Origin of the sequence: Pseudomonas sp. TH34 (assembly GCF_016650865.1) — a bacterium.
Classification (GTDB): domain Bacteria; phylum Pseudomonadota; class Gammaproteobacteria; order Pseudomonadales; family Pseudomonadaceae; genus Aquipseudomonas; species Aquipseudomonas yamanorum.
On record NZ_JAEKFB010000017.1, the window covers coordinates 1 to 57,671 of the forward strand.

The window sequence follows — 57,671 nt, forward strand, 5'->3', positions numbered from 1 at the left end:
GGATCAACGCCCAGGCGCAGGCCTGAACCGCGGATCGCATCGAAGTCGATGACGTTGACCAAGTCGGCCACGTAGGTGTTGAGGTAGTCGTGACGATGGGTCGTATCGGCCTTCAGGGCCTGGGCATGGGTGATGCGCTTCACCCCGGCCAGTTTATTGGCCAGCAGCTCGTTGGCCTTGGCTTCGATCCACTTGGTGATGTGGGTGTCGGCCGGGCCGCCATTCGGCGGGTTGTACTTGTAGCCGCCGCTTTGCGGTGGGTTATGGGACGGCGTGATCACGATGCCGTCGGCCAGGCCGCTGGTGCGGCCACGGTTGTAGCAAATAATGGCGTGGGAAATCGCCGGTGTCGGGGTGTACTCGTCGCCCTCGGCCAGCATCACGTGCACGCTATTGGCCGCCAGCACTTCCAGGGCGCTGGCGCCGGCAGGCGTCGACAGCGCGTGAGTGTCCAGGCCGACAAACAGCGGGCCGTTGATGCCTTGGGCTTCACGGTAAAGGCAAATGGCCTGGCTGATGGCAAGCACGTGCCATTCATTGAAGCTCAGGTCGAACGAGCTGCCGCGGTGCCCGGAGGTACCAAAGGCGACACGCTGGGTGGAGATCGCTGCATCAGGCTGGCCGGTGTAATAGGCCGTTACCAGTCGCGGGATGTCTACCAGCAGTTGAGCTGGTGCCGGCTTGCCCGCAAAAGGACTGAGAGTCATGCATAAACCTCTGAAAGAGAAGGATTCGGAAAAAAGTGCAGTTTACTGAGAGTTGGACTGCTCCGCGACGTTATAAATCCTACAACAATCAGTGAAATTTCATTCGACGCCGGTCTGTGCCTGCCTCAACGCCTGGGCCAGCTCATCCAGGGCGTTTTCCAGGTGATGCGCCCCGTCAAAGGTAGGGCTCAGCCGAAGGTGCTGGCGGTGCAGGCCGCTGATGCTGAACAGCTCTCCCGGCGCAATCACCACCTGCCGGGTGAGCAGGCGCTGGAACACCTGGCGCATGTCCACCACCGCCGTTGAGCGCAACCAGAAGGTGGTGCCAGCGGCAGGCATTCGGTAGCTCACCTGCTCCCCCAGATGCTCCTCCAGATGCTGGTTCATCAGTCGGGACTGCTCGTTGAGTTTCGGTCGCAACTCCCGCAGATGCTGGTCGATCCGCCCGCTGAGATAGAGCCGCGCAATCGCCCGCTGGCGGATGGAGGACAGCCGGAATTCACGCAGCAGGAACTGGCGTTGCAGCTCGCCGCTCAAGTGGCGGGACAACAAATAGCCAAACGGCGCTTCGGGCCCGAGCATTTTTTCGAAGGTGGAAAACACCATCAGGCGCTCGGGGTTGGCCAGGTCACGCAAGGCGGTGGTCGGCTGCTCAAAGCCCAACTCGCCATGGCTGTCATTTTCTAACAACCAGCAGCCATGCTGGTTCAGCAGCCGGACCAACTGCAGGCGGTCATGGGTGGACAGGACGATGCCGGACGGCAGGCTGACGCCCGAAGAGAGCAGCGCCAGTTGAACTGACTCATTGCCGAGCAATTGCTCGAGCAGCTCCAGGTCCAGGCCGCCGTCCGCCGTGAACGGCAGTTCCAGGACCTTCACGCCCGCGCACTGCAACAAGCGCAGGATCAACCAGTCACAGGGCGATTCCACGATGACCGCCGCGCCCTTGAGCCCCAGCACCTCAATCAGGATCTCCAGCACCCCGCGCAGATCGGCACCGATGTACACCTCATCCGCCTGCCAGCAGCGGGTGGGCGACGAGGTATAACGCGCTGCCAGCGCCGCGCGCAGCTCCCAGACGCCGCACGGCTGCGACCATGGCTGCAGATGACGCGGGTAGTGACGTAACAGTTCGCGCTCCAGCAGCAACAGTGCACCGTCCAAAGACGCCCCAAGTGCCGGTTCATCGGCGCTGAGCACCCGCATTCCCGGGCGCCTTGCACCGGCGTAAAGGCGCTCCAGCAGATCACCACCGCTGCTGCCTGGCGGTTTATTCAATACCGGCCAGGCGTAGTAGCCCGACTTGGCCACCGAATAGACCCGGCCCTCCTTTTCCAGCAACGAGTACGCGTATTGAATGGTCGAGATCGACACGTTCAGGCGCTCCGATAATTGCCGCAATGATGGCAACTTTACCCGGGCATCGGTACCAACCTCGTTGATGAGGTTGATCATGTAGCGATACACCGCTTGGTAGGCGAAGTCGGTTTGCCTGTCGTCCTTGAGGTTCATCGCTGCTCACCCGCCGTCACCCCGTTAACGCCCGGTTGCCATGGCAGGCGCGCCTTGCTGCAGGGCTGCGGCCGCACACGGAACCGCGGTGGCCGGCCGTTTGCGATAGAGGTGCTGCAACAGGTGGATCGGCAGCCCGCTGATGTCGACAGCCCATTGCACCAGCATCTCGGCCACCGGTTTGCCTTGCAGCGCCTTGTGCAGCTCGGGAAGTGCCACCAGCATGCCGGGGTGGCAATGGCGCAAAAAGCTCTCGAGGCGCTCGCCGTGACGGATAAACGGCGAAAACATCAGGCAGCTCAGTTGGCTTTCATCCAGCCCGAACAGCGCCTGGGCATAGCCCGCGGACAAGGCGCGGCCTTCCGGGGTGGCAGCCTGGGCAATCATAGGTTCGGGAATCTGCTTGCGGCGCATGAACAGCAAGGCCTGCTGCACAAAGCCCAAGGCGCCCTCCTCGTAGTCCAGTTCCCGCAGGCACTCGGCCTGCAAGCCTCGCAGATGGGCCATCAACATTGGGTTCGCGTAGGTCGTGTGGCTGAAATGGAAGCCAAACTCGTCGGGTTTATAGTCCAGAAACTGCCGCAATAGCGGGCCGGACGGGTACTCGGCCGCCGCCATCAGGTCTGCCATGCAGATGTAGGCCATGTGGCGGTGATTGTCCTTTTCAGACATATCGACGACATCGTAGTGCTCACCGTAGACGTCGCAGTAATAAGCGTGACTCCACTCATCCATGCGCGCAAACAGCCCGCTGAGCATCAGGGGCTGGCGGGCCGGGACCTCTACCCCGGCCGCCAGCGCGGCTTTTTTCAGCCACGCAAGGTACTCGCGTTGCTTGCGCGCTGAATCACCGCTGACCAATGCATGCACGCCGCCATTCCACGTGGTCACGCGCTGGTAAAAGTCGCCAAGGGCCAGATAGGCGTCGTTGCACAAGGTCTGGCGAAGATCGCCCGAGGTCAGGTGCCCCACCATCAGCATGTTGCGCCGGCTGGTGTCGCGCGCAGTGCCGGAGGCCGGCCGCAGGTGATTGAACGGCAACACTTCCTGGTTTTCCACCATCAACAGTTCGACACGCGGATCGTCATGCATAAACAGCGCGCTGTAGCCGCGATGCAACGTGTCCAGCGCCGATTGCGTCATGCCGGCATGGCGCAAGGTGGCGACGCGCAATTGAAAGGTCCGCGGCGCCCGGCCCGCGAGTGTCAGTTGTGCCGCCCGCAGCAAGGTCAAGGCGTAACTGGTGCCAGCCCCCGTACCGTGAGCCAGCAGCACCTTGTATTCACCGATCCGCTCCATGCCACCTGCCGCCACCACGATGCGTTGAATCAATAATTGAAGCGAGGTGCGTTCTGTTCGTGAGAAATGCCCTACCAAGCGTTGCAATACTTGTTGATAGACATAGTTCATGGCTTGCTCGTGAATAGCGCTCATAGTTCTACTACCTGAGTTGAAATATCAGTTTCGGGCAACCGTTAACGGTGTTTGCCCAACCTGTTGTTTCTGTAGGGGCGTTGCAACATGTGACTTCAATGAAAGATTAGCACCGCGGTATACCCAAAAACGCGCACCCCAGGGCTCCCAGCCCAGGAAAAGCACCGCGCTTCGGGGCTCAATGCTAAAACGGGCAACCTTAGGAATATTCTGACAACTTCCTACTCTGTCCTAACTTACAAATTAAAGAATCATCCGACATGACCAACTTTAATATAAGTTTTTCGCCTGGCCGGGCATATAGAGCATTACTGGATTTAACGGACGCACGGAGTAATTTCAGATATTCAATCATTGCTCAATCCTTGAGATGAAAGTGACCGCGCAATAATCAGCACTTGCGACGTGATTAACAGATACAGAACCGCCGCTAAAACCAGTTCAGATGGGAGCACCCGCGGGGTGTCGAATGTCCAGACACGACAACGCCGCACTGGGATTCAGGGCGGCGTCAGGGGTTGGGCAAGTGATTTATCGGGTTGAAACGTTGAAGTCCCGATTCAAGCGGTGAGCAGGTTAAGCCCTGTCAAATGGCGCATTTGCCCCATGCGCCCGGGGGCAGAAATACTCTCTTGAGAATATTCCCACAGATCAAACAGCTTCTACCTGCAAGGCGACGCGTTCGCGGCACGGGCATTCGTCCATATAACGGTGTGCTTCAACGAACTGACTGAAGGGAAATACCGTTGTCTTCAGCGGTATCAGCACCTTGTCGGCGGTCAGTTGATTGATGTCACGCAGGGCTCGCTGCAAAGCCACCTGGTCCTGGATGATGCCCAGTTCCGGTTTGCCGGTGAAGTTGCCGATGCAATGCACAAAGAACTGAATATTCTTCTGGAACGCCGCGCAGGCCGGGAATGGGGTCTGGTTGCCGCCTTGCAGACCGTACAGCACCAGGCTGCCACGAGGTGCCAGCACATCACCCAGCAACGACATCTGCGGGCCACCCAAGCCATCGAACACCACATCTACGCCGCGGTTGTCGGTGAACTTGTTGACTTGCATCAGCAGGTCCTGTTCTTCGGTAACGATGACCTTTTCCGCCCCGAGGGACAGCAGGTATTCGCGCTCATCACTGGTCTTGGTGGCGGCAATCACCCGCACACCCAAGGCTTTGCCCAGCTGCACAAACGATGGGCCGGCACAGTGACTGGCGTCCGTCACCAGGGCGAATTGCCCGGGTTTGACCCGCGCCAGGTCCATGTAGGCAAAGTAAGCAATCAGCAGCGGCGTGTAGTGCACACTGGCTTCAATCGGGCTCAAGACGTCCGGGTAACGGGTCAGGGCCGAACGCGGCAGGACGATCTGTTCGCCGTATACCGGGTAATCGTTCGGGCTCTCGGCCGGGAAGCTGGCAACTTTGTCACCCACCGCCAGGTCGTCAACACCCTCGCCAACGGCCACCACCACACCGGCCATTTCATGGCCCAGGCCGGATGGCAGGCGGGCATGGGACGACGCCAGGTTCTGGCGCCAGAGAATATCGTACCAGCTGATGCCAATCGCCTCGACGCGCACCTGCACTTCGCCCGGTGCGGGCTTAGCGGCTGCATGCTCTTCGCATTTGAGCACCTCGGCCGGACCAAACTTGTGAAAACGGATCGTGCGGGACATCGCAAACCTCGTCAAAGTAACCTCTATTGCCATGAACTCTATCTGGGCTTTCGGAGCAAGACCACCGGTCGCCGTTAATAGTCGACATGCCTGTCATTGATTCCGCACATACGGAAAACGCACCAAGCCATGTAGGAAAACTGAATTAGCCGGTGCAGAGTACCAGCCTTTCCCCGTAAGATTCATGCCGGTCATTGTTCTTATATGACCGCTCCCGTCAAGTTTACTGACGCCGCCTGGGACACAAGATGAACCGTAACGACCTGCGTCGTGTCGACCTCAACCTGTTGATCGTATTCGAAACCTTGATGCATGAGCGCAGTGTGACCCGCGCTGCCGAGAAATTGTTCCTGGGCCAACCGGCCATCAGCGCGGCGTTATCACGCCTGCGCGGCCTGTTCGACGACCCGTTGTTCGTGCGTACCGGGCGCAGCATGGAGCCTTCGGCCCGTGCGGTAGAAATCTTCGCCCTGCTCTCCCCGGCCCTGGACTCGATTTCCACCGCCGTCAGCCGCGCATCGGAGTTCGACCCGGCCACCAGCACCGCCGTATTCCGCATCGGCCTGTCGGACGACGTCGAATTCGCCCTGCTGCCACTGCTGCTCAAGCGCCTGCGGGCCGAAGCGCCCGGCATCGTGCTGGTGGTGCGCCGCGTCAACTACATCCTGATGCCCGGCCTGCTGGCCTCCGGGGAAATCTCCATCGGCGTGAGCTACACCACCGACTTGCCGGCCAACGCCAAGCGTAAGGTCCTGCGCCGCAGCAAGCCGATGCTGCTGCGGGCCGACAGCATGCCGGGCTCCATGAGCCTGGATGACTTCTGCGCGCGGCCCCATGCCCTGGTGTCGTTTGCCGGGGATTTGAGCGGGTTTCTCGATGAAGAACTGGAGAAACTGGGCCGCAAGCGCCATGTGGTGCTGGCGGTGCCGCAGTTCAATGGACTGGGGACGTTGCTGGCGGGGACCGATATTGTCGCGACCGTGCCGGACTATGCCGCTGAAGCGCTGACTTCAGCGGGTGGGTTGCGGGCTGAGGAGCCGCCGTTGCCGGTGCGTACGTTTGAGTTGCACATGGCGTGGCGTGGGTCACAGGACAATGATCCGGGGGAACGGTGGTTGCGGTCGAGGATTCAGATGTTTTTTGGCGATCCGGACAGTCTCTGATTCACTGTTTAACCATCCGTAGAACGCGTCAGTGCCTCCCACTGATCAATATCCCTCAGGGATTGCAGCAGTTTTTCCCGCACATAACCCAGCGCATCACTGCCCAGCAGCAAATGCGCCGGTGGGTGGTCGCTGGCAATCAGCGTCAACATCGCCTGCGCGGCTTTTTGTGGGTCACCCAATTGGTGGCCGCTTTTCTCTTCCCGCGCCTGGCGCACCGGATCGAAGCTGGCATCGTAGTCGGCAATGCTGCGGGGCGTACGCTGCATCGAGCGGCCGGCCCAATCGGTGCGAAACGAACCCGGCGCCACGGCAGTGACAAAGATGTTGAACGGCTTGAGTTCTTTGCTCAGGGTGTCGGAGATGCCTTCCAGCGCGAATTTGCTCCCGCAGTAATAGGCGATGCCCGGCATGGTGATCGTGCCGCCCATGGAGGTGATGTTGATGATGTGCCCACGGCGGCGCTGGCGGAAGTACGGCACGAAGGCCTTGGTTACGGCAACGGCGCCGAACACATTGACGTCGAACTGGCGGCGCATGTCCTCCAGCGGCGACTCTTCAAAAATCCCCTCATGGCCGTAACCCGCATTGTTCACCAGGACGTCCACCGGGCCGAAACGGGTTTTCACCTCGGCAACGACGCTGTCGATCCGCTCAAAATCAGTGACGTCCAGAATTACCCCGTGAGCGCGTTCCGCCGACAACGCTTCGAACGCTTGCAGGGCCGTCTCATTGCGTACGGTCCCGATGACTCGGTGGCCGGCAGCCAATGCCTCTGCTGCCAGCGCTTTGCCAAAGCCGCTGCTGATGCCGGTGATGAACAGTGTTTTTTGAGTAGTCATGAAAAATGGCTCTTGGTGGATGTACTCCCATGGTAGTCAGGTAATCACTGTCGACCTATGCCGGTAAATCTATGAGGTTTGCCTATTCCTATCAGCCGAGGTCGCCGCCTCCTACCGGCAAGGTCACGCCCGTGATGTAAGAGGCCTCATCGGAGGCAAGAAACAGGATCGCGCCGGCCTGTTCGTCGATGCTGCCGTAGCGCTTCATCGGGCTGCTGTCGAGGGTCTGGTCAACGATCTTTTGGTACCAGACGCGCTCCTGGTCGCTCTGGGGCTGGCTGTTGCGCGGGATCCGACGTGGCGGCGCCTCGGTGCCGCCGGGTGCGGTGGCGTTGACCCGGATCCCGCTGCCGGCAGTCTCCAGGGCCAGGCATGCGGTCAGGGCATTGACGCCGCCCTTGGCCGCACCATACGGCACGCGGTTCACCCCACGGGTGGCGACGGACGAAACATTGACGATGGCGCCGCTGCCCTGCTCCAGCATGTAGGGCAACACGCAATGGCAGCACCACAACGTGGGGAACAGCGAACGACGCACTTCAGCCTCGATTTCGTTCTCGGCGTAATGTTCGAACGGCTTGGCCCAGATGGTCCCGCCGACGTTGTTGACCAGAACGTCGATACCCCCGAAGCGTGCCTTGGCGGCTGCCATCACGCGCGCGCATTCGGCGTGCTGCTCCAGGTCGGCAGTGAGGACCAGCGCCCGCTCATGCTGCAACTCATGCACGAGTTCCGAGCGGTCGACCGCCACCAGCCAGGCGCCCTCTTCCAGCAAACGCTCGGCAACACGTCGGCCAATGCCTTGGGCGGCGCCGGTGACCAGCGCGACCTTGTTGTTGAAACGTGGGTTCATGGTGCTTTCCTCAGGCGGCGTCGCCGGTGGCGATGGCGTTGGGCGTGAACTTCTCGTAATGGAAGCTGGCGGGGGTTACGCCCTGGTTCTTGAAGTGTTGGCGTACCGCGTCGACCATCGGCGGCGGCCCGCACAGGTACACATCCACGTCGCCGTCGTTCAGCATGTCTGCGGCCATGTGTTGGGTCACATAGCCTTGCTGAGGATGCGCGGTCTGTGGGTCGGCCACGCAGGTGACAAACCTGAAATTGGGCAGACGTTTGGCGAAGGCTTCCAGCACCTCGACCATCACCAGGTCCTGATCCCGCGTCACGCCGTAGATCAGCCGGACCGGCCGGGTTTCCACGCGTTCGGCCAACACTTCGAGCATCGACAGGAACGGCGCCAACCCGGTGCCGCCCGCCAGCAACAGCAATGGCCGCGCCACTTCACGCAGGTAGAAACTCCCCAGTGGTCCGGTCATCGGTACGGCATCGCCCGGCCGGGCGCGCTCCAGCCAGCCGCTCATCAGCCCGCCAGGCACATGCTTGATCAGGAAGCTGGCGCGTTTGGCGCCTGGCTTGCTGCTGAAGGAATACGAGCGGGTCTGCCCGCTGTCCGGCACGCCGATATTCACGTATTGGCCCGGAAGGAATACTGGTGCCTGGTCCAGCTCGAAACTCACCTCCAGGGCGGCATCGGCATGCCGGGTAATGCTCGCCACCGTCGCGGCAAACTGCGCGGTGCCGGTCTTGCACGCACCGGACGGCACCGGCACGGCAATCACGCAGTCAGACTGCGGCACCATCTGGCAGGTCAACACTTGGCGCTCGCCGGCTTCATCCTCGCTCAGGGCGTCTTCGATATAATCGTCGCCCAAATAATAGGCGCCGGTTTCACAGCGGCATTTGCAGGTGCCACACACACCGTCCGAGCAGTCCATGGGCAGGTTGATACGTTGGCGAAAGGCCGCGTCGAGGACCTTTTCACCCACCTTGCAGTCGATGAAACGGGTCACCCCGTCCTCGAAGTTCAGGGCAATGGAGTACGTCATGGGCATGTCCTCAGATGTGGTAGATATCGATGACCTGATGGATGTAGTCGTTTTTCAGCACCACCTTCTTGCGCGTGATCAGCGGCTGTTCGGCGCGGATGTCGAGGCGATAGAACGAGGTGCCGAAGTACGTATCCGTGGTCTTGTAGCGATGGCTGAGGGTTTGCCAGTTGAAACGCAGCTCCACGTGTTGACCGTCATCGGCCAGCACTTCGAGGTTGGTGATCAGGTGCGCGGTACGCGGCTCCGGGGTGCTGGCGCTGGAGCGCTCGGTCTTGATCCGGAACACGCGGTCTTCCAGGCCGTCGCGGCTGGGGTAATAGATCAGCGAGATTTCGCTCTGGGGGTCTTCGGTCAGGGTGTCGTGGTCGTCCCAGGCCGGCATCCAGTACTCGACCTTGGGTGAATAGCATTCGAGCCACTCATCCCATTGGCGATCATCCAGCAGGCGCGCTTCGCGGTACAAAAAGTCCAGCAGGCGGTCGCGGGAAGTGCTCATGACAGCACCTCCTTGTCCGTGGCGATCAGGTCTTGCTGCTCGCGTTCAATGGCACGTTGCAGGCTCTGGGCCCAATGGGCGTGCTGGCGCACGAACAGCCCTTCGTCCTCGGTTTTGACGCCACTGAGTTGCGGATTCATGCCCATGGCCCGGGCGTTGTCGTCGGCGCCTTCCACCCATTGTTTCGCGCCGCGGCTGAGGTCATTCCACAAGGTGGTCGCGCCCTGGTAGCCGGTCTGACAGGCGCGGAACTCTTCGAGGTCGTCCGGCGTACCCATGCCGCTGACGTTGAAGAAATCTTCGTACTGGCGAATACGCGTGGTGCGCTCCTCGGCACTTTCGCCCTTGGGCGCCATGCAGTAGATCGTGACCTCGGTCTTGTCGACGGCAATCGGCCGCACTACGCGGATCTGCGTGGAGAACTGGTCCATCAGGTATACATTTGGATAGAGGCACAGGTTGCGGGTTTGATCGACGATAAAGTCCGCACGCTCCTGGCCCAGGCGCTCGGCCAGCGCCTCGCGGTGTGCGTGCACCGGGCGTACTTCGGGATTGAGCAGGCGCGTCCACAGCAGGATATGGCCGTGCTCGAAGGCATAGACGCCGCCCAGGCTTTTTGACCAGCCATTGGCGTCGACGGTGCGCGTGCCTTCGGCTTCGTAATTGCGCCGGCCCATGGTCGCCGAGTAATTCCAGTGCACGGAACTGACGTGATAACCGTCGGCGCCGTTCTCGATCTGCAGCTTCCAGTTGCCGTCATACACATACGACGAACTGCCCCGCAGCACTTCCAGGCCCAGCGGTGCCTGGTCCACCATCTGGTCGATGATCACCCGGGTTTCCCCCAGGTAGTCGCTGAGTTCCGGCACCGTCTCGCTGAGGCTACCGAACAGGAAACCGCGATAGTTTTCGAAGCGGCCAAGGCGCTTGAGGTCGTGGGAGCCGTCACAGTCGAAGCTGTCGGGATAGGCGCCGGTCTTGGCGTCCTTCACTTTGAGCAGCTTGCCGGCGTTGCTGAAGGTCCAGCCGTGGAACGGGCAGGTAAACGAGCCTTTGTTGCCTTGTTTACGGCGGCAGAGCATGGCGCCACGGTGGGCGCAGGCGTTGACCAGGCCGTGCAGCGTGCCTTGCTTGTCGCGGGTGATGACCACGGGTTGGCGGCCGATCCAGGTGGTGAAGTAGTCGTTGATCTCTGGCACCTGGCTTTCGTGTGCCAGGTAGACCCAACCGCCTTCGAAAATGTGCTTCATTTCCAGGGCAAACAGGTCGGGGTCGGTGAAGATGTCGCGGCGGCAGCGGAACACCCCGGTGGCGGGATCTTCCTGGACGGAGTCGCGCAATTGTCGGGCGAGTCGGTCGAATGTGCTGATCATGGGGTAGGCCCTCGGTTGTTCTTGTATCAGGCGCCCCCACCTTATGTGCTTGCCCTACCCCTCAATATCCGCTGAATGCAATTCGCTATCCACCTGGCGCAAGCCGACGCTTCCATGTCTGCGAAGGCAGCTCGCCAAAGCGTTTGCGATAGGCCTGGGAGAAACGTCCCAAGTGCACGAACCCGTGATCCAGCGCCACCTCGGTGACGCTGCGCGCCGTGGCCAGTTGCAGCATGGCGTGCACCCGCTCCAGCTTGCGCTGGCGCATGTAGTCCCGAGGCGACAGGCCGACCTGGCGTTCAAACAGGGTATACAGCGACCGCTCGCTGACCCTGGCGATGGCCATCAGTTGTTCGACGCTGATGTCGTCCGTCAGGTGCTCTTCGATAAACTGGCGCACCGCTTCAAAGCCACCGCCTTGATCGGGCCGCGGGACCACCCGCAGGACATTACTGGCCAGCAGCGCCAATAACTTATTGGCCACGATGCGCTCGTAGAGGCCCTGTACTTCCGGTTCGGCGGCGTTTTCAGCCTCATGACAGATCAGCCCCAGCAGTTGCAGGAACCCGCCCATTTCAGTGAGTGCATGGCGCGGTGCGGCGAAACGGATGCCCGGCTGCGGCAACGTCCAGCGCTGTTCAAGGCAAGCGTTTTCCAGCAGGCGAACCGGCACTTTGACGATGAATTTTTCGCAGTCGGCGGAATAAGTCAGGTCCACCGGGTCATCCGGGTTGATCAGCAGCACTTCCCCCGGGCCCAGCACCTCTTCTTCGCCACGGGAATTCGAGCGGCAGTGGCCGTGCAGCAGGATTTGCAGGTGGTAGATGGTTTCCAGCGCCACCGATGTCACCTGCACCGGCGCACCGTAGCTGATGCGGCACAGGTCGAGGCTGGAGAAGGTTCGGTGACTGATGCTCGCCTGCGGGCGGCCCTTGGGTGGCAGGCGGATGCAGTGGCTGCCTACGTGCTGGTTGACATAGTCGGACACGGCATAGGCATCTGCACGATCGAAAATCTGGCTGCGCTCACTCAATAGCACGGTCATGGTTGCGCCTTTTATTGTTATGGGCCCTGCGTCTGTACGTCACCGCAGAGTGATGCGGGGGACTCGAACCGTCCAATATTCAATAGGTGTTGCTTCATACCCCGTAGGTATCGTGGGTTCACTTGCGTTGCAGCACTGACTCCCCGGCCTGGGGCGGCAACCGCAGGTTATCCAGCAACGCCACGCCGGCAATCACCGCCACCAGCAGAAACGTCAGCTGGAAATCGGCGGTGGCGGCCTGCCCGGTATTGCCGTGGAAGCTCATCGCAAACCGCAGCAACAACGCACCAATCGCCACGCCCATGGCCATGCTCAGCTGGAAAAACATGCTGAACAAGGTTGAAGCGTCGCTCATTTGCGCCTTGGGTATATCGGCAAACCCGAGGGTATTGAACAAGGTGAACTGCATGGAGCGTGACAGGCCACCCACGAACAGAATGAACAGGATCAGCGCCCAACTCATGCGCTCGTCCAGCAATCCACAGGCCGCAATCGCCAGTACGCCGAGGACGCCGTTGATCATCAGCACCGGGCGAAAGCCCCAGCGCTGCATCACCGACGTGGTGAACGGCTTCATCGCCAGGTTGCCGGCAAATACCGCGAGCACCAGCAGTCCCGCATCGAAGGCAGAAAGGCCGAACGCCAGTTGAAACATCAAGGGCAGCAGGAACGGCAAGGTACTGATGGCCACCCGAAAAATCGACCCGCCACACAGGCACACACTGAAGGTGCGCACGCTCACCACACCCAGGGCCATTAACGGCTGAGCATGCCGGCGCATATGGCGCCAGGCAAAGGCACCGAGCATCAAACCGGCACCGCTGAGCAAAAGCCCCTGCAACAAGCTGCCACGGCTTTGCCCGAGCAGTTCGACACCGTACAACAGCGCCGCGCTCGCGACGCCTACCAGCAGGAAACCGATGAAGTCGAAGGTGCGGGCAGTGACCTCATCGTGCTTGGGGATCAATACCAGCGTGGCGATTAACGCCAGCAGGCCAAGTGGCAGGTTGAGGTAGAAAATCCACGGCCAGGACGCGTGGGTAACGATAAACCCGCCCACCGGCGGCCCAAGTATCGGCGCCACCAGGCCGGGCCAGGTGATGAATGAAATCGCCCGCACCAGGTCTTTCTTCTCGGTCGAGCGCAGCACCGCCAGGCGTCCCACCGGCACCATCATCGCCCCACTGATGCCCTGCAACACGCGCGCGGCGACGAAGGTTTCGAGGCTGTCACTCCAGCCGCAGAGCAATGACGACACGCTGAACAGCACAATCGCCGAACCGAATACCCGCCGCGAACCGAAGCGGTCGGCCAGCCAGCCGCTGATGGGAATAAACACCGCGACGGCGAGCATGTAGGCGCTCATGCCGATATTCACGTCCACCGCCCCCACCCCGAAGGTTTTGGCGATGTCCGGCAACGCGGTGGCGATCACCGTGGCGTCCAGGTTTTCCATGAAGAAAGTGACGGCGACCAACAAGGCAATCAAGGTTGAGCGGCGTTGGGAGATCGACGTCATCGCTGTTCACTCATGGTTTCGAACCGGCACTTTATCAATAAGCGGGTTTTATAGGCGCGACTTCACTGTGCGAGCGCCAGTTTATTCAGTGCATTTTTGATTCCTGCTCACAAGACCTTTTCCGGAATCGACATTTTGCTCACGCAAGGCTGAAGGGATACTACCGGGCTTGCGTATGGCGCACACCGGTGTGCCCGTGGCTATGTTCAAACCACGCCAGTCACGCTATCAATCCCCTCCTTTCCTACAGGTAAATACATGAGTGAAGTCCGTATTTTGATCAACATTGCACGTCCTGCCGAACAGGTCTGGGCGCTCCTCGGCGGGTATGACTGGCTGCCGCGCTGGCTCAATATTATCGAGAGCAGCACTCTGGCTGACGGTGGGCGCACACGTCACCTGAAAACTATCGACGGTGCGACCATCGTCGAGCGTTTGCTCACTTTCGACGACGACCAGAAGCAGTACACCTATGCCCTGCTCGAAGGCCCCGCACCGATCACCGGCTATGTCGGCATGATGTCGGCGGAGGACGATGGCAATGGCGGGACGGTGGCGTGCTGGTCCAGCACCTTTTCCGTCCAGGGCGCGGATGCGGCAGAGGTTGTTCGCGAGTTCGAGGCCCTCTACCGCAAAGGGCTGGAACGCCTGAAAGCCGTTGTCGAATCCACGGACTGACACTGGAGCAAGCCGACGCCGCTCCTCAGTCGTGCATTCCCGGCAAGACTATTGTGCTTGGCGATGCATTTTTCTCCTGGCTCAGGGCGCAGATACTGCCATCAATCAACCGCAAATTGCCTCCGCATCACGCAGGGCGCAGGAGACCTGATGAACTCACATTTTCAACGTTTGCTTGGCCCCGGCAACTTCTCCATCGGCCTGGAATTGCCGCTGGACAACGATTGGTCCACCAGCGGCCAACGCTCGCGCATCGCACAAAAACGCCCCTTTGGCGTGCCCGACCTGAAGCAGCATGCCGAATTGGCTCGATTGGCGGACGAACGTGGCTTTCGAGCGCTGTGGGTGCGTGATGTGCCGGTCTATGACCCGAACTTCGGGGATGCGGCCCAGGTGTTCGAAACGTTTTCCTACCTGGGTTACCTGGCCGGTATCACCCGCAACATCATGCTCGGCACGGCGGCCGTGGTATTGCCGCTACGCCAGCCGTGGTTGACCCTCAAGGCGGCCAATAGCATCGACGAACTCAGCGGCGGCCGCCTGTTGTTGGGCGTGGCCAGTGGTGACAGGCCGATGGAATACCCGCTGTTCGGTGTCGACTACGACCAGCGCGGGGCGCAATTTCGCAGTGCCGTCGAACTGCTGAAAAGCCAGGGCGCCGGACGCCTGCCCGCGGGTGCCGAGTTGTTACCGCAGCGTGACGAGCCGTTCCCGCTGCTGGTCGCCGGGCTTGGCCAACAGTCACCCGCCTGGATTGGCGAGCACATGGATGGCTGGCTCGCCTACCCGGGAACGCCGCAGGAGCATCGTCGGCGCGTGGGGCTCTGGCGTGAGGTCGGTGCAGACAAACCCTACATCAGCTTTTTGCACCTGGACCTTGAAGCCAATCCCCATTCGCCGATGAAGCCGCTGCGTTTCGGCGGGCGTGGCGGGCGAAACGCACTGATTGATGAGTTGGAGGCGTTGCGTGAGTCGGGTGTGCAACATATCGGCCTGCATCTGCGCCACAGCGAACGCCCCGTCGCCGAGGTGATTGAAGAGCTTGCCGAGTATGTGTTGCCGGTGTTCCACCGCGCAGCCTGAAGCGCTACTCATTGGCGGCCTGAGTCCTGTATCGACAGCGCTCGGGCCATTTGCCTACACCCCTACCCCCCGTTAAGACCTCCCGTCCTCACCTCGCAATATTTCAATCCTCTACGCCCCACTACGTAGCGCTCGGTAACGAATCGCACTGATTTGGTGTGCGCGCTCGCAAAAAAACGTCTCACGCACGTAAAAACTGATCAAAAGACCTTAATTTCCAAGACTTGGCACGATAACCGCTTACTCACTATTACAGGATTGTTGAACAATCCAAATCTCCCTGCATCCAGCAACCGAGGCGACGAACATGCAAAAAGGTCTGAAGGGCAAGAACACCCTGCGCACATTGGGGCTAGCGATCACCCTGGCGTGCGTGGCGCCGCTACTGTCGGCTGCCGAGATCAAGGGCACCCTGAAACCGGGCGAACTGTCCATCGGCTCCGACCTCACCTACCCGCCTTACACCTACCTTGAGCAAAAGACCCCGGCCGGTTTCGACCCGGAGTTCATGCAGTTGATGGGCAAGCAACTGGGGCTGAAGCCGCGCTTTCTCGACACCCGCTTTGCCAACCTGATCCTCGGCGTCAACGCCCGGCGTTTCGACGTGGTGGCCTCGGCGCTGTATGTCACGCCAGAACGCGCCAAGCAGGTGGATTTCCTCAGCTACCTGAAGACCGGTTCTTCGCTGATGGTGCTCAGCGCCGGCGACTTCAAACCCCAGCGCCCGGAAGACCTGTGTGGCAAGCGTGTCGGGTCGATCAAGGGCGCGTCGTGGGTGCCAAAGCTGAACAAGGTTTCGGCGGACTACTGCCTCCCTGCGGGCAAGCCGGCGATCGAGTCGCGTGAGTTCCCGACGTCGCCGGAAGCCGCCCAGGCCCTGCTCGCCCAAGCGGTCGACGTGCAGATGGAAGACGCGGCGGTCGCCAAGATCACCGTGGAAAAACTGCAAGGCAAAACCGTGATCAGCTCCAGCGAGTTGATCTACCCGGTGGTGGTCGGCCTGGCCGTGCGCAAGGAAAACCCGGCACTGCTCCAGGCGTTGACCGACGCCCTGAACCAGATCAAGCAGGACGGCAGCTACGGCAAGCTGCTGGCGCGCTACAACCTGGCCGAGCCGAACGCCGCCGAGATCAGTGCGGCACTGGGTAACTGAAACGCGGAGCACCTTTATGCAATTCGATTGGCACTACACCCTGGGCTTGTTATGGAACGGCGACTTCTGGCGAGCCGTCGGCACCGTGGTCGAACTGAGCCTGGAAACCTGGCTGGTGGGCATTGTGCTGGGGTTTTTCCTGGCCCTGGCGCGGCAGTCGGAGCGCCGCTGGCTGCGGGATTCCGCCGGCGTCTACATCTGGTTCTTCCGCAGCCTGCCGTTGCTGGTCCTGTTGATTTTCGTCTACAACCTGCCGCAGGTGTTTCCGTCCACCAGCGTGGTGTTGTCCAACCCCTACTCTGCGGGCCTGATTGCCCTGGTGCTGAGTGAGGCGGCCTACATCGCCGAGATTCATCGGGGCGGCCTGCTGGCGGTGGTCAAGGGGCAGCGCGAAGCCGGCAAGGCGCTGGGCGTGGGTTATCGCGGCGTGCAGCGGTTGATTGTGGTGCCGCAGGCGCTGCGGGTTGCGTTGCCGACACTGGCCAACGAATACATCACCATCGTCAAGCTCACCTCGCTGGTGTCGGTGATTTCGCTTTCGGAAATCCTGCTGGTGGGCCAACAGCTCTACACCCAGAACTTCCTGGTGATGGAGACCATGCTGGCCGTGGCGTTCTATTACGTGTTCATCGTGACGGTGTTCAGTTGGCTGTTGCGGGTGCTGGAGAATCACCTGGACGTGACCCGGCGCAAACCCAAGGCCATCGCCCCCGCCGTGCTCGACCAGGTGGCGACGCGTCGTGCGTCCGGCCAGGCCGAGCCCGGCGAGTTTGCCTTGCAGGCCCGCGGGGTGCGCAAGGCCTATGGCGAGCTGGAAGTGCTCAAGGGCGTCGAACTGAATGTGCGCTGGGGCGAGGTGGTGTCGATCATCGGCCCGTCAGGCTCTGGCAAGACCACGCTGATTCGTACCATGAACGGCCTCGAAAGCCTCGACCGTGGCGAAATCACCCTGCAAGGCCAGCCGTTCCTGCGTGGCAGCCAGGAGCCGCAAGGCGCGCTGGGGCACAAGGTGCATATGCGCGGCATCGTGCATGTCGGCATGGTGTTCCAGGGGTTCAACCTGTTCCCGCATAAAACCGCCCTTGAGAACGTGATGCTCGCGCCCGTCTACCATGCCCATGGGGGCGGCGAAGAACTGCGTCTTTTGAGCCTGGCCCTGCTGCGCAAGGTCGGCATGCTGGAGCACGCCGGCAAGTACCCGCATCAATTGTCCGGCGGCCAACAGCAGCGTGTAGCAATTGCACGGGCCTTGGCGATGCGGCCGTCGGTGATGCTGTTTGACGAACCCACCTCGGCCCTCGACCCGGAACTGGTGGGCGACGTGCTGGCGGTGATCGAGGAATTGGCTCGCGAGGGCATGACCATGGTCATCGTCACCCATGAAATGAACTTCGCGTTCAAGCTCTCCGATCGTGTGGTGTTCATGGAAGGCGGCGAGATTATCCAGGACGCCCCGCCGCGTGACATGCTCGAGCAACGCAGCGAACGCATGACCAAGTTCCTCAAAGACGTCCAACTGGCGTGAGCCCAAGGAGCCCCAACGTGAGCCAAGCCAAGGAACCCAGCCTGTCGCTGGCCGACCAGGTTGCCATAGAACTGCGCGAAGACATCATCGGCGGCCGCCTGCTGCCCGGCATGCCGCTGGTGGAGAGCGAACTGGTGAACGCCTACAACGCCTCGCGCAACACGGTGCGTGAAGCCTTGCACCACCTGGGCCGCGAAGGCCTGACCAGCTACGTGCGCAACAAAGGCGTGATCGTGCGCCGCCTCGGGGTGGAGGAAGTGCGTGACATCTTCAAGGTGCGACGCACCCTGGAGCTGCAGGCCATCGCCGCCAGCAAGCCGCTGCGCGAATACCAGTCCGACCTGATGCTCGAGTCCATCGAGGCCGCGCAACTGGCCCAGGACCGCGAGAACTGGCAAGCCTTCGGCACCCACAGCCTGCGCTTTCATCAACACATTGTCGGGCTGATGCGCAGCCCGCTGCTGGACGAGTTTTTTACCCATATTGCAGCCCAGATGCGCCTGGTGTTTTCCAACGCGCCCAGCGAGGAAACCTTCCAGAAGCCCTGGCTGGAGCGCGACCGGCAGATTCACGACTTGCTGGTTGACGGCCACAAACAAGCCGCCGGGGAAGCCCTGGCGAGCTACCTCAATGACTCCGAATCGCTGCTGCTGGACATCCTGAGCAGCATTCCAAAACCCTGAAGCGAGGACCCACCATGTACAAGGACTACCCAGCGGCCTATCAAGTCAGCAAAGGCGCTGCCTTGCAGGTCGACAAAGCCTTCTATGACCGCGTGCGCGAGTCTCGGGATGGGCGCACCCTGATCGAACAATTTGAAGTGCCGATCCGCACCGGCCGCGCCTGGAAAGTTCCGGCCGGCCATGTATTCCGCGTGACCACACCGGTGGGCCCGCAGGTCGGCGATTTCAACGTGTGGAGTGCCAACGACCCCCGCGAACGCATGTGGGCGGCGCGTACCCGCCAACTGCAAGGCGCTCACGTCACTACCTATGACCGCCTGTGGTCGAACCTGCCGTTTTTGCGGCCGATGGTCACCATCACCGATGACAGCCTGGCCGACTACGGCATCGACGAACACGGCGGGCGCCTGCACGATTTGCTCGGCACGCGCTGCGACCCTTACGTGAACAAGATGCTCACCGGCGAAGATTTCCACCACCACTGCCACTCCAACCTGACCCGCGCCGTGCTGCCCCATGGCCTGACCGAGTTCGACGTGCACGACGTGCTGAACATTTTCCAGTGCACCGGCCTCAATCACGACGACATGTACTTCATGAAAGCCTGCCCGGCCAAGCAGGGCGACTACCTGGAGTTCTTTGCCGAAATCGACCTGCTATGTGCCCTCTCCACCTGCCCCGGTGGCGACCTGTCGCTGCCGATGTGGGGCCCGGATGCGGAAGATCCGCTGAAGGTCTGCCGCCCATTGGGCGTTGAGATCTACCGCCTCGACGACGCGCTGCTGGAAGGCTGGAAACAGCCCGAGCGCGCCGCCTATAACGGCAACCATGGCCTGTTGATTCCCAAGGCTGACTGGGAAAAGTAGCGGCCGGATTGAACCCTGGGGCGCCGTGCCTCAGGTGTTCTGGGCGATCCTGCGGCTGATAAAGCTGAAGGCCAGCACCACAAAAATCAGCACGCCGGTGGCCACCTGCTGCCAGTAGAAATTCCAGCCGATCAACAGCAAGCCATTGGCGATGACGTTGATAAACAGCACACCCAGCAGCGTACCCGGAATATTCGCCCGGCCCTGGCGATTCAACGTGGTGCCGATAAACACCGCGCCAATCGCATTCAGCAAGAATGCATTGCCCGACAGCGGCACATAAGCGCTCACCGTCGAACTCAGCAGAATCCCCGCTACCCCGCACGCCAGCGCCGCCGCCAGCACCGTGGTGGTGACGATGCGGCGCACCGATAACCCCGAGTAAAACGCCAGCAGCGGCTGGGTGCCCTGGGCCAGCAATTCGCGCCCCAGGCGCCCACGGGCCAGCAGCAGGCCGTAGACCACTGCCAATACCAGCACGACCAGCAACGGCAACGGCACACCCAACGGGCTGACACTTGCCAACTCCGGCTGGAAACCCTGGGCGATGTAGATCGGCTGGCCGCCGTCCGAGAGCAACTGCTGGGCACTGGTGCCGATAAACAAGGTGCCCAGGGTGGCCAGGAACGGGCTGATCCGCAGTCCCGCGATCAAGCCGGCATTGAACAGCCCTACCAGCAGCCCGGCAGCCAGCGCACCGGCAATCGCTACACCCAGCCCGTGCCCGGCGTTAAGTAACACCACAAAGCTGAAGCTGGCAAAGTCCAGCGCGGTGCCCACCGACAGGTCGATGCCACCGGCCGCCACCGCGTAGGTCATGCCGATGGCGACAATCGCCAGCAGCACGAAGTTGTTCAGCACCAGGCTTTTGAGATTACCGCCACTGAGGAACCCGGGGGCCTGCCAGGCGAACACCACGACGATAGCCACGAACACCAACGGCAACGTCAGGGGCAGCAGTGAACGCCACCTACCGCCATGAGCTTGTAGCGTTGAAATCCGACTCATGATTGCTCTCCCCGGTTCAATGCACTGGACGCCGCAACCACCAGCAGAATCAGCACGCCCTGCACACCGTTGACCCAGAAACTCGACAGGTTGAGCAACTGAAACCCGTTGATCAGAAAGCCAATCAACAGGGTCGCCAGCAAGGTGCCAGGAATGCTCGCCACCAGTCGCCGGGAGAACACCACCCCGAGAAAGGCAATCGCCACCACCGACAACAGCATGTCACCGGAACCGGTGGTGCTGCCGCTGAAAAACGCCGCTGAACACAAGGCTGCCACGGCCGCACACAACCCCGACAGCAGATAGCTGGAAAGCACATACGCCGGCACTCGAATACCGGCGGCCTCGGCGGCGTGCGGGTACTCTCCGACGGCATGCAGACGCAGTCCGTAGGCGGTGTGCTGGATCAGCAATGTCAGCACGAAGCCTGTCACCAGCAACACCCAGGCGAGCGCAGGCACGCCCAGCCAGGTCCCACCGCTGAGCAGGTCGAGCAGCGGTGAGTCAGTCGAGACCACGGTATTTTCGGTCAGGACCAGTTCCAGGCCGGCCAGTACATTCATGCTTGCCAGGGTCGCGAGCAACGGTGGCAAACGCAGTACCACCACGGCCAGGCCATTGAGCAGGCCCACCGCCAAGCCACATGCCAAGGTCAGCAGCAGGCTGGTCCAGAGGTCGAAGCCGGCGTTGTTGAGTCGGCTGAACACGGCGGCGCACAACCCCAGGTTGGCCGCCAGCGACAGGTCAAGCCCACCGGATACCACGTTGGAGCCGCCGCCGATGATCACGCAAGTCAGGCCGAAAGCAAGCACGCCGAGGATCGCCGACTGGCTGAACACATTGGCGATATTGCCCACCGACAGGAAGTTGGGTGCAGCAACGGCAAAACCTAACAGAATCGCGAGGAACACACCTGCCGAGCCACGTCGCAACAACAGCACCCATAAACGCTGGGAGAAACCAGGAGCAGCGGTTTCAAGCAGGGACATGAGCCACCTCTCGAGTCGCCGGCACGGATGCCGTGGCGTGAACCGCACCTGTGGCACACGCCAGCAGCTGATCACTGTCCGCTTCGCCGGCCTGGAATTCGCCGGCGATTTCACCACGGTGTAACACCAGGATGCGGTCGCAGATTCCCAGCAGCTCCGGCAAGTCCGAAGACAACACCAGCACCGCAGCGCCCTCTTCCACCAAACGCCCGATCAAGCGATAAATCTCGACTTTGGCGCCGACATCCACGCCCACGCACGGCTCGTCTAACAGGTACACCGCCGAACGGCGGCTCAGCCATTTGCCCAAGGCAACCTTTTGCTGGTTGCCTCCGCTGAGTTGGCTGACCGCGGCCTGCGGACCTGGTGCTTTGATTGCCAGTTCGTCAATCAAGCGCAGACTTTCGGCCTGTTCCTGGCGCCTGTTCAGCAGACCCCAACGGCTGAACCGCGCAAGCCCGGCCAGCGTGAGGTTTTCCAGCACCGAGAGCAGCGGTGAAATCCCTTGGCTGCGGCGCTCTTCCGGCACCAGGGCAATCCCTTGGGCGATGGCGTCGCCGGGTGAACGCAGGCGCAACAAGCGGCCTTCCAGGTGGATGCTGCCGCTGTCGGCACGCGCTACGCCAAACAGGGTCTTGAGCAAGTCTTTGGCGCCCGACCCGACCAGCCCGGTCAGGCCGACGATTTCACCTCGGCGCAGCTCCAGGTCGATTTCCCGGTAGCGCCGGGCCAGGCTCAGCGAGCGCACCTGCAGCAACGGCTCACCCAGTTCGACCTGAGCCTTGGGATACATGTCCTGCACCTCAAGGTTGACCATCAGCCGCGCAATCTGCGCGCTGGAGGTATGCCGAGGCTCTACCACCGCCACATCACGACCATTGCGCAACACCGTCACCTCATCGCACAGGCTGTCGATTTCCTGCAGGTAATGGGAGATATAGAGGATCGACAACCCCTGGTCCCGCAGGCGCTTGACGATCCGCAGCAGTTGGTCGACCTCACGCTTGACCAACGCCACGCTGGGCTCGTCGAACACCAGGATCTTCGGCTGGCGAATCAGCGCCCGGGTGATTTGCAGCACCTGGCGCTCGGCGCTGTTCAGCTCGCCCACCAACGCGCCGGCCGGCAGTTGCAGTTCAAAATATTCCGCCAGCAAACGCTCGGCCTCGCGCTGCTGCCGGCGCCGATCCACAAACGGACCACGGCGTAATTCATGCCCGAAGAACAGCGCTTCGCCCACGGTAAAACTCGCCGGCAACAACCGCTCCTGATGGATGAACTGCACGCCCAGCGCGTCCACCTGGCGCGGCGACAGTACGGAGTACGCCTGGCCGTCAATGCTCACCTGCCCCGAGTCCGCCGTGTGAATACCCGCCAGGATCTTGATCAAGGTCGATTTGCCGGCCCCGTTCTCGCCCACCAGACCGTGAATGGTGCCGCGTTCGACTTTCAGGCTCGCATCATCCAGCGCCACGGTGGCGCCAAAACGTTTGTGCAGGTGCTGCAAGTGCAACGCGGCCATCAATCACCCCGCAGTTGCTGGACCTGCGCCAGGTTGGCCGCCGTGGTCAGCAACGTCGCGACGTGAGTTTCCTTGGGCAGGTCGCGCTGCCCGGCGAGGTAGCGCGCCACGTTCTGCACCGCGGTCTTGCCGATCAGTGCTGGTTGCTGGGCGACCACCGCGCCCACCGGCGAATTGGCCTGGCCGAGCAGTTCCAGCACTTCAGGCGTGCCGTCCACACCGTAGGTCTTGATTTCGGTGCGCTTGGCATCGATCAACGCCTTACTCGCCCCCAACTGCGGGATGTCCCACGCCGCCCAGATCGCCGAGACGCTACCGGCCGGGTACTTGTTGAGCAACGCGGACACTTGGGAATACGCATCCTGCACGGTGTTGGGGATCACATCCCGCAGCTCCGGCTCGATGATTTCCAGTTGCGGATGATCCTTGAGTGCCAGCTTCAACTGGTCATAGCGAATCGCGCACACCGGCACGCCGTAGAAGCCATTGAACACCAGGATCTTGCCCTTGCCGCCGGCATCCTTGATCAGTTGGTCGGCCAGGGCCTTGCCGGTGGCGACGTTATCCGAGGTGGTGTTGTTGAGGCTGTACTGCGAAGGCGCATCGATGGTGAACAGCGGGATGCCGGCCTTGCTGATGCGCTTGAGCCAAGGGTCGATCACGCTGAGGGTGCCGAGGGTCTGGATCACCGCATCGGGTTTCTGGGTGACCACGGTTTGCAGTTGGGTCACCAGGTTCTTGTCATTGCGCCCGGCGTCGAGGGTGATGGGCGTGCCGCCGAGGCGCTTGATCTCGTCGACCTGGGCCTGGAACGCCTTGATGTCGAAGTAGTGACTGGTGCCGGTCATGCTCACGGCAATGCGCTTGCCGGCCAGGGACGGCACCGCGTCATCGCCCTCGGCGGCCTGGGACATGGCGGCGTGGCCCAGCAACAACGCTGCGCCAAGCCAGATGAAACGGGAACGCGAGAAGAAAGTGCAAGGCATACAGGGCTCCGCTGAGCGACGGGTGAAAGGGTTCACCTGTGCATTGCAGAGGCCATGCCATAAATTATTTTCAATAAAATCAAGACGATAAAAACAATGAGCGATATCGTGCTGTCTCGAGCAAACCACAACTGTCCGACTGCTGTTGCACAGCCAACAGTTGCACGCACCCAAGACTGTCGGACGCTACACGATCATTCAATATCCGGCGGGCCGTTGGGCCTACCTTAAGGCTCCAATGTCCTGAAACCCTGGAACCTACAATGCCTGCTACCCAAGCTTCGACGAATTACATTTCGATCAACTTCGCCCAGAAATACGCCTTGTTCAGCGAGCAATGGGCGCCCAAGGTCGTCGCGCAGATGAACGACTACCAGTTCAAGGTGGTAAAGATTGAAGGCGACTTTATCTGGCACGACCATGCCGACACCGATGAAACCTTCATCGTCCTGGAAGGCACCCTGCGCATCGACTTCCGCGACGGCGCGGTGACCATCGGCCAAGGGGAAATGTACGTGGTGCCAAAAGGCGTCGAGCACAAGCCGCACGCCTTGGGTGAGGTGAAGCTGCTGTTGATCGAGCCCTGCGGTGTGTTGAACACCGGCGCCGAAGGGGGTGAGCGTACGGCGATCAACGACGTGTGGATTTAGCCCCCTCCCGCGTTGCCTGTTTGGGCTAGTCTTCACATCACTGTTTCTCCAGGCCAGGAGCACGCGTGATGAACAGGCAGCTCAAGAAAACCTCAGCCCTCGTGATGACCCTGATGGCGTTGGCGGGCAACGCCTACGCCGGCACTGCCGCCTGCCCGCCCACCGATGCCCTTAAAGACGCGTTCAAAAAGACGCCGACCGGGGAAGTGGTCGCTTACACCGCGTCCGGCCCGGGCGGCCAGCAATGGACCGGGAAAAACCCGATGACAGAGCAGAAGGAGCTGCACCAGGTCCAGTTTGAAAAGGCGGTGATCCAAAGCAGCCAGGGTCAGTCGTCGGTGGCATGCCACTACCTGGATCAGAACCATGAGCCGGTGAGCATGACCCTGAAAAACCCGGTCAATGCCAAGCCGGTCGGCGGTGCTTGGACGGGCAATGAGTGCAAGGCGACCAACCCGGCGCTCTGCACCTTTGAATAGCAAGCGCGCCAGACAGTTTATGGGGCGTACTGTTCCTTGCATCTTGCGCAACAGTCCTTTGTCATCAATCGCATTGATAGCTCCCTAACGAAACCTGCATGCTAGAGGGCTCGCTTTACGCTTATATCATTCCGAATGATAGTTACCTTTGTTTCATTCGATTCGTGAGATAGCACCCTGCCGAGCATGATCCGCCCATCTTAAATACATTGGCGGATGCACCTCATGGAACAGTCACTCAAACATTTGCGCTATCCCTTGGCCATTTTGGCCGTGATGGTGATGAGCGCCTGCGGCAAAGCGCCCCAACAGGCAGCCGCCATGCCACCAAGCCACGTCAGCGTGGCCAAGGTGCTGGAACAACCGGTCAACGAGTGGGACGAATTCACCGGCCGCCTCGAAGCGCCGGAAACCGTGCAAATCCGTCCGCGCGTGTCGGGCCAGATTGATCAGGTCGCCTTCACCGAGGGCGCGCTGGTCAAGAAAGGCGACCTGCTGTTCCAGATCGACCCTCGCCCATTCCAGGCTGAGGTGCGCCGCCTCGAAGCACAACTCGCACAAACCAAGGCCGCGGCCACCCGCAGCGATAACGAAGCCCAACGCGGCGAACGCCTGCGCCAAAGCAATGCGATCTCCGCCGAACTGGCTGACTCGCGCACCACCGCTGCCCAGGAAGCCCGCGCCGCCGTCGCCGGGATCCAGGCGCAGTTGGACCTGGCCAAGCTGAACCTGAGCTTCACCCGCGTCAGCTCGCCCATCAGCGGCCGTGTCAGCCGTGCCGAGATCACCGCCGGCAACCTGGTCACCGCCGATGTCACCGCGCTGACCAGCGTAGTGTCCACCGACAAGGTCTACGCCTACTTCGACGCCGATGAGCGTGTGTACCTCAAGTACACCGAACTCGCGCGCCAGGGTCGCCGTGGCGCGACCACCCCGGTCTACCTGGGCCTGTCCAATGAAGACGGCAACCCGCATCTGGGCCAGATGAACTTCGTCGACAACCAGGTCAACCCGGCCACCGGCACCATTCGTGGTCGCGCTGTGTTTGATAACAGCAAGGGCGAATACACCCCTGGCCTGTATGCCCGCTTGAAGCTGGTGGGCAGCGGCACCTACTCCGCCGTGCTGATCAGCGACGAAGCCGTGGGCACCGACCTGGGCAAGAAGTTCGTACTGGTGATGGACGGCGACAAGCCGGCCTATCGCGCCGTGGAGCTGGGGCCGAAGATCGAAGGTTTGCGCATCGTGCGCAGCGGCCTGACCAAGGACGACACGATCATCGTCAAGGGCTTGCAGCGCGTTCGCCCGGGATCGCCGGTTACTCCGGAAACCATCCCGATGGCCAGCAAGGAAACCCTCGCCGCCTTGGCACAACAACGACAAGCGCTTGAAGCCAGCAACCTGGAGCAAGTGGCGCCGGATAAAGCCGCGCCCAAGCTCGCCAGTGTCGCGACTCCACGCGGTTAAGGGATACGACTCAAGATGAATTTTTCCAAGTTCTTCATTTCGCGGCCGATCTTCGCAGCGGTGCTGTCGCTGCTGATCCTGATCGCCGGCGCGATTTCACTGTTCCAGCTACCAATCAGTGAATACCCGGAAGTGGTGCCGCCGACCGTTGTGGTCCGTGCCAACTTCCCGGGCGCCAACCCCAAGGTCATCGGTGAAACCGTGGCCGCGCCTCTGGAGCAAGCCATCACCGGCGTCGAGAACATGCTGTACATGTCCTCGCAATCGACCGCCGACGGCAAGCTGACCCTGACCATCACCTTCGCCCTGGGCACCGACCTGGACAACGCGCAGGTGCAGGTGCAGAACCGGGTAACCCGGACTCAGCCAAAACTGCCCGAGGAAGTGACACGCATCGGTATTACCGTGGACAAGGCCTCTCCCGACCTGACCATGGTGGTGCACATCACCTCCCCCGACCAGCGCTACAATATGCTGTACCTGTCCAACTACGCGATCCTGAATATCAAGGATGAGCTGGCACGGCTGGGCGGCGTGGGTGATGTGCAGCTGTTCGGCATGGGCGACTACTCCCTGCGCGTCTGGCTTGACCCGAACAAAACCGCTTCGCGCAACCTGACCGCCACCGATGTGGTAACCGCCATTCGCGAGCAGAACCGCCAGGTGGCGGCCGGTGCCTTGGGCGCGCAACCTGCGCCGAATGACACCAGCTTCCAGCTGTCGGTCAACACCCAGGGCCGACTGGTCACTGAGGAAGAGTTCGAGAACATCGTCATCCGCGCCGGGGCTAACGGCGAAATCACGCGCCTGAAAGACATCGCGCGGGTTGAGCTGGGTTCCAGCCAGTACGCCCTGCGCTCGTTGATCGACAACCAACCGGCCGTGGCGATCCCGATCTTCCAGCGCCCGGGCTCCAACGCAATCGACATCTCCAATGAAGTACGCGCCAAGATGGCGGAGCTGAAACAGAGCTTCCCGGAGGGCATGGATTACCGCATCGCCTACGACCCTACCGTCTTTGTGCGGGGTTCCATCGAGGCCGTGGTTCACACCTTGTTTGAAGCACTGATCCTGGTCGTGCTGGTGGTGATCCTGTTCCTGCAGACCTGGCGCGCGTCGATCATTCCACTGGTGGCAGTGCCGGTTTCGTTGATCGGTACGTTTGCGGTGATGCACCTGTTTGGCTTCTCGCTCAATGCGCTGTCGCTGTTCGGGCTGGTGTTGGCGATTGGTATCGTGGTGGACGACGCCATCGTGGTGGTGGAGAACGTCGAGCGCAACATCGAGCTTGGACTGGAACCGTTCCCGGCCACCGAAAAGGCCATGAGCGAAGTGACTGGCCCGATCATCGCGACCGCGCTGGTACTGTGTGCGGTGTTCATTCCAGCGGCTTTTATCAGCGGCTTAACCGGCCAGTTCTATAAGCAGTTCGCCTTGACCATTGCGATCTCGACGGTGATTTCGGCGTTCAACTCGCTGACCCTGTCGCCCGCCCTGGCAGCGGTCTTGCTCAAAGGCCACAACGCGCCGAAAGACGGCTTCTCCAGGTTCCTCGACAAGATGCTGGGCGGCTGGTTGTTCAAACCGTTCAACCGCTTCTTCGACAAGGCCAGCCATGGTTACGTCGGCACCGTACGCCGGGTGATCCGCGGCAGTGGCATCGCGCTGTTCCTGTACGCCGGCCTGATGGTCCTGACCTGGATGGGCTTTGCCCACACGCCGACCGGTTTCGTACCGGCCCAGGACAAGCAATACCTGGTGGCCTTCGCGCAATTGCCGGACGCCGCGAGCCTGGACCGCACCGAAGACGTGATCAAGCGCATGTCGGACATTGCGATGAAACAGCCGGGCGTGGAAAGCGCGATCGCCTTCCCCGGCTTGTCGATCAACGGTTTTACCAACAGCCCGAACAACGGCATCGTGTTCGTGACCTTGAAGCCGTTCGATGAGCGTAAAGACCCGAGCCTGTCTGCCGGTGCGATTGCCGGTGCACTGAACGGCAAGTACAGCAGCATCCAGGAAGCCTATATGGCGATCTTCCCTCCGCCGCCGGTACAGGGCCTGGGTACGATTGGCGGGTTCCGCCTGCAGGTCGAAGACCGTGGCAACCTGGGTTACGACGAGCTGTACAAAGAAGTACAGAACATCATTACCAAGAGCCGTGGCGTGCCTGAGTTGTTCGGCCTGTTCACCAGCTACACGGTCAACGTGCCCCAGGTCGATGCTGCCATCGACCGCGAAAAGGCCAAGACCCATGGCGTGGCGATCAGCGACATCTTCGACACCCTGCAGATCTACCTGGGTTCGTTGTATGCCAACGACTTCAACCGCTTCGGGCGCACCTATCAGGTCAACGTGCAGGCTGAGCAACAGTTCCGCCAGGATGAAGACCAGATCGGCCAGCTGAAAGTGCGCAACAACAAAGGCGAGATGATTCCCCTGGCGACCTTCATCAAGGTCAGCGACACCTCGGGCCCTGACCGCGTGATGCACTACAACGGCTTCATCACGGCCGAGATCAACGGTAACGCCGCACCGGGCTACAGCTCCGGCCAGGCCCAGGCGGCGATCGAGAAACTGTTGAAAGACGAACTGCCCAACGGCATGACCTACGAGTGGACCGACCTGACCTATCAGCAAATCCTCTCGGGCAACACCGCGCTGTTCGTGTTCCCGCTCTGCGTATTGCTGGCGTTCCTGGTACTGGCCGCCCAATACGAAAGCTGGAGCCTGCCACTGGCGGTGATCCTGATCGTACCGATGACCCTGCTGTCGGCCATCACCGGGGTGATTATCTCTGGCGGCGACAACAACATCTTCACCCAGATCGGCCTGATCGTACTGGTGGGCCTGGCCTGTAAGAACGCGATTCTGATCGTCGAGTTCGCCAAGGATAAACAGCAGGAAGGCCTCGACCCGCTCGCTGCGGTACTGGAAGCCTGCCGTCTGCGTCTGCGGCCGATCCTGATGACCTCGTTCGCCTTCATCATGGGTGTGGTGCCTCTGGTGATGTCCAGCGGTGCCGGTGCCGAGATGCGTCACGCCATGGGTGTGGCGGTGTTCTCCGGGATGATCGGCGTGACCTTCTTCGGTCTGCTGCTGACGCCAGTGTTCTATGTACTGATCCGCCGGTTTGTTGAGCGCGGTGAAGCGCGCAAAGCGGCCAAGGCCTTGAAGCTGGAGACACAGCAATGAGCGTGAAAGTATTTTTACCGAGCTTGCTGGTACTGGCGCTGAGCGCCTGTGCCGTGGGCCCGGACTATAAAACCCAGCCTCTGGAGGCGGCCAACGTAACGGCCGCCGCCGACGCCAAACAGTACGACCACGCGAAGTTCGAAGGCATCTGGTGGCAGCAGTTCGAGGACCCGACCCTTAACCAGTTGGTGACTCAATCCCTGAACGGTAACCGTGACCTGCGGGTGGCATTTGCCCGCCTGCGGGCGGCCCGGGCGATTCGTGACGACGCCGCCAATGACGTGATGCCGGTGATCACCAGCCGCGCCAGCAGCGACGTGGGCAAAGGCCAGATTCCGGGCCAGACCACTAAACGCGTCAACAGCGAGCGTTATGACTTGGGCCTGGACATGGCCTGGGAAGTGGACTTGTTCGGGCGGATCCGCCGCAACCTCGAAGCCAGCGACGCTGACCAACAGGTTGCCGAGGCCGACCTGTATCAACTGCAAGTCACCATGATTGCCGAGCTGGTGGACGCTTACGGTCAACTGCGGGGCGCGCAACTGCGTGAGAAAATCGCGGTGGCTAACCTGAAGAACCAGGAAGATTCGTGCGGCATCACGGTCAGCCTGCGGGATGCCGGTGTGGGTGATCAGCTCGATGTGGTGCGGGCCGATGCGCGGCTGGCGGCTGTAGAAGCCAGTGTGCCGCAGCTGCAGGCTGAGGAAGTGCGCGAGCGTAATCGTATCGCTACCCTCCTCGGTCAGCGTCCGGACAAGTTGACCGTGGACTTGAGCCCGAAAGACTTGCCGGCGATTGCCAAGGCCTTGCCGATTGGTGATCCGGGGCAACTGTTGCAGCGTCGTCCGGACATTCTCAGTGCCGAGCGTAAGTTGGCAGCGGCCACGGCGCGGATTGGGGTGGCCAAGGCTGATCTGTTTCCGCGGGTGAGCCTCAGTGGGTTCCTCGGGTTTACCGCTGGGCGGGGTTCGCAGATTGGTTCGGCGGCGGCGAATGCGTGGTCGCTGGGTCCGAGTATTACTTGGGCGGCGTTTGACTTGGGCAGTGTGCGGGCGCGGTTGCGTGGTGCGGATGCCGAGGCGGATGGTGCTCTGGCGAGCTATGAGCAGCAGGTGTTGCTGGCGCTGGAAGAATCGGAGAACGCCTTCAGTGATTACGGTAAACGCCAGCAGCGGTTGGTTTCGCTGATTCGTCAGAGTGAGTCGAGCCGGGCTGCTGCGGATCTGGCGGAGATTCGTTACCGCGAAGGGACGGTGGACTTCCTGGTGTTGCTGGACGCGCAGCGTGAGCGTTTGGCCGCCGAGGATTCGCAGGCTCAGGCCGAGGTGGATCTGTATCGGGGGATTGTCGCGATTTACAAGGCATTGGGGGGTGGGTGGCAGCCGAGTACCACCATTGCCAGTGCCAAGTGATGTGATTTAAAGAGCTCCTTTGGTTGGTCGCATCCAGCCAATTTTTAGCCCCGTGCCGTCATTCGGTCGCGGGGCTTTTTTTTGCTCGTTTGTGGTGGGTACATATCCGTTATTTCGGTCAGGGCTGCTATTGGTTCCGCTCTTACAGCGGCTCACTTTTGAAAAGCGCAAAAGTAAGCAAAACGCTCTTGCCCCACCACTCGGCACCTCGCCCAGGCTCGGTGTGCCCTCACTCCGGCTTTGGACCGTGGGCCGCCGCGATGGGCCATCCTTGGCCCAGCGCGGCTAACCCGGCGTCCTGCCGGGTTACCCACGCTCCAAAGCCTGCGTTCGGCCAGCGTGGTTTAACGGGGCGCCTAAGATCAAAATCAAGATCAACAGCAAGAGCACAGCGGCCTACCGGCCGGCTTGAGTGTTGTGAAGCAAAAGCCAAATCAAAAGCTAAAGCGGGCACGGTCAAATGTGGGAGCTGGCTTGCCTGCGATGGCATCAACTGGGTGTACCTGATGTACCGAGGTGTCTGCATCGCAGGCAAGCCACACAGAAAAGCAGATCTGCATTCGCTCCGGCTTTTGATCTGGCTTTTAACACTCAAGCCGGCCGGTAGGCCGCTGTGCTCTGCTTTTGATCTGCTTTTGATTTTGATCTGCGGGCCCCGTCAACCACGATGGCCGCACGCAGGCACGGTGGAGCGGGTAAATCGGCAAGGATGCCGATTTAGCCGCGCCGGGCCATGGATGGCCCGTCGCGGCGGCCCGCGGAGCCGTGCCGGAGTGCGGGCATGCCGAGCCTAGGCGAGGCACCGAGTGGTGGGGCAAAGACCTTTTGGTTACTTTTGGGGCGTTTGCCAAAAGTGACCCGCTGTAAGAGCGGAACCATAAGTGGCCGTTACCGCAGCAACGGATATGTACCCAATACAGCTACCGCGCAAGCACCATGGCAAAGTACCCAAACACCGTGAGCAAAATCCCCGACACCGCATACGCAACAGGAAACCCGATCCACGGCACAGTGCTGTCGATCTCCTTGGCCGCCTCCCGCGCCGGCCCCGAGTGACTCCGCGCCCCCGCAACACCGCCCATGAGAATCGCCGGATTAATCTTGAACACATGAAACCCCACAGCCCAAACAATAAACGGTGGAATCGTGCAAGCCACAAACCCAAGCAAAAAGATCTTCAACGCAATGATCGCGCTGATCTGCGAAACCAGATTGGCCCCGGCATTCACCCCCACGATCGCGACAAAGAAAATCAGTCCCATGTCCTCGAGAATGTTGCGCGCCGCATTCGGCGTATTCCCAAAAACCGCACCCGCGACACCAGCGACGAAACGATAATCCCCGACACCAGCAACCCGCCCGCATTGCCCAACCCCACCGCCGCACCGAACGCCGGCACTTGAATCAGGCCGATCAGCAACCCCAGCACCATGCCCAGCGACAGCGTCAGCAAATCCGTCGCCGTACTCGGCCGCCCCGCTTTGCCCAGCAACGCCGTGGCCTTGTCGATGGCACTGCGCAAGCCAATCAAGTGCATCACATCCAGGCGCTGCAACCGCGTTTCCAGCCCCACCGGAATCGGCGCACCACCCCGCTCAATCCCCACCAACTGCACCTGCCCGGCAATCGGCGACTGGCTGAACTCCTTGAGCGCCTTGCCCACGGCATCCTTGTGGGTCACCAGAATCACCGCCTCATCCAGCGGTATATTCAACGCCCGGGCATCCGGTACTTCCGGCCCGATCAGGCCCATGTGATCGGTCAGCGCATCCAGGCTGCCGCCCAGGGCAATCACATCGCCCAGCTGCAACACCAGCGTCGGATCAGCCCCCAGCAACTCTTCACCACGCTCAACGTTCTCGATCTGGTACAACGCAAAGCGCTGGCGAAACTGCGCAATGCTTTGTCCTACCAGCTCCGGGTTTACCAGGCGATAAGCCCGCAGGTCGAACGGTCGATAGCCGCTGAGCCCGGCATCGTCGACGTTCGGCACACCGTGCTCCACCTCAAACTCTTTCGCGGCCTTGCGCGCATCCACACCCCACCAGCGCGGGAGGTATTTACAGATCAAAATGATCCCGACTGTGCCCCAGATATAGGTGATGCCGTAAGACAGCGCGATCATCGCCGTGGCCGCTGCCGCGGTGGTGCCCGGCGGCAGTGGAACCACGCCCGAGGTGATGGCCTGCTCGGCGGAACCGATGGCCGCCGACATGGTTTGCGAACCGGCGAGAATTCCGCCTGCCGCGCCTACCGGCAGGGACAGCAACCGCACGCCGAGCACCACGATGCCCAGCCCAAGAAACGAGGAGAGAATCGCCAGGAAGGTGAACTTCAGGCCATCACCCTTGAGACTGTTGATGAACGAAGGCCCGACCCGCAAACCGACGCCGTACATGAACAGGTAATAAAACAGGCTCTTGGTGAAGTTATCGAGTTCGAAATGCACGCCGTAGTACGACGCCCAGGTCGCAATCGCGCAGCCGATCACGATGGCCCCGGCCACCGCGCCCAGGCCGTAGCCCTTGATGGTGCCGCGCCCGACCCAGACGGACAGGCCAACCACCAGGAACAGCAGGATGTAAGGGTTGTCGTGCAGGAAATTGAAGAAGGCAGTCACGATGATTCGTACCTGGCGATGCAACGCTAAAGGCACCGGGCCCCAAGGCCCGGTGAGTGTTCAGTGCGTTCAGTCGAGGTTCGGGGTGTCGGCCGGGATGACCGGGTCGGCGATGGCGCCATGGCTGAAGCTGGGGCCCGCGTCGGAATGCTCTACCGGGTTTTTCTGCAGGTAGGCAACGGCCTTGCGTAGGTCTTCCAGCAGCAACGCCACCAGGTCACGGCTCACGCCATGCCGTACGAGGATGCGCTGTACCACGACGTTCTGCCGGTCGGACGGCAACGGGTATGACGCGATCTGCCAGCCGCGCATGCGCACACGCTCCGACAGGTCGTAGAGGCTGAAGCCGTGGTCTACGCCGTCCTTGAGCTTGTAGCAGACCGCCGGCAGCCCGTCCTTGCCGTCGTACACCAGTTCCAGCGGGGCGAACTTGGTGATTTCCGACGCCAACCATTGCGCCGTATCGGAACACGCTTGTTGAATACGGGTGTAGCCGTCACGACCGAGCCGCAGGAAGTTGTAGTACTGGGCGATGATTTCACCGCCGGGCCGGCTGAAGTTCAGGGCAAAGGTCGCCATGTTGCCGCCCAGGTAGTCGACGTAGAAGATCAGCTCTTCCGGCAGGTCTTCAGTGGAGCGCCAGATCACCCAACCCACGCCAAGCGGCGCCAGGCCGTACTTGTGGCCGGAAGCGTTGATCGACTTGACGCGCTCGATCATAAAGTCCCATTGCAGCTCTTGCTGAATGAACGGGGCGATAAACCCGCCGCTCGCCGCGTCGACATGAATCGGAATATCCAGGCCAAGATCGCGTTGCATCGAGTCCAGCTCGGCCGCCAGGGCGGCGACCGGTTCGTAGATCCCGGTGAAGGTCACGCCCAGGGTCGCCACAACACCGATGGTGTTTTCGTCGCAATATTCCCGCAGGTCGGCCGGGCGCAGGCCTAATGCATCACCGCGCAACGGCACTTCGCGGATTTCCACATCGAAGTAGCGGGCGAATTTTTTCCAGCAGATCTGCACCGGACCGCACACGAAATTCGGTTTGTCCGTGGGCAACCCCGCGGCTTCCCGGCGCTTCTTCCAACTCCACTTCAGGGCCAGGCCGCCGAGCATCGCCGCTTCGCTGGAACCGGTGGTGGAACAACCGACGGTTTGCCACGACTTCGGCGCGTGCCACAGGTCGCCAATGATGTGCACGCAACGGTTTTCAATCTCGGCCGTCTGCGGGTACTCGTCCTTGTCGATCATGTTCTTGTCGAGGGCGTCGGCCATCAACTGCTGCACTTCGGGCTCGACCCAGGTGGTGCAGAAGGTCGCCAGGTTTTGCCGGGAATTGCCGTCCAGCAGCAGCTCGTCGCGCACCAGGTTGTAGGCGGCGGACGGTGTGGTCGAGTGGTCCGGGAGGCGATATTTGGGCAGTTTGTGCTGTGCGGAGCCACTCGAATAGACGTCTTCGATGGCTTGATCCTGAGTCTCTACGGTTCTGTGAAGTGCCATGAAATCCTGCTCTTGAATGAGGGAAATGGCGTAGACGTTGATCGCGACAAATGCCGATCAGGCTGCGTCAGGAAACGAACGATGGAGCGGTGGCGCCGAATATCACACGCACCGAGGCACAGGAAAGTGACCCAGGTCATTAAAGCCGCGGATAGGCAATCGAACGTTGGCGGTCCCTTGGCAGTGACCTATTGGCTCAGCGCTTCGTTCAGTATCAGGCTGCGATAGTGCCCGGGGTTGGAGCCCGACCACTTGCGAAACGCCTTGTAGAACGAGCTGGCATCGGCAAACCCCAGGCGGGTTGCGATTTCGGTAAAGCTGATGTCGGAGTCGGCCAGCCACACAATCGCCAACTCCTTGCGCACGCTGTCCTTGAGGCCCTGGTAGGTCTGCCCTTCTTCCGCCAGGCGCCGGCGCAGGGTCGAGGCCGAGATGCACAGGGACGCGGCCAGGCCTTCGGTTTCCGGCCAGGTGTCGGCAGGCATCTGCCGCAGGTCGGTCTTGATGCGGGTGGCGAGGCTGTCGGGGTCGCGGTATTTGACCAGGATGTTGGCGGGCGCGTGGGCCAGGAAACGCTTGAGCTCTTCCGGGCTGCGCTTGATCGGCAGGTCGAGGCAGTCGGCTGAGAAAATCATCCGGGTACGCGGCCGGTCGAAGCGCAGGTTGTCGGAGAACATCACCTGATAGTCGTCGCAGAAGTCCGGCGGCGAACAGCGCAGCTCAATCGCCAGGATCGGAATGCGTCGCCCGGCCAGCCAACAGGCGACGCCGTGGACGATCATCCAGTAGGCAAAATAGGTGAAGGCCCGTTTGGGTTCGGGCTCTGGCTCCAACAATACGATTTCCGCCAGGCTCTGCTGATGCACCAGTTGCGCGGGCATGCGCTCGAACATCAGCGACAGGAAGCCCAGGCCGGTTTCCAGCGCGGTGGCCAGGGTCGGTTGCGCCATAGAGGCCCGGCACAGGAATTCCAGGCTGCCGGATTTGAGCTTGCGCGGGTCCATGCCAAAGAATTCATCGTCCATGCGCCTTGCCAGCAGGCGCCAAAGACGCGCGTAAGCCGTTGCCGGGACACGTGCACTTGCCTGTTCCAGCAACGCTGGATTGATCCCGACTTTGCTCAACACTTCATCGGTCGCCGCACCCGGCGCGCAGCTCTGCAACAAGGCTTCGCGAACCAGATGGATGGAAATCGTGTCTTTTTCCGACATGGGGAATGGCGCAATCCGGTGGCTGGGACAATGCCGCGCATTCTAGTGGCGGTTGCGGTTTGCCACCACCGTTCAGTCAAGGTTCAGTAAAGGTCAACATTTCTTGTTTAGCAATGAGTATCATTATGTTACAACTTAGCATCCTATCTAGTGACGATTCGGTGCCGAATGCTTGTTCCTTTTCTCATCATGCTGCGCGAAGGCATAGAAGCCGCCTTGATCGTTGGCATTATTGCCAGCTACCTCAAGCAAACTGGCCGTGGCCAGTACATGCCCGCAGTGTGGATCGGCGTGTTTCTGGCTGCGGCCCTCGCGCTGCTGGTCGGCGGTGGCCTGGAACTGGTGAGTGCCGAATTCCCGCAGAAACAACAGGAACTGTTCGAAGGCATCGTTGGCCTGGTGGCCGTGGGGATTCTCAGCTCCATGGTGTTCTGGATGCGCAAGGTGGCGCGCTCCATCAAGCATTCCCTGCATGAATCCCTTGATCACGCCCTCGCCGGTTCCAAACACCAGGTCACAGCGCTGATCGCCATGGTGTTTTTCGCCGTAGCCCGGGAAGGCCTGGAAACCGTGTTCTTCCTGTTGGCGGTGTTCCAGCAAAGCGAAGGCCCGGGCGCACCGATTGGCGCCCTGCTCGGCCTGATCCTGGCGATCATCGTCGGCTTCCTGATCTATACCGGCAGCATGCGCCTGAACCTCGGCGCGTTCTTCCGCTGGACCGGTTTGTTCATCCTGGTGGTTGCCGCCGGCATCCTCGCCAACTCGGTACAAGCCCTGCACGAAGCCGGGGTGTGGAACCACCTGCAAACCGTACTGTTCGATTTCAGCGCGACGCTGCCGATGGATGGCCCTCTGGGCTCGGTGCTGGCCGGCATGTTCGGCTATCAGGACGCCCCGACCATCAGCACCCTCGGCGCCTACCTGATCTACCTGGTGGTGGCCCTGGTGATGTTCTTCCTGCCCGCGCCGCCGAGCAAGCCGGCTACCCGCACAACTTCTTCCGTTTCCAGCCAGTAAGGACCGCCTCTTGTCCAACCAAACCCCTCAACCGGCTCCGCCCTCCCGTGCCTTGCGCTGGGCGGTGGGCGGCTCGGTGGTCGTGATGATCGCCGCCGGTGGCCTGTTCTACTACGCTTCGCAACTGGCTGCCTCCAAGCGCCAGGCCAACCACAATGAAATCGCGGTGACGATCCACGCCCACAGCTGCGAGCCGAATGCGCTGACGGTGCCGGCGGGACACGCCAGTTTCCGCATCATCAACCGCTCGGACCGTGCCGTGGAATGGGAAATCCTCGACGGCGTGCTGGTGGTCGAAGAGCGCGAAAACATAGCCCCGGGCCTGAGCCAGGTGATCAACGCCAACCTGCTGCCCGGCGACTACCAGATCACCTGCGGCCTGCTGAGCAACCCACGAGGCACCCTGACGGTGACGCCGACTGCCGAGTCGGACGCGCAAGCCAAGGCCAAGCCGTCGATGGTGGCGTTTATCGGCCCGCTGTCGGAGTTCCGCGTGTACCTGAGCAGCCAGGGCAGTGCGCTGGTCAAGGCCGTTACGGCACTTGAGCAGGCCATCGAGACCGGCGACCTCGCCCAGGCCCAGGCACTTTACATACCGGCCCGCGAGGCCTACCAGCGTCTGGCCCCGGCCTCGCAACGCCTGGCAGAACTGGACAACGCAATCAACGCCCGCGCCGACTACTTTGAAAAACGCGAACAGGACCCGGCGTTCAGCGGCTTCCACCGCCTCGAGTACGGCCTGTTCCAGCAACACAACCTCGATGGTCTGGCGCCGATTGCCCAGCGCCTGGTTACCGACGTGACCAGCCTCAAGCAACAGTTGCTGGCCCAGTCGCTGCCGCCGGAGCAACTGGTGAGCATCGTAGTGCGCAACCTCAACAGCCTGGCCGACGTACGCGCCGCCAGCGGCGAGGAAGAACGCTACAGCCACACCGACCTCAACGGCTTCGCCGCCAACCTGGACGCCGCCCGCAAAGTGGTCGACCTGATGCGCCCGCTGCTGACCAAATCTGCCGCGCAATTGCTGCCGGAGATCGACAGTGCGATCAGCGCCCTCGACGCCGAACTCAGCGGTTTGAAAGTCGATGGCCGCTACGCCTCGTATGACAGCGTTACCGCCGATCAGCGCAAGCAGATCGCCGACAAGGCCAAGGCTCTGGCCGTTGCACTCGATGGAATCGACCCCGCCCTTGGCCTTTCCGGCCTGAAGTGAAGACGACCGTAGACATGAGTGATTCAGAACAGTTTTCATCCCAGCGTCGTCGTGTATTGCTGGGCATGGCCGCCACCGGCGCCGCGATTGCCGGCAGCAGCCTGAGCTGCCCGGCAATGGCCGCCAACGCGGCTGCACAAGTGACCACCGCGCCAAGCAGTGAAAAGACCCAGGACCACCACGATTTCCATGGCAAGCACCAGACCGGCATCGTCACCCCGCGCCCGGCCTGCGGCATGCTCGTGGCATTCGACGTATTGGCCAGCGACCGCGAGGACCTGGAGCGGCTGTTCCGCACCTTGAACGAGCGCATCGCGTTCCTGATGACCGGCGGCACCGTGGTGCAAGTCGACCCGAAACTGCCCCCCACCGACTCCGGCATTCTCGGCCCGGTGGTGACACCGGACAACCTGACCATCACCGTGTCGGTCGGCGAGTCGCTGTTCGACGAACGCTTCGGCCTGGCCGCAGCCAAGCCCAAGCGCCTGATCCGCATGGTGGGTTTCCCCAACGATGCGCTGGAACCGGCGCAGTGCCACGGCGACCTGAGCCTGCAGTTCAGCTCCAACACCCCGGACACCAATATCCACGCCCTGCGCGACATCGTGAAAAACCTGCCGGACCTGCTGCTGGTGCGCTGGAAACAGGAAGGCAGCGTGCCGCCCCAGGCCCCTGCCCGCCCTGGCGAGCCGGCGCAGAGCGCGCGCAACTTCCTCGGTTTTCGCGACGGCTCGGCCAACCCGAACTCCAACGACAACAAGGCGATGGACCAGATTGTGTGGGTACAGCCAGGCAGCGACGAACCGGCCTGGGCCGCCAATGGCAGCTACCAGGCGGTGCGGATCATCCGTAACTTCGTCGAACGCTGGGACCGCACGCCACTGCAAGAGCAAGAAAGCATCATTGGCCGGATCAAGACCAGTGGCGCGCCCATGGATGGCCAGAAAGAAACCCAGGTGCCGGACTACAGCAAGGACCCGGAAGGCAAGTTGACCAAGCTCGATGCCCACATCCGCCTGGCCAACCCGCGTACTGCACAGACCCAGGCCAACCTGATCCTGCGCCGGCCGTTCAACTACTCCAACGGCGTCAACAAAAACGGTCAGCTGGACATGGGGCTGTTGTTCATCTGCTACCAGGCTGACCTGGAGAAAGGCTTTATCAGCGTGCAAACCCGGCTCAATGGCGAGCCTCTGGAGGAATACCTGAAGCCGGTCGGCGGCGGTTATTTCTTCACCTTGCCAGGCGTCACCGGGGACAAGGATTTTATCGGGCGCACGCTGCTTGATGCGACACATCCACACACCACTGCCAAAACCTAAAACAAACCCCAGAGCGGAAATCGTCCCATGAAGAAGTCGTCTCTCGCATTGTCGTTGTTAATGAGCCTTTCGCCGCTGGCGGCCTTTGCCGCCACCGCGCCGCTGGACCTGGTAGGGCCGGTGTCGGACTACAAGATTTACGTCACCGAAGAAATCGGCGAGCTGGTCACCCAGACCCAGGCGTTCACCGACGCTGTGAAAAAAGGCGACCTGGCCACGGCCAAGAAACTGTACGCGCCAACCCGCGTTCACTATGAGTCCATCGAGCCGATCGCCGAGCTGTTCAGCGACCTCGACGCCTCCATCGACTCCCGTGTGGACGACCACGAGAAAGGCGTGAAAGCCGAAGACTTCACCGGCTTCCACCGCATCGAGTACAGCCTGTTCTCCGAGAACACCACCAAAGGCCTCGACGCCCTGGCGGACAAGCTCAACAGCGATGTACTGGACCTGAAAACCCGTGTGGACGGCCTGACCTTCCCGCCGGAAAAAGTTGTCGGTGGTGCTGCTGCCCTGCTGGAAGAAGTCGCCGCGACCAAGATCTCCGGTGAAGAAGATCGCTACAGCCACACCGACCTGTATGACTTCCAGGGCAACATCGACGGCGCGAAGAAAATCGTCGACCTGTTCCGTCCGCAGATCGAGAAGCAGGACAAGGCCTTCGTCGCCAAAGTCGACAAGAACTTCGCCACCGTGGACAAGATCCTGGCCAAGTACAAAACCAAGGATGGCGGTTTTGAAACCTATGACAAGGTCAAGGAAGCAGACCGTAAAGCCCTGGTTGGCCCGGTCAACACCCTGGCAGAAGACCTGTCCACCTTGCGTGGCAAGCTTGGCTTGAACTGATGCACCTCACTCGCGGGCCGTTCGTGCCCGCGAGTACTCCCGCTCCAGCGGTAGTGCCCAAGGGTATCTACCTGTGATTTCTGACAGTAGACAGGCTGAAGGTATTGGAATCTCATCGAACGGCGGGCCTGGATGAATAAGCCCGCTCAACCTTGAGGCAAAATCATGAGCAATGAACTGTACGATCTGACTACATTTGAAAATAAAAACTGGAACGACTGGACCGAGACCGTCCCAGGCACCACGAAGTTTGTGCAGCAAACGCCCAATGATCCGCTGGATTTTTATCTTTCATCCGACTTCGGAACGGGCAGTGCTATTCGCATACAAAAGCGTTTCCGCTTTACTGCGGGGCAGGAGTATTTACTCAACTTTCAGTTCAGATCAAAAACACCTGCTCGCCTCATCGTCAGGCTGGCGGAAGTTGAGCAATCATCCAGTCTTTTCCAACCGAGCAATAACTGGATTGGTGTCACAATTCCCCTTCCCACCGCGACAGAATCCGGCAACCAGTTAAATCTCAGAATCACTTTTCGATTTGAACTTCAAACGGACCAGGCCGACAAATTTGACCTTGATAATTTACTGGTCAGGCATGTCGACCACAAAGTCAAACAATAGATGCCTTCACATCCAGGCGGTCAGAGCCAGCTTGCAGTACCCAAACCAGCATGGCAGTGGCGCCCCGCAAAAATCGGAATGCATGCAACGGTGCTACAAGATCCGATACAACAACCGCTCGATCCGCACCCGGCTGACCCGACGCAAGAACTTGCCGACGGCCGCCGGGTACTCCACCAGTGTTTCCAGCTGCTGATAGCGCTCGATACGTGAGGTGTGCTGGAAAATCTCCGCCAGTTCAGTGCGCCGTGGCCCTACCCACTCACCCTTGGGATCATCGATGAGCAAGGCGTTTTCCAGGTCGAGGCGAAACGCTCGCGGGTTGATGTTGTTGCCGGTCAGCAAAGTGTAGCGCTGGTCGACCCACATGCCCTTGAGGTGGTAGGTATTGTCGCCGTCGCGCCACAGGTGCAGGTTCAACTGGCCGCTGTCGATCATGCGCTGATGGCGCTTGGCGAAGCGTCGCAGGCTGATTTCGTAGAGATACGGCAGCGCGGCGATAACCTTGAATGGCTCGCTCGGCGGAATGTAGAAGTCGTTGGCAGTCTTGTCGCCGACAATGATGTCGATCTTCACCCCGCGCGCCAGGGCGCGGTTGATTTCCCGGGTCACCGGCAGCGGCAGGTTGAAGTACGGCGTACAGATAGTCAGCTGGTGCTGGGCGCTGGCAATCAGCTCGCAGATCACCCGGCTCAGGGGGTTGTTCTTGCACACGCCCAACAGCGGGCTGACCGTCAGGTTGCCATTTGGCAACTGCCCCGCCGTGGTGTCATACACCGCGTGTTTCAGGCGACTGCGCAGGTCGCCGATGTCGTTGCGCAGGCTGCGGGTGGTGGGTGGGTTGGGCAGGTCCAGGCGATGCACCGCCTTGGCGGCTACCAGGCCGTGCTCCACCAGGTGCTGCATCGAGTCGGCCAGCGCCTTGTTGTGAATCAGGTGATAACGGTCGTAACGGTATTTGTCGAACTTGTGCAGGTACACGTTATTCAGGCTGGCGCCGCTGTACAGCACGCTGTCATCGATCACAAAGCCCTTGAGGTGCAGCACGCCGAACAGTTCACGGGTTTGCACCGGCACGCCATACACCGGCACTTCGGTGCTGTGGGACTCGGTCATGGCCTGGTACCAGGCGCTGTTGCCCGGTTGCTTGCCGGCGCCGATCAAACCACGCTGGGCCCGCAGCGAGTCGACCACCACCACGATATCCAGCCCGGGCCGGGCCGCCTTGGCCGCATGCAATGCGTCGTAGATCTCTTGTCCCGCCTCATCCTGCTGCAGGTATAACGCCACGATGTAAATGCGCTGGGTGGCCTGGGAAATTTTCTCCAGCAGGCAACGGCGGTACTCGGCGGCGCCGGACAGCACCTCGATCGCGTCGGGCGTGAGGGGAAAACCGCGCAGCTTGGGCAACAGGGAGCGTTTGAATAACGACGGCATAGGGCTCGCAATGGGTCGAATCCGAAGGACTCCAGAGCTTACACCATGGGCTGGCTCAGGTCTTCCCGCCGGCGGGTAAAAAATAATTAATTGACCAAGAAGAACGATCGTTCTACTGTAATTTACATGAACGATATCACTCGCGACATTATCCTCGACGTCACCGAAAAGTTGATCTACCGAAATGGCATCGCAGCCACCGGCATGGATCTTCTGGTGAAGACCGCCGGCGTCTCCAGAAAGAGCGTCTACCGCTACTTCGCCAACAAGGACGAACTGGTGATCGCCGCCCTTCAGCGCCGCGACGAGCGCTGGATGCACTGGCTGCGCAGCGAAGTGACACGCCACGCCACCACGGGCGAGCGCCTGTTGGGTGTGTTCAGTGCGCTGAAAACCTGGTTCGGCTCCGACGATTTTCGCGGCTGCGCCTTCATCAACACCAGCGGCGAGACCGGCGACCCGCAAGACCCGGTCCGCCTGCTGGCCAAGGCCCATAAACAGAAACTGTTCGAATACGCCCTCGAACTGTGTCAAGCACATGGCACCCCCGACCCGGAACGCCAGGCCGCGCACCTGCTGATCCTGATTGATGGCGCCATTACCGTTGCCCTGGTGATGGGCGACACCACCGCTGCCGATAATGCGCAAGCCATGGCGCGGATCTTATTGCAACTTTGACCCCACGTTCATTAGAACCCGTTCAGGAGCCGTCCGATGTCATCCAACCTAGAAATACGCCCGCCGGTGCCTCCATTCACCCGTGAATCAGCGATTGAGAAAGTTCGCCTGGCCGAAGACGGCTGGAATTCCCGAGACCCGCAACGAGTATCCCTGGCCTATACCCTGGATACTCAATGGCGCAACCGCGCCGAGTTCGCCCACAACCGCGAAGAAGCCAAAGCCTTCCTGACCCGCAAATGGGCCAAGGAACTGGATTATCGGTTGATCAAGGAGTTGTGGGCGTTTACCGGCAACCGCATTGCGGTGCGCTATGCCTATGAATGGCATGACGACTCCGGCAACTGGTTCCGCTCCTACGGCAACGAGAACTGGGAGTTTGACGAGAACGGCTTGATGGCGAACCGGTTTGCCTGCATCAACGACATGCCGATCAAGGAAAGCGAGCGCAAGTTCCACTGGCCGCTGGGGCGGCGTCCGGATGAGCATCCGGGGTTGTCGGAGCTTGGGTTGTAGGCTCGACGCTACCCAACTGTGGGAGCGGGCTTTTCTGTGGGAGCTGGCTTGCCTGCGATGCAGACACCTCGGTGTATCAGGCACACCCAGTTGACGCCATCGCAGCGATGCGGCGACCCGACAAGCCAGCTCCCATATAACCCCGGCGGTCTACGTCAGTCCTGGTTAAGGCCTACCCGATACAACACGCCGTTATCTTCATCCGTCAGCACATACAGGTAACCATCCGGCCCCTGACGCACATCACGGATCCGCGCTTTCAACCCCCCAAGCAATCGCTCTTCGTGGATGACCTTGTCCCCATCGAACTGCAAGCGAATCAGCTCCTGGCTCACCAGTGCACCAATAAAAACGTTGTGCTGCCAGGCCTTGAACCGGTCGGCGTCGTAGAACGCCATGCCACTCACGCCGGGGGATTTCTCCCAGACATGGTGCGGCGGCACTGTGCCTTCGGCGGTCTTGCCCTTGGCCTCGGGAATCGGCGTCAGGGAATAGTTGATGCCATGGGTCGCCAGCGGCCAGCCGTAGTTTTTTCCACGCTCGATAATGTTGATCTCATCCCCGCCACGCGGGCCGTGTTCGTTTTCCCAGAGTGTGCCGCTCCACGGGTTCAGTGCCGCACCCTGTGGGTTACGCTGGCCGTAGGACCAGATTTCCGGCCTCACGCCTTCCTGGCCCACGAAGGGGTTGTCTTCGGGTATACGGCCATCCGGGAAGATCCGCACGACTTTGCCTTGCAGCTTGTCGAGGTCCTGGGCGGTGGGGCGGTCGTTGTTTTCCCCCAGGGTCACGAACAGGTAACCATCGCGGTCAAACACCAGCCGTGAGCCGAAGTGGTTGCCCGTGGACAGCTTGGGCTCCTGGCGCAGGATCACCTTGAAGTCCTGCAGGCCAGTCAGGTCATCGCTCAAGCGCCCGCGCCCGACCGCAGTGCCGGCCGTGCCGTTCTTGCCACCGCCTTCGGCGTAGGACAGGTACACCAGGCGGTCCTCCTTGAAGTCGGGTGACAGCACCACGTCCAGCAAACCGCCCTGCCCTTTGGCAAACACTTGAGGCACGCCCGTCAGAGGCGCGGACAGCTTGCCGTCCGAGCTGACAAAGCGCAGGTTGCCGGGACGCTCGGTGACCAAGAAACCTTGCTTGTCCGGCAGGAACGCCACCGCCCACGGGTGATCCAGGCCCTTGGTAATCGGGGTGACGGTGATACTTCCCTGCTCGCTGGGGAACTGTTGGGTGTCGGCCGCCGAAACGGGCAGCGCCAGGGGCAGCAAGGCAGCGGCGCAGAAGGTCGCTAGAAGGGTTTTGCGTAGAAACATACGGTGGGTTTCCTTGTCGTCTTCACACACTCAATCGCCGCGATTGCCATTGGCGTCGCGGGTGGGAGCTTTGGGCTGGATGGCCGGCGGGGTCTGTGGGCCGTCACGGCGCTGGACGCTGTTGCCGATACCGCCGTTTTGCAGGGTCGGTGGCCGCTGCGCCGGTGGGATGTAGGTACCCCGCGCAGCAGGCGCGTTGGGCTGGGTGCCCTGCATGCTGTTGGGGTTGGCCTGATGAATCGGGCCGTTGTAGGGGTTGTTGCTGCTGCCAGGCAGGTTTTGTGCCTGTGCCAGCGAACTCAAGGCCAGGCCCATCGCCAATACCGCAAGGTGACGCAAACGGGTGTTCATGACAAAGCCTCTCTGGGCGCGAGTAATACGTGCTTTCGATAACACGCTACGCCTTGGGTTCGGCTTTGGTAACTAAATAGTTTCTCATCAGGTGTAACACGATCTGTCTGAAACCCCGGTGCCAGCCGGCTGGCCAGGGAAACTTTTGCCGAAACCGCCGTGTCACCTGAAGACCCCTACATCTTCAGGAAAACCGACATGCCAAGGGCTATCTGGAAAGGCGCAATCAGTTTTGGCTTGGTACACATCCCTGTATCGCTGGTCTCGGCCACGTCCTCCCAGGGCGTCGACTTCGACTGGCTGGACAAACGCAGCATGGACCCGGTGGGTTACAAGCGCATCAACAAGACCACCGGCAAGGAAGTCACCAAGGAGAATATCGTCAAGGGTGTGGCCTACGAGAAAGGTCGCTACGTGATCCTCAGCGAAGACGAAATCCGCTCGGCCCACCCCAAGTCCACCCAGACCATTGAAATCATCGCGTTTGTGGCCAGCGACCAGATTCCGCTGCAGAACATCGACACGCCCTACTTCCTGGCGCCCGACAAGCGCGGCGGCAAGGTCTATGCGCTGCTGCGGGAAACCCTGAAAAAAACCCGCAAGGTCGCCCTGGCCAACGTGGTGCTGCACACCAAGCAGCACCTGGCGGCACTGATGCCGTTGGAGTCGGCGCTGGTCTTGGTGATGCTGCGCTGGCCCGCTGAAGTGCGCGGCCTGGATGAGCTGGAACTGGGCAGTGACGTGACCAAACCGACCCTGGCCAAGGGCGAGCTGGACATGGCCAAGCGACTGGTGGAAGACATGAGCGCCGACTGGAAGCCCGAAGAATACCGCGACAGTTTCCAGGAAAAGATCATGGCGCTGGTGGCGAAGAAGGCCAAGGCCGGCAAGATCGAAGACGTGGAATCCAGCGAGGGTGAGGATGAGCGCAAATCAGCCGATGTAATCGACCTGACGGAACTGCTCAAGCGCAGCCTGGCAGGCAAGAGCCCGACGAAGAAGCCAGCCGCGAAAAAACTCGCAAGGCTTCATGAGGTAGACCGCCATGGCCAAGCCCCTGAGTGAATACAACGCCAAGCGCGACTTCGATGTAACCGCCGAACCTGCAGGCAGTGCGCCTCGCGGCAGGAGCCGGGCCCAGGCCTTGACCTTCGTGATTCAAAAGCACGATGCGCGCAACCTGCATTACGACTTTCGCCTGGAACTCGATGGCGTGCTCAAAAGCTGGGCGGTGCCCAAGGGCCCGAGCCTGGACCCGAGCCAGAAGCGCCTCGCGGTGCATGTGGAAGACCATCCATTGGGCTACGGCAGTTTCGAGGGCAGCATTCCCGCCGGCCAGTACGGCGCGGGGGACGTGATCGTCTGGGACCGCGGCGTGTGGCAGCCCCACGACGACCCGCGCAAAGCCTACACGGCGGGCAAGCTGAAATTCACCCTGATCGGCGAAAAGCTCGCCGGCGACTGGACATTGGTGCGCACGCGGCTCAAGGGCAGCGGCGATAAGGAGCAGTGGCTGTTGATCAAGGAGAACGATCAGCAGGCGCGCCCGTTGGCTGATTACGACGTGGTCCAGGCCGAGCCGAAAAGCGTGTTGAGCGATGCAATGGTGGGGCGCCCGAAAAAACCAGCTGCTGCGAAGAAAACCACGCGCAAATCCTCAACTGCCCTGCCCGATCAGCTCACCCCACAATTGGCGACGCTGGTGGACCGTGCACCGGACGGCGACTGGGTGTACGAGATCAAATTCGACGGCTACCGCATCCTCACGCGTATTCGTGACGGCGAGGTACGGCTATTCACTCGCAATGGTCATGACTGGACTGATCGGCTACCGCGCCAGGTCAAGGCCCTGGAGGCGCTTAAGCTCAAGGACAGTTGGCTCGACGGCGAGGTGGTCAGCTTGAACGCTGATGGGTTGCCGGACTTTCAGGCGTTGCAGAACGCCTTTGATATCGGTCGCAGCCTGGACATTGTCTATTATCTGTTTGATGCGCCGTTTCTGGAAGGTCGTGACCAGCGCGAGGTCGCCGTCGAAGAGCGGCGCGCCGCGCTGAAAAGCGTGCTGACCCGCAGCAGGAGCAAGCTGCTGCGCTTCTCCGAGTCCTTCGCCGCCAATCAGCGGGATATCTTCGAAAGCGCCTGTGACCTGGCGCTGGAGGGCGTGATCGGAAAACGTGCGGGCAGCCTGTACATCTCCAAGCGCAGCCCCGACTGGATCAAGCTCAAGTGCCGGCTGCGACAGGAATTCGTAATCGTCGGTTTCACCCGTCCGCAAGGTTCACGCAGTGGCTTTGGCGCACTGCTGCTGGCGGTCAATGACGACACCGGGCTGGTGTATGCCGGGCGCGTGGGTACCGGCTTTGATCAGGCCGCATTGAAGAAGATCAGTGAGCAGTTGAAAGCCTTGGAGCGCGATGCGTCACCACTGGCCAAACCGCTGACCAGCGCCCAGGCGCGTGGTGTGCACTGGGTCGAACCGCAGTTGGTAAGCGAAGTGCAATTCGCCGAATGGACTCGCGAAGGTGTGGTGCGCCAGGCGGCCTTTGTCGGGCTGCGTACCGACAAGCCGGCGGAGCAGATTGTTCATGAGCAGCCGCGGGCGGCCAAGTCGATGAAGGAAAAAACCCGTAAAAAGGCAACTGAGCCCGGTGCCGTGGTCGGGGTCAAGATCACCCATCCCGACCGAGTCATCGACACCCAAAGCGGTACACAGAAACTACAACTGGCGCAGTTCTACGAGGGCATCAGCGAATGGATCCTGCCCTTCTTGCGTAACCGTCCTGTGTCTTTGCTCAGGGCACCGGAAGGCATTGCGGGTGAACAGTTTTTTCAGAAGCACTCCGAACACCTGGCGATCCCGAATATCAAGCAACTGGATCAGGCCCTGGATCCGGGTCATGCGCGGCTGATGGAAATCGACAGGCCCGCCGCGCTGATCGGTGCGGTGCAAATGGGCACCGTCGAGTTGCACACTTGGGGCGCCACCGCGGACAAAATCGAAACCCCGGACCTGTTTGTGCTCGACCTTGACCCGGACCCGGCCCTGCCATGGAAAAGCATGCTTGAAGCGGCGCAACTAACTCTGTCGGTGCTGGATGAGCTGGGGCTTGAAGCGTTCGTCAAGACCAGCGGTGGCAAGGGCCTGCACCTGGTGATACCGCTGGCGCGCAAGGATGACTGGGATACGGTAAAGGCCTTCGCCAAGGCGATTGCCCAGTTCATGGCGCAGCAGTTGCCGGAGCGTTTTACCGCGACCTCAGGCCCGAAAAATCGCATCGGCAAGATCTTTATCGATTACCTGCGAAACGCCCGGGGCGCCAGTACGGTGGCGGCCTACTCGGTGCGCGCGCGGCCCGGCCTGCCGGTGTCGGTGCCGGTGAGTCGTGACGAGTTGAAGGGTTTGCACGGCGCCCAGCAATGGACCGTGGCCAACCTGCACGAGCGATTGCAGAATTTGAAGAAGGATCCGTGGGCGGGTTATGCCAATCGGCAGAAGATCAGCAAGAAGATGTGGGAGAAGCTGGGCGCGCATCCGCCAGGCTGATGCGCTCCCCGGCCAGGTTCAGATCAGGATGAAGATCAGCGCCAAACCGGCGAAGATCGCCCACTTCTCCAGGTAGTAGCGGGTGCGATTGCGCTTTTTCAGCTCTTTGCCCCGCAGACGGATCTTGTACAGGCGGGTAAAGGCACGATTCAGGCCACCGGTCTTGTCCCCGGCATCGTTGGGCGAGCCGGCCGCAGCCATTACGTTGCGGCTGAACCAACGGTTGAACGCCGCCGCCCAGCGATACTTCATCGGGCGTTCGATATCGCAGAACAGAATGATTCGGTTCTGCTCCGTAGTGTTTTCGGCGTAGTGGATGAAGGTCTCGTCAAACATCACCGGTTCGCCGTCGCGCCAATAATAGCTTTCACCGTCAACATTGATGTAGCAGCCCGGGTCATTCGGCGTGTCCAGGCCCAAGTGATAACGGTAGGAACCGGCATACGGATCGCGATGGCGTACCAACTTGGAACCCGGCGGCAGCTCGGCAAACATCGCGGCCTTGATCGACCCGATGCTTTGCACCAACTCAGTGGTGCGCGGGCACAGCTTCATCGCTGAAGGATGGCTGTCGCCGTACCACTTCAAATAGAAACGCTTCCAGCCCGACTTGAAGAACGAGTTGAATCCCACGTCGTTGTATTGGTCGGAACGCTTGATCTCGCCCGCACGCAGCAAGTTCTGGCCTTCCTGGCGGATCTCCTCCCAATGCTCCTGGAGCGGACTCAAGTCGGGAAAGTCGCTGGGAGCCAGGTACGGCCGGCTGGGCAGTTTGGAGAAGAGGTACAGAAAGCAGTTCACCGGAGCCAGGAAGGTCGAGTGATCGCTGAGCTGGCGGCCTAGCTTGTGCCGCACACGGCCACGCAGATGGACGTAGGCAATGGAGGCAACGTAGAGAGCAACAATGATGAGTTTCAAGGTATTCGTCACAAGTCAGAAGAGAACAGGCTGCTCCTGCGTGCCCACGACGGCCGAGGATTGAAGATGCAGCACCTGAAATCACAATTCACAAACAGGCAACACGACCGGCTGGGTGACAATCCGGTCATGGCCATTGGCAGCTATTTTAGCCACACTTTGTAACCAAAGGTTAATCAAGAATTGTGAAAAGGTGTCCACTGAGTGTGCTGGGAAGCGCGGAAACGGGCTTGCCAGGCGGCAAGCCCGAGGGCAGCCGGCCTTAAACGTGCGGTTCATCATCCTTGCGTGGACGCTGGGAAAGCCGATGGTCATCCAACTGCGAATAGGGCACAGACTCGCGTCGCGCCAAGATAAAATGGCGACCCAGCGCAATCAGCACACCCAGCACCAATCCTCCAACCAGACTCAGCGCAATCACCAAGCCTTTTTTAGGCTTGATCGGGCTCAGCGGCTCTTGGGCGCGTCGGTCAATGGTGACCAGTTTCAGGCCACTCATGTCGATATTAAGGCCCTTCAACCGCGCGACTTCAGCTCGCAATGGTTCAACATCCTGCAAGAAGATGTCTTCATTCCCACGCTTTTTCAGCACTTCCACTTCGCGGTTGACCTGCAACATCTGCAACTCTTTGCCAATTTCTGCAATGCGGCTGTTGGTAAAGTCGTCGTTTGTTCGCGCCTGCAAGGCCGTGCGTTCAGCCTCAAGCGCCTCTGTACCCAGGAAGTACAGCGGGATTTTCTGGTTATTGACCTCAGTGCGCATGACTTGATTCGAGCCACTGCGCGAGGCATCCGCCATAGACGAAGGCGTGGTCGGCGTCTTGATGCCCATCGACTTGGCGATGGAAATGGCCTCGGCCAGCTCCGCCAGCCGATCCGTTCGCTCCATTTTCATCTGTAAGCGCAGGGCGCCCAACTCGTCTTCCAGCTGGGCTCGCTTGAGCCTGTCGGCCTCAAGCAACTTGGCAATCTTCGATTCCTTATCGGTGTCGTAGTTGGCGCGTGCCGCGTCAATCTTGCCCTTGAGTTCGTTCAGGCGGTTATTGACGATCACCTTCAGGTCTGCACCGACCTGGGCACGTTCCATATCAATGGCGTAGTCCACAAAGCCGTTGAGAATAGCCACCCCGTCGATGTCTCTGGGGTACTGCAATTCGAGGCGGATATAACTGCTCAGGGAGTCGGCTTTTTTCGGGTCAGGCAGGATCAGGTTAATGGAGTTTCGGTTGAACTCCTCAAAACTCTGCTCAAGGCTTTGGCCGGATTTCTGGAACGCCTTGAACAGCTCTTCATGGGACTTGAAGAACCCCAGGCGGGCTTCGTAGGAGTCCAGTTGTGCTCCCACTTTGTTCAAGGCATCAGCCGGGGGCAGCTTATAGACTTCGGAACGGTTCAGTGCATCGAGTTCATTAATGGCGGCGGGACGTAGCACGCTACTGACCTGATACTCCCTGGGTGCCAGAAATGCGTAGCCTACCCCCAGGACACCCGCCAGGATCGTACACCCCAGCACTAACTTTTTTTGTCGCCAGATCCCGTGGCACAGTTCAATCAGGTCAATTTCGTCCGATGCCGCATGAGCTTGGAACCGAGGAGTTTTATTCAAAACTGATGCACCTTAAAAAGTCGACAGTCAACGGCCATGCCGATTCATGGAATACTGAACAGCCGCTTGAAAATCAGGGACAACGCCCTGCACACGAGACACACGGTCTACCGATGGTCATCGGACCACCCACGTTGCGGAAAAGTCCCACACGACAGGAGATTGTTTTCGCTCAGATACTTAGGTGTCAGTCCCGCTGCGCTGAGCGTAGACGAACTTGTAAGGACACGTTTCCAAATCAGGACATAAAATAGCGCTAAATGCCCGGGATTATTGGGAAATTTCATACGCGTCCGTAAGAAATCAGACAATTCTCACAAAATCGTTTCAGTAGATCCGTCAGACATAGGTAAACCGGCGTCTTGACGATCATTTTTCAACCAAAAAGGAGTTTGTATGACATCTGTTTCAAGAGAGGATTTCCAAGCGCTTCAAGGAGCCTGGGAACAAACGGCACTGGAAGACAGCGGCGTACTCAACCCAGCCGATGAGCACAGCGCACCGGGGGCCATCACCACCATCAGCGGTGACCAGTTCAAAGTAGTAACACCCGACGGCGAGGTGTTACTGGCAGGCAGCTTTACCCTCGATGCCAGCACGGCACCCAAAAGCATTACCTGGATTGATTCGATGGGTGAAGACGCTGGCAAGCAGTTACCCGCGAGTTACCAGCTGGAAGGTGATCACTTCGTGTTTATCGCGGCAGATGAAGGCATGCCCCGCCCTACCCGCTTCAGCACGGGCCCGGGGCAAACCATGCGCACTTTTGTTCGCAGGCCCTGACAAGACGGTACATCCGTCCTTGCGACACGGTTTTCACATGGCCTTCACTTATCGAGCGATAGGGTGGAGGCTACCTACTCCAGTGAACACCTTGGCCCGCCTTCCTCGCGGGCTTTTTTTTGCCTGCGCGGCCGTCAGTCAGCCTGGGCGCTTGATTGCGGTGAGGGTGTAGCACAGAGGCAGTTGCGCGCGCTGGTGTTCATACTGGTCGTAGAGCTCCTCGCGATTGGAGTGCGCGAACTCCTGCAGATGAGTGATCTGTAACCCGGCGGCGATGGCACCGCTGACGATCGCGCCCAAGGTGTGCACGAACCAATAGGAGGCAGCCGCAACACTTTCGGTCTCACCTTCGTAGACGATGGCTTCCTGCTGCACGAAAGGCTCACGTTGAAAGTACGAACTGACCGGCAACATCGGGTTAGGCGCTGTTGGGTCAAACACTTCCAGGAACGGATGGGTTTCGTAAATCACCAGGCTGCCGCCGGGCTTCAAGGTGCTGGCGACATGGGCCATGAACAAAGCGATGTCCGGCATCCAGTTCAGCACGCCGATGGTGATCAAGGCGACATCAAAGCGATCGGTGAGCCCACGGGGGAGATGGTGAATGTCAGCTTCGATGAATTCAGCCTCGTGAGGCGAAGCGTCGGCCAGCTCGCGAGCCTGCTGCAGAAAGGCTTCGGACTGATCAATCCCCACCACCGTGCGCGCGCCCAGCCCGAACAGCGACAGGCATTCCCGGCCATTGTTGCAGCCCAGTTGCACCACGTCCTTGCCATCGACACCGACCTTGCGCAGCAATGCGGTCAACGTCGGGTCCAGGCGTGAAAAGCCGGGCTTGGCGACGTCCTCAAGCAAGGCGTTCCAGTTGGCGGTGTTTTTATGCAACCTGGCGGATTCGTTCCAGGCGTCCTTGTTGCTGGAAATAGCCTCTTGGGCTGACAGCATGTCCATCGCGTCTCCAGAATTTTTCAGTCATTGCGACAAAAGAGGTCCGCCCTACACCAAAAGCCTCGCCATCCCTGAACCGGTAAAGAGCCTTCACTGTAGGGCGAACGGACGGAAAATAAGCCAGGCTTATGGGATGTTCAACTGTTAACAATAAAATTCCCTGAAAAAATCCCCACCAGCGCTATATTTCGATGCAATAGGCGCCACTTTGTAAATGTTTGTGCCTGTGCGGCGCCTGCGCCAGAAACTATCCCCTCGTGCCATGGGTCACTATCGCTACCGACCTCTCGCCTGAAGACCGTGCCATGGCCACTCGCTCTGACCTGCGCAACACACTGTCCCTGGACAGCCTGAACTTCTTCCTGGCGGATGTCCGTGACGGGCTGGGGCCTTACCTGGCGATTTATCTGCTGGCCGTGCACCACTGGGACCCCGCCAGCATCGGGGTGGTCATGACCCTTGCCGGCATTGCGGCGTTGCTCACCCAGACGCCGGCCGGCGCGTTGATTGACCGAACCCGCAGCAAGCGCGCGGTGATTGTGATCGCGGCCCTGTTGGTCACCGCGAGTTGCCTGCTCCTGCCCTTCGTCAGTTCCTTCAGCCTGGTGGCGCTGACCCAGGCAGCCAGTGCAGCAGCGGCCTCGGTGTTCGCGCCAGCCATCTCGGCGATTTCCCTTGGCATTACCGGGCCGCGCGCATTCACCCGCCGCACCGGCCGCAACGAAACCTTCAACCACGCCGGTAACGCGGTGGCCGCCCTGCTCGCTGGCGGGTTCGCCTACCTGTTCGGTCCGGTGGCGGTGTTCTATCTGATGGCGGTCATGGCAGCGGCCAGTGTCATCGCGGTCAGTTGCGTTTCAGCCAAGGCAATCGACCACGAGGTAGCGCGGGGCTTCGACCCTGCCCACAGCGCCGAACACGAACAGCCGTCGGGGATGACCGTGCTTCTGGCAAACAAGCCTTTAATGCTGTTCGCCATCTGCTGCGCCCTGTTTCACTTGGCCAATGCGGCGATGTTGCCGCTGGTCAGCCAAAAGCTGTCCCAGATCAACCTGCAGATGGCCACGCCGCTGACCTCGGCCTGCATCGTCGCGGCCCAGTTGGTGATGGTGCCGGTGGCCTGGCTGGTGGGCGTGAAGGCCGACGTGTGGGGGCGCAAGCCGCTGCTGCTCGCCGGCTTCATGATCCTGCCGCTGCGGGGCGTGCTGTATACGTTGTCCAGTGATCCCTATTGGCTGGTGGCAGTACAGATGCTCGACGGGGTTGGCGCCGGGGTGTTCGGCGCGCTGTTTCCGGTGATCGTCAAAGACCTCACCCAGGGCACCGGGCGCTTCAATGTCAGCCTGGGGGCGCTGTCCACGGCATTCGGCCTCGGCGCGGCCCTGAGCAGCAGCCTGGCGGGTTTTGTCGTGCAGTGGGCAGGTTACAACGCCGCGTTCCTGACCCTGGCGGGTGTGGCCGCGGTTGCATTGGGGTTGTTGTGGGTGGCGATGCCGGAGACTCAGGCAAATCCATCCTTGCACCGCCATACAACTCCCGCCTGACATATGCGACAATGCGCGCCAAATTCCAACATGCACCCATTTTTCTGCTCAGCGACTGGGCCTCAAGCCTTGATGTCGCTGCCGACGTATGCCCGTTGGCCTGGGCCACAAAATGGACCCGGCTCACATTAGCGCACTCCAAGCTATTGATAGGTAAAGTAATTGATCTCCACAGCTAACATCACCATGCAGTATAAAATGCATTGCGGTGATTGCTGATGATCAGTGTTTGCTGGGCCAAGTCGTCATGAGTAATCACCCGTAACGCACCGAAATGCACCCGTTGGTTCCAGAAGTGGTCCCAGCGGGGGAAATCCCAGGCCATGCCGGAAATGCATAACACCCTCCCCCGGCGTCCTGCCGACCGAACACAAACCACCAATAGCCCACGACTCGTGAGACACATCGTATGGCCGCTTTCGGCCAAAACCGACCTCTCAAACAGGTTCATGAGGGCAATCGGCGAGCGCTTGCATTACGTGGCCAAGTTGCACCAATTTCTCTATGGCGAATGGAACAGTCGTTCCACTGATCGAGAGAGGGGTAAAGGCGAGTATCCGAATGGCGAGCGCACCCTGCTGATTACTCTCAGAGAAGCTAAGGCGGTACCACGAAAATATTGACGGTTTCCATGTAACAGTCGCCCGGATAGATGGGGCAGCAAAGAAAGCTGAAACCCTAGCAATGTGTTCTCGCTTAATCTTGAGAAAGTAATTGCCGGCAGTTCCTTGTTCAAAAGTCAGATAGAGATCCTCTCCCTTTGTCTGGAGGTAGAGATAAATCGAACCCCATTTACCTTGGTGGCAGGCGCTGAACACCGCTGGTGTCCCTAACATTTTGCATTCCTTCATCAAGACGGTCTGATGAGGTTTAGCTCATGCTTGGCGAGTCTGCATTTGGAGGCAATTTCTGACCGATTGCTGCCTTTCGCGAAGGGCAGCTTAGGGTCGATTCTGTTGAAAAAGTCGGATTTTCAGATCGCCTGAATTCAGGCTCGACCACCACTGGAGAACCTACTCACCACATTGAGTGGTTTTTCGGCCCTTCGGTGACCTTTGCTGCTCTGTTATTGGGTTAATTTGAGGTTTTTTGCTTGGTGCAGGCGCACCTATCCCGTGACTGGTGGCCCTTGAGATGAAAATTTGGCCAGCCGTCGCAGGTTCTGCACCGCAGCGGCCAGCGTGAATTCATCCGTCGCGCCACTCATGCCACGTAGTCGCAAGCGATCCAATTTCAGGATGCGCTTGAGGTGGGCAAACTACATTTCGACCTTTTTACGTTCGTGGCGAGAGCGCTGATACGCCGGTGTTGCTGCAATGCGCCGAGCCACATCGCGAGCAGCTTCATGGACGCTGCGGGCGATCTTGCGAAACGCAGTGTTCGGGCAGCACTTGGCTTTCATCGGACACGTAGCGCAGTCGGTCTGTCTGGATCGGAAGATGATGGTGTTGGCTTTGGTGACGTGTGAACGCTCATTTTTGAAGGCTCGCCATTCGCTGCGCAATGGGTTGCCGGCCGGGCAGCGGTATTCCTCAGCCTCTTCATTCCAGTGGAAATCGGTGCTCGAAAAACTGTCGTTCTTGCGCTCGGTTTTGTCCCACACCGGCACATGCGGCTCGATGTCTTTTTCCTCCACCATCCAGGCCAGCATCGGCGCCGTACCGTAAGCAGTGTCGCCGATGAGGCGATCTGGCTTAATGTCGAATTGTTCTTCGACCCGATCAATCATCGTCTTGGTACTTTCGACCTCGGCCGTTCGATGGGCAGGTGTTGGTTCCACTTCCATGATCACGCCATGCTCAGTGTCGATCAGGTAGTTCGTGGAGTAGGCAAAGAAGGCGGGGCCACCCGGAGCAGCCGTCCATCGGGCTAGAGGATCAGTCAGCGATAAGCGCTTGGGAGGTGCTTCAGCCAGCGCCTCTTCATCAAGTGCTTCGAGGTATTCACGTACGGCACGCGTACTGAGCGTTGGATCGCTCCAGTTGACCTCTCCATCGCCTGGTACACCACGCTGCCGACTCGCGTCCGCCTTGATGATGCTGGCGTCCACTGCAAAGCCTTCGCCCTTGACCAGACCTGCGTCCATGCAGCGACGCAGCACCTCATTAAACAGCCACCGAAACAAACCGCTGTCCCGGAAACGGCCGTGTCGATTCTTGGAAAACGTCGAGTGATTGGGGACTTCATCCTCAAGGCTCAACCGGCAGAACCAGCGATACGCCAGGTTCAAATGGGCCTCTTCGCACAACCGCCGCTCGGAGCGAATGCCATAGCAGTAACCCACGACCAGCATGCGAATCATCAGTTCAGGATCAATTGAAGGGCGCCCA

48 protein-coding genes and 2 pseudogenes (1 of these 50 running past the window's edge) are annotated in these 57,671 nt (G+C 60.5%); 23 read left to right on the forward strand and 27 right to left on the reverse strand.

Features of this window, described 5'->3' with window-relative positions; translation table 11 throughout:
- From JFU58_RS10185 to JFU58_RS10200, 4 genes and pseudogenes are all read right to left on the reverse strand, one after another.
- Positions 1–707 (reverse strand): annotated as a pseudogene (locus JFU58_RS10185) (alpha-D-glucose phosphate-specific phosphoglucomutase); the annotation flags it as partial.
- Positions 708–806: 99 nt separating this feature from the next.
- Positions 807–2,219 carry an aminotransferase-like domain-containing protein gene (locus JFU58_RS10190; RefSeq protein ID WP_201140520.1) on the reverse strand — a complete coding sequence of 471 codons (1,413 nt, stop codon included), beginning with the start codon at positions 2,217–2,219 and terminating at the stop codon, positions 807–809.
- A 24-nt stretch (positions 2,220–2,243) separates the two neighbouring features.
- Positions 2,244–3,653 carry a hypothetical protein gene (locus JFU58_RS10195; protein WP_242488249.1) on the reverse strand — a complete coding sequence of 470 codons (1,410 nt, stop codon included), beginning with the start codon at positions 3,651–3,653 and terminating at the stop codon, positions 2,244–2,246.
- Positions 3,654–4,304: 651 nt separating this feature from the next.
- The gene (locus JFU58_RS10200) at positions 4,305–5,327 is read right to left on the reverse strand and encodes a zinc-dependent alcohol dehydrogenase family protein (RefSeq protein ID WP_017479702.1); all 1,023 of its coding nucleotides are present in this window, start codon (positions 5,325–5,327) and stop codon (positions 4,305–4,307) included.
- 248 nt (positions 5,328–5,575) lie between these two features.
- Here JFU58_RS10200 and JFU58_RS10205 point away from each other — a divergent pair, with 248 nt between their 5' ends.
- On the forward strand, positions 5,576–6,490 hold the full coding sequence (locus JFU58_RS10205) for a LysR family transcriptional regulator (protein WP_003217142.1): 915 nt from the start codon (positions 5,576–5,578) through the stop codon (positions 6,488–6,490).
- 8 nt (positions 6,491–6,498) lie between these two features.
- Here JFU58_RS10205 and JFU58_RS10210 read toward each other — a convergent pair whose 3' ends face one another.
- The 7 genes from JFU58_RS10210 to JFU58_RS10240 form a co-directional block, all read right to left on the reverse strand.
- Entirely contained in the window at positions 6,499–7,332 is an 834-nt protein-coding gene (locus tag JFU58_RS10210; protein ID WP_201140522.1) for an oxidoreductase, read from the reverse strand.
- A 91-nt stretch (positions 7,333–7,423) separates the two neighbouring features.
- On the reverse strand, positions 7,424–8,185 hold the full coding sequence (locus JFU58_RS10215) for a 1,6-dihydroxycyclohexa-2,4-diene-1-carboxylate dehydrogenase (RefSeq protein WP_063030369.1): 762 nt from the start codon (positions 8,183–8,185) through the stop codon (positions 7,424–7,426).
- A 10-nt stretch (positions 8,186–8,195) separates the two neighbouring features.
- Complete coding sequence (gene benC, locus JFU58_RS10220; protein ID WP_201140524.1) at positions 8,196–9,218, reverse strand: benzoate 1,2-dioxygenase electron transfer component BenC; 1,023 nt, start codon at positions 9,216–9,218, stop codon at positions 8,196–8,198.
- Positions 9,219–9,228: 10 nt separating this feature from the next.
- The gene (benB, locus tag JFU58_RS10225; protein ID WP_063030372.1) at positions 9,229–9,717 is read right to left on the reverse strand and encodes a benzoate 1,2-dioxygenase small subunit; all 489 of its coding nucleotides are present in this window, start codon (positions 9,715–9,717) and stop codon (positions 9,229–9,231) included.
- Positions 9,714–11,090 (reverse strand): Rieske 2Fe-2S domain-containing protein, encoded by a 1,377-nt coding sequence (locus JFU58_RS10230; protein ID WP_177025318.1) that lies wholly within the window; start codon positions 11,088–11,090, stop codon positions 9,714–9,716. Before JFU58_RS10230 ends, benB begins: the two co-directional genes overlap by 4 nt.
- 85 nt (positions 11,091–11,175) lie before the next feature.
- A complete protein-coding gene (locus JFU58_RS10235) occupies positions 11,176–12,135 on the reverse strand; it encodes an AraC family transcriptional regulator (protein WP_201140526.1) in 960 nt (319 codons plus the stop codon).
- A 118-nt stretch (positions 12,136–12,253) separates the two neighbouring features.
- Positions 12,254–13,654 (reverse strand): DHA2 family efflux MFS transporter permease subunit, encoded by a 1,401-nt coding sequence (locus tag JFU58_RS10240; protein WP_093209734.1) that lies wholly within the window; start codon positions 13,652–13,654, stop codon positions 12,254–12,256.
- A gap of 258 nt (positions 13,655–13,912) precedes the next feature.
- Here JFU58_RS10240 and JFU58_RS10245 point away from each other — a divergent pair, with 258 nt between their 5' ends.
- The 6 genes from JFU58_RS10245 to JFU58_RS10270 all read left to right on the forward strand — a co-directional run bounded on the left by JFU58_RS10245 (position 13,913) and on the right by JFU58_RS10270 (position 19,642).
- Entirely contained in the window at positions 13,913–14,332 is a 420-nt protein-coding gene (locus tag JFU58_RS10245) for an SRPBCC family protein (protein WP_201140528.1), read from the forward strand.
- Between the two features lie 150 nt (positions 14,333–14,482).
- On the forward strand, positions 14,483–15,415 hold the full coding sequence (locus tag JFU58_RS10250) for an LLM class oxidoreductase (protein ID WP_201140530.1): 933 nt from the start codon (positions 14,483–14,485) through the stop codon (positions 15,413–15,415).
- A 307-nt stretch (positions 15,416–15,722) separates the two neighbouring features.
- Positions 15,723–16,568: an ABC transporter substrate-binding protein gene (locus JFU58_RS10255; RefSeq protein ID WP_177071248.1), complete on the forward strand. Its 846-nt coding sequence runs from the start codon at positions 15,723–15,725 to the stop codon at positions 16,566–16,568.
- 16 nt (positions 16,569–16,584) lie between these two features.
- The gene (locus JFU58_RS32415; protein WP_201140532.1) at positions 16,585–18,093 is read left to right on the forward strand and encodes an amino acid ABC transporter permease/ATP-binding protein; all 1,509 of its coding nucleotides are present in this window, start codon (positions 16,585–16,587) and stop codon (positions 18,091–18,093) included.
- 17 nt (positions 18,094–18,110) lie between these two features.
- Positions 18,111–18,776, forward strand: coding sequence for a GntR family transcriptional regulator (locus JFU58_RS10265; RefSeq protein WP_003210850.1), 666 nt, complete (start codon positions 18,111–18,113; stop codon positions 18,774–18,776).
- Between the two features lie 14 nt (positions 18,777–18,790).
- Complete coding sequence (locus JFU58_RS10270) at positions 18,791–19,642, forward strand: urea carboxylase-associated family protein (RefSeq protein ID WP_003210853.1); 852 nt, start codon at positions 18,791–18,793, stop codon at positions 19,640–19,642.
- 30 nt (positions 19,643–19,672) lie between these two features.
- On the opposite strand, the gene JFU58_RS10275 is transcribed toward JFU58_RS10270, so the two are convergent.
- From JFU58_RS10275 to JFU58_RS10290, 4 genes are read right to left on the reverse strand one after another with little or no spacing between them, the layout of a single operon-like run.
- A complete protein-coding gene (locus tag JFU58_RS10275) occupies positions 19,673–20,650 on the reverse strand; it encodes an ABC transporter permease (protein WP_201140534.1) in 978 nt (325 codons plus the stop codon).
- On the reverse strand, positions 20,647–21,639 hold the full coding sequence (locus tag JFU58_RS10280) for an ABC transporter permease (protein WP_063030387.1): 993 nt from the start codon (positions 21,637–21,639) through the stop codon (positions 20,647–20,649). Before JFU58_RS10280 ends, JFU58_RS10275 begins: the two co-directional genes overlap by 4 nt.
- Complete coding sequence (locus JFU58_RS10285; protein WP_201140535.1) at positions 21,626–23,161, reverse strand: sugar ABC transporter ATP-binding protein; 1,536 nt, start codon at positions 23,159–23,161, stop codon at positions 21,626–21,628. The genes JFU58_RS10280 and JFU58_RS10285 overlap by 14 nt, the downstream gene beginning before the upstream one ends.
- Positions 23,161–24,147 carry a sugar ABC transporter substrate-binding protein gene (locus JFU58_RS10290; RefSeq protein WP_177025311.1) on the reverse strand — a complete coding sequence of 329 codons (987 nt, stop codon included), beginning with the start codon at positions 24,145–24,147 and terminating at the stop codon, positions 23,161–23,163. Before JFU58_RS10290 ends, JFU58_RS10285 begins: the two co-directional genes overlap by 1 nt.
- Positions 24,148–24,410: 263 nt before the next feature.
- Between JFU58_RS10290 and JFU58_RS10295 the strand changes: the two genes are divergently transcribed.
- From JFU58_RS10295 to JFU58_RS10315, 5 genes are all read left to right on the forward strand, one after another.
- Positions 24,411–24,797 carry a cupin domain-containing protein gene (locus JFU58_RS10295; RefSeq protein WP_201140536.1) on the forward strand — a complete coding sequence of 129 codons (387 nt, stop codon included), beginning with the start codon at positions 24,411–24,413 and terminating at the stop codon, positions 24,795–24,797.
- A gap of 68 nt (positions 24,798–24,865) precedes the next feature.
- Positions 24,866–25,276, forward strand: a complete 411-nt coding sequence (locus JFU58_RS10300) for a DUF3757 domain-containing protein (protein WP_063030415.1) — start codon at positions 24,866–24,868, stop codon at positions 25,274–25,276.
- A gap of 225 nt (positions 25,277–25,501) precedes the next feature.
- A complete protein-coding gene (mexE, locus tag JFU58_RS10305) occupies positions 25,502–26,743 on the forward strand; it encodes a multidrug efflux RND transporter periplasmic adaptor subunit MexE (protein ID WP_201140537.1) in 1,242 nt (413 codons plus the stop codon).
- Between the two features lie 15 nt (positions 26,744–26,758).
- On the forward strand, positions 26,759–29,938 hold the full coding sequence (locus JFU58_RS10310; protein ID WP_063030419.1) for an efflux RND transporter permease subunit: 3,180 nt from the start codon (positions 26,759–26,761) through the stop codon (positions 29,936–29,938).
- Positions 29,935–31,350: an efflux transporter outer membrane subunit gene (locus JFU58_RS10315; protein ID WP_201140538.1), complete on the forward strand. Its 1,416-nt coding sequence runs from the start codon at positions 29,935–29,937 to the stop codon at positions 31,348–31,350. The genes JFU58_RS10310 and JFU58_RS10315 overlap by 4 nt, the downstream gene beginning before the upstream one ends.
- Before the next feature lie 920 nt (positions 31,351–32,270).
- Here JFU58_RS10315 and JFU58_RS32250 read toward each other — a convergent pair.
- The 4 genes from JFU58_RS32250 to JFU58_RS10330 all read right to left on the reverse strand — a co-directional run bounded on the left by JFU58_RS32250 (position 32,271) and on the right by JFU58_RS10330 (position 36,681).
- Positions 32,271–32,612, reverse strand: a complete 342-nt coding sequence (locus JFU58_RS32250) for an aspartate-alanine antiporter-like transporter (protein WP_242488250.1) — start codon at positions 32,610–32,612, stop codon at positions 32,271–32,273.
- A complete protein-coding gene (locus JFU58_RS10320) occupies positions 32,603–33,970 on the reverse strand; it encodes an aspartate-alanine antiporter-like transporter (RefSeq protein WP_342215239.1) in 1,368 nt (455 codons plus the stop codon). Before JFU58_RS10320 ends, JFU58_RS32250 begins: the two co-directional genes overlap by 10 nt.
- Before the next feature lie 69 nt (positions 33,971–34,039).
- Positions 34,040–35,470, reverse strand: coding sequence for a glutamate decarboxylase (locus JFU58_RS10325; protein ID WP_201140539.1), 1,431 nt, complete (start codon positions 35,468–35,470; stop codon positions 34,040–34,042).
- 188 nt (positions 35,471–35,658) lie between these two features.
- On the reverse strand, positions 35,659–36,681 hold the full coding sequence (locus tag JFU58_RS10330; RefSeq protein WP_063029925.1) for an AraC family transcriptional regulator: 1,023 nt from the start codon (positions 36,679–36,681) through the stop codon (positions 35,659–35,661).
- Positions 36,682–36,849: 168 nt separating this feature from the next.
- Here JFU58_RS10330 and efeU point away from each other — a divergent pair, with 168 nt between their 5' ends.
- From efeU to JFU58_RS10355, 5 genes are all read left to right on the forward strand, one after another.
- Positions 36,850–37,698 carry an iron uptake transporter permease EfeU gene (efeU, locus tag JFU58_RS10335; protein WP_003218412.1) on the forward strand — a complete coding sequence of 283 codons (849 nt, stop codon included), beginning with the start codon at positions 36,850–36,852 and terminating at the stop codon, positions 37,696–37,698.
- A gap of 10 nt (positions 37,699–37,708) precedes the next feature.
- A complete protein-coding gene (efeO, locus tag JFU58_RS10340; RefSeq protein ID WP_201140540.1) occupies positions 37,709–38,911 on the forward strand; it encodes an iron uptake system protein EfeO in 1,203 nt (400 codons plus the stop codon).
- Positions 38,912–38,925: 14 nt separating this feature from the next.
- Positions 38,926–40,233 carry an iron uptake transporter deferrochelatase/peroxidase subunit gene (gene efeB, locus JFU58_RS10345; protein ID WP_177026036.1) on the forward strand — a complete coding sequence of 436 codons (1,308 nt, stop codon included), beginning with the start codon at positions 38,926–38,928 and terminating at the stop codon, positions 40,231–40,233.
- A gap of 27 nt (positions 40,234–40,260) precedes the next feature.
- Positions 40,261–41,079 carry an iron uptake system protein EfeO gene (gene efeO / locus JFU58_RS10350; protein ID WP_003218415.1) on the forward strand — a complete coding sequence of 273 codons (819 nt, stop codon included), beginning with the start codon at positions 40,261–40,263 and terminating at the stop codon, positions 41,077–41,079.
- A gap of 165 nt (positions 41,080–41,244) precedes the next feature.
- Positions 41,245–41,700 (forward strand): hypothetical protein, encoded by a 456-nt coding sequence (locus tag JFU58_RS10355; protein WP_063029919.1) that lies wholly within the window; start codon positions 41,245–41,247, stop codon positions 41,698–41,700.
- A 93-nt stretch (positions 41,701–41,793) separates the two neighbouring features.
- On the opposite strand, the gene pssA is transcribed toward JFU58_RS10355, so the two are convergent.
- Positions 41,794–43,137: a CDP-diacylglycerol--serine O-phosphatidyltransferase gene (gene pssA / locus JFU58_RS10360; protein WP_063029917.1), complete on the reverse strand. Its 1,344-nt coding sequence runs from the start codon at positions 43,135–43,137 to the stop codon at positions 41,794–41,796.
- A gap of 126 nt (positions 43,138–43,263) precedes the next feature.
- On the opposite strand from pssA, the gene JFU58_RS10365 reads away from it, so the two are divergent.
- Together JFU58_RS10365 and JFU58_RS10370 are read left to right on the forward strand one after the other, a co-directional pair.
- A complete protein-coding gene (locus tag JFU58_RS10365) occupies positions 43,264–43,815 on the forward strand; it encodes a TetR/AcrR family transcriptional regulator (RefSeq protein WP_063029915.1) in 552 nt (183 codons plus the stop codon).
- Between the two features lie 36 nt (positions 43,816–43,851).
- Entirely contained in the window at positions 43,852–44,331 is a 480-nt protein-coding gene (locus tag JFU58_RS10370) for a nuclear transport factor 2 family protein (RefSeq protein ID WP_201140541.1), read from the forward strand.
- A 155-nt stretch (positions 44,332–44,486) separates the two neighbouring features.
- Here the strand turns inward: JFU58_RS10370 and JFU58_RS10375 are convergent, their stop codons facing one another.
- Positions 44,487–45,647 carry a PQQ-dependent sugar dehydrogenase gene (locus tag JFU58_RS10375; protein ID WP_201140542.1) on the reverse strand — a complete coding sequence of 387 codons (1,161 nt, stop codon included), beginning with the start codon at positions 45,645–45,647 and terminating at the stop codon, positions 44,487–44,489.
- A gap of 30 nt (positions 45,648–45,677) precedes the next feature.
- A complete protein-coding gene (locus JFU58_RS10380) occupies positions 45,678–45,998 on the reverse strand; it encodes a hypothetical protein (protein WP_093209691.1) in 321 nt (106 codons plus the stop codon).
- Positions 45,999–46,196: 198 nt separating this feature from the next.
- On the opposite strand from JFU58_RS10380, the gene ku reads away from it, so the two are divergent.
- Both ku and ligD read left to right on the forward strand, forming a co-directional pair.
- On the forward strand, positions 46,197–47,063 hold the full coding sequence (gene ku / locus JFU58_RS10385) for a non-homologous end joining protein Ku (RefSeq protein WP_201140543.1): 867 nt from the start codon (positions 46,197–46,199) through the stop codon (positions 47,061–47,063).
- Positions 47,044–49,542: a DNA ligase D gene (ligD, locus tag JFU58_RS10390; protein ID WP_201140544.1), complete on the forward strand. Its 2,499-nt coding sequence runs from the start codon at positions 47,044–47,046 to the stop codon at positions 49,540–49,542. The genes ku and ligD overlap by 20 nt, the downstream gene beginning before the upstream one ends.
- An 18-nt stretch (positions 49,543–49,560) precedes the next feature.
- Here ligD and lpxO read toward each other — a convergent pair whose 3' ends face one another.
- Both lpxO and JFU58_RS10400 read right to left on the reverse strand, forming a co-directional pair.
- Positions 49,561–50,460 (reverse strand): lipid A hydroxylase LpxO, encoded by a 900-nt coding sequence (gene lpxO / locus JFU58_RS10395; RefSeq protein WP_063033960.1) that lies wholly within the window; start codon positions 50,458–50,460, stop codon positions 49,561–49,563.
- 262 nt (positions 50,461–50,722) lie between these two features.
- Complete coding sequence (locus tag JFU58_RS10400) at positions 50,723–52,066, reverse strand: Wzz/FepE/Etk N-terminal domain-containing protein (RefSeq protein ID WP_063029899.1); 1,344 nt, start codon at positions 52,064–52,066, stop codon at positions 50,723–50,725.
- Between the two features lie 396 nt (positions 52,067–52,462).
- On the opposite strand from JFU58_RS10400, the gene JFU58_RS10405 reads away from it, so the two are divergent.
- Entirely contained in the window at positions 52,463–52,849 is a 387-nt protein-coding gene (locus tag JFU58_RS10405; protein ID WP_063029898.1) for a TIGR03067 domain-containing protein, read from the forward strand.
- 138 nt (positions 52,850–52,987) lie between these two features.
- Here the strand turns inward: JFU58_RS10405 and JFU58_RS10410 are convergent, their stop codons facing one another.
- Complete coding sequence (locus tag JFU58_RS10410; protein WP_201140545.1) at positions 52,988–53,800, reverse strand: class I SAM-dependent methyltransferase; 813 nt, start codon at positions 53,798–53,800, stop codon at positions 52,988–52,990.
- A gap of 302 nt (positions 53,801–54,102) precedes the next feature.
- On the opposite strand from JFU58_RS10410, the gene JFU58_RS10415 reads away from it, so the two are divergent.
- The gene (locus JFU58_RS10415) at positions 54,103–55,341 is read left to right on the forward strand and encodes an MFS transporter (RefSeq protein ID WP_063029895.1); all 1,239 of its coding nucleotides are present in this window, start codon (positions 54,103–54,105) and stop codon (positions 55,339–55,341) included.
- 437 nt (positions 55,342–55,778) lie between these two features.
- Here JFU58_RS10415 and JFU58_RS10420 read toward each other — a convergent pair whose 3' ends face one another.
- Together JFU58_RS10420 and JFU58_RS10425 are read right to left on the reverse strand one after the other, a co-directional pair.
- The gene (locus tag JFU58_RS10420; protein ID WP_201140546.1) at positions 55,779–56,177 is read right to left on the reverse strand and encodes a hypothetical protein; all 399 of its coding nucleotides are present in this window, start codon (positions 56,175–56,177) and stop codon (positions 55,779–55,781) included.
- 272 nt (positions 56,178–56,449) lie between these two features.
- A pseudogene (locus JFU58_RS10425) lies at positions 56,450–57,671 on the reverse strand (transposase) (it continues 152 nt past the right edge of the window).

What these genes read in the sequence shown, in the direction of transcription:
- JFU58_RS10190 (WP_201140520.1), bottom strand. Translation starts at nt 2,219, where the DNA reads ATGAACCTCAAGGACGACAGGCAAACCGACTTCGCCTACCAAGCGGTG.
- JFU58_RS10195 (WP_242488249.1), bottom strand. Translation starts at nt 3,653, where the DNA reads ATGAGCGCTATTCACGAGCAAGCCATGAACTATGTCTATCAACAAGTA.
- JFU58_RS10200 (WP_017479702.1), bottom strand. Translation starts at nt 5,327, where the DNA reads ATGTCCCGCACGATCCGTTTTCACAAGTTTGGTCCGGCCGAGGTGCTC.
- JFU58_RS10205 (WP_003217142.1), top strand. Translation starts at nt 5,576, where the DNA reads ATGAACCGTAACGACCTGCGTCGTGTCGACCTCAACCTGTTGATCGTA.
- JFU58_RS10210 (WP_201140522.1), bottom strand. Translation starts at nt 7,332, where the DNA reads ATGACTACTCAAAAAACACTGTTCATCACCGGCATCAGCAGCGGCTTT.
- JFU58_RS10215 (WP_063030369.1), bottom strand. Translation starts at nt 8,185, where the DNA reads ATGAACCCACGTTTCAACAACAAGGTCGCGCTGGTCACCGGCGCCGCC.
- benC (WP_201140524.1), bottom strand. Translation starts at nt 9,218, where the DNA reads ATGACGTACTCCATTGCCCTGAACTTCGAGGACGGGGTGACCCGTTTC.
- benB (WP_063030372.1), bottom strand. Translation starts at nt 9,717, where the DNA reads ATGAGCACTTCCCGCGACCGCCTGCTGGACTTTTTGTACCGCGAAGCG.
- JFU58_RS10230 (WP_177025318.1), bottom strand. Translation starts at nt 11,090, where the DNA reads ATGATCAGCACATTCGACCGACTCGCCCGACAATTGCGCGACTCCGTC.
- JFU58_RS10235 (WP_201140526.1), bottom strand. Translation starts at nt 12,135, where the DNA reads ATGACCGTGCTATTGAGTGAGCGCAGCCAGATTTTCGATCGTGCAGAT.
- JFU58_RS10240 (WP_093209734.1), bottom strand. Translation starts at nt 13,654, where the DNA reads ATGACGTCGATCTCCCAACGCCGCTCAACCTTGATTGCCTTGTTGGTC.
- JFU58_RS10245 (WP_201140528.1), top strand. Translation starts at nt 13,913, where the DNA reads ATGAGTGAAGTCCGTATTTTGATCAACATTGCACGTCCTGCCGAACAG.
- JFU58_RS10250 (WP_201140530.1), top strand. Translation starts at nt 14,483, where the DNA reads ATGAACTCACATTTTCAACGTTTGCTTGGCCCCGGCAACTTCTCCATC.
- JFU58_RS10255 (WP_177071248.1), top strand. Translation starts at nt 15,723, where the DNA reads ATGCAAAAAGGTCTGAAGGGCAAGAACACCCTGCGCACATTGGGGCTA.
- JFU58_RS32415 (WP_201140532.1), top strand. Translation starts at nt 16,585, where the DNA reads ATGCAATTCGATTGGCACTACACCCTGGGCTTGTTATGGAACGGCGAC.
- JFU58_RS10270 (WP_003210853.1), top strand. Translation starts at nt 18,791, where the DNA reads ATGTACAAGGACTACCCAGCGGCCTATCAAGTCAGCAAAGGCGCTGCC.
- JFU58_RS10275 (WP_201140534.1), bottom strand. Translation starts at nt 20,650, where the DNA reads ATGAGTCGGATTTCAACGCTACAAGCTCATGGCGGTAGGTGGCGTTCA.
- JFU58_RS10280 (WP_063030387.1), bottom strand. Translation starts at nt 21,639, where the DNA reads ATGTCCCTGCTTGAAACCGCTGCTCCTGGTTTCTCCCAGCGTTTATGG.
- JFU58_RS10285 (WP_201140535.1), bottom strand. Translation starts at nt 23,161, where the DNA reads ATGGCCGCGTTGCACTTGCAGCACCTGCACAAACGTTTTGGCGCCACC.
- JFU58_RS10290 (WP_177025311.1), bottom strand. Translation starts at nt 24,147, where the DNA reads ATGCCTTGCACTTTCTTCTCGCGTTCCCGTTTCATCTGGCTTGGCGCA.
- JFU58_RS10295 (WP_201140536.1), top strand. Translation starts at nt 24,411, where the DNA reads ATGCCTGCTACCCAAGCTTCGACGAATTACATTTCGATCAACTTCGCC.
- JFU58_RS10300 (WP_063030415.1), top strand. Translation starts at nt 24,866, where the DNA reads ATGAACAGGCAGCTCAAGAAAACCTCAGCCCTCGTGATGACCCTGATG.
- mexE (WP_201140537.1), top strand. Translation starts at nt 25,502, where the DNA reads ATGGAACAGTCACTCAAACATTTGCGCTATCCCTTGGCCATTTTGGCC.
- JFU58_RS10310 (WP_063030419.1), top strand. Translation starts at nt 26,759, where the DNA reads ATGAATTTTTCCAAGTTCTTCATTTCGCGGCCGATCTTCGCAGCGGTG.
- JFU58_RS10315 (WP_201140538.1), top strand. Translation starts at nt 29,935, where the DNA reads ATGAGCGTGAAAGTATTTTTACCGAGCTTGCTGGTACTGGCGCTGAGC.
- JFU58_RS32250 (WP_242488250.1), bottom strand. Translation starts at nt 32,612, where the DNA reads ATGGGACTGATTTTCTTTGTCGCGATCGTGGGGGTGAATGCCGGGGCC.
- JFU58_RS10325 (WP_201140539.1), bottom strand. Translation starts at nt 35,470, where the DNA reads ATGGCACTTCACAGAACCGTAGAGACTCAGGATCAAGCCATCGAAGAC.
- JFU58_RS10330 (WP_063029925.1), bottom strand. Translation starts at nt 36,681, where the DNA reads ATGTCGGAAAAAGACACGATTTCCATCCATCTGGTTCGCGAAGCCTTG.
- efeU (WP_003218412.1), top strand. Translation starts at nt 36,850, where the DNA reads ATGCTTGTTCCTTTTCTCATCATGCTGCGCGAAGGCATAGAAGCCGCC.
- efeB (WP_177026036.1), top strand. Translation starts at nt 38,926, where the DNA reads ATGAGTGATTCAGAACAGTTTTCATCCCAGCGTCGTCGTGTATTGCTG.
- efeO (WP_003218415.1), top strand. Translation starts at nt 40,261, where the DNA reads ATGAAGAAGTCGTCTCTCGCATTGTCGTTGTTAATGAGCCTTTCGCCG.
- JFU58_RS10355 (WP_063029919.1), top strand. Translation starts at nt 41,245, where the DNA reads ATGAGCAATGAACTGTACGATCTGACTACATTTGAAAATAAAAACTGG.
- pssA (WP_063029917.1), bottom strand. Translation starts at nt 43,137, where the DNA reads ATGCCGTCGTTATTCAAACGCTCCCTGTTGCCCAAGCTGCGCGGTTTT.
- JFU58_RS10365 (WP_063029915.1), top strand. Translation starts at nt 43,264, where the DNA reads ATGAACGATATCACTCGCGACATTATCCTCGACGTCACCGAAAAGTTG.
- JFU58_RS10370 (WP_201140541.1), top strand. Translation starts at nt 43,852, where the DNA reads ATGTCATCCAACCTAGAAATACGCCCGCCGGTGCCTCCATTCACCCGT.
- JFU58_RS10375 (WP_201140542.1), bottom strand. Translation starts at nt 45,647, where the DNA reads ATGTTTCTACGCAAAACCCTTCTAGCGACCTTCTGCGCCGCTGCCTTG.
- JFU58_RS10380 (WP_093209691.1), bottom strand. Translation starts at nt 45,998, where the DNA reads ATGAACACCCGTTTGCGTCACCTTGCGGTATTGGCGATGGGCCTGGCC.
- ku (WP_201140543.1), top strand. Translation starts at nt 46,197, where the DNA reads ATGCCAAGGGCTATCTGGAAAGGCGCAATCAGTTTTGGCTTGGTACAC.
- ligD (WP_201140544.1), top strand. Translation starts at nt 47,044, where the DNA reads ATGGCCAAGCCCCTGAGTGAATACAACGCCAAGCGCGACTTCGATGTA.
- JFU58_RS10405 (WP_063029898.1), top strand. Translation starts at nt 52,463, where the DNA reads ATGACATCTGTTTCAAGAGAGGATTTCCAAGCGCTTCAAGGAGCCTGG.
- JFU58_RS10410 (WP_201140545.1), bottom strand. Translation starts at nt 53,800, where the DNA reads ATGGACATGCTGTCAGCCCAAGAGGCTATTTCCAGCAACAAGGACGCC.
- JFU58_RS10415 (WP_063029895.1), top strand. Translation starts at nt 54,103, where the DNA reads ATGGCCACTCGCTCTGACCTGCGCAACACACTGTCCCTGGACAGCCTG.
- JFU58_RS10420 (WP_201140546.1), bottom strand. Translation starts at nt 56,177, where the DNA reads ATGTTAGGGACACCAGCGGTGTTCAGCGCCTGCCACCAAGGTAAATGG.